Below are 47,067 nucleotides of genomic sequence, written 5' to 3'. Positions count from 1 at the left end.
CCGGCGCGCGGGCGCCCGGCGACAGCAGCAGGCGGCCGTAGCTCTGCGCGGGCAGTTCCTCGCGCAGCAGGGTGGCGATCCAGGCTTCGGCGCTGGTGTCGCCGCCCAGCAAGAAGGCCTCGAGCCCGGCGCTGCCGTCGGCGCGGCGCACCAGCCGCGCGGCGCGGCGCTGGCCGCGGCGGTGGTCGGCGTAGCGCAGGGTGTCGGCGGTCTGCAGGCCCAGCAGGGCTTCGATTTTCTCGACCAGCGCGGCGTCGGGCGCGTCGTGCGCGGCGGCGCGAAAGAGCACGCCGCTGCGCTCTGCTTCGCCGGGCGCGTTGCCCGCGAACGGCACGCAGGTGGCGAAGGGGAACAGCGCCATCAGCGGCTGCAGTGCGCGCTGCGCCGTGAGCGCGTCGCCGGCGGGCAGCCAGGCCATGGCCAGCAGCGACCACGGCAGCTCGGCCTTGAGGATCTTCACGGGCGTGTGCTTGAGCTCGGGCTGCTTCGAGGTGGGGCAGTAGGCCGGCGTGGTGAGCGCGTTGATGCCCGCCAGCCGCACGCCGGTCGACGAGCAGCCGCTCAGGTACTCCTCGCCCCAGTGCATGGCGACGAAGGCCTGGCTCAGGCCGATCTCGGCGCTGGCGCGCGCCGGCAGCAGGATCGAGCCGCGCTTGGACGTGAGGTGCACCAGGTCGCCCTCGGCGATCTGGCGGCGCGCCATGTCCTGCGCGTTCATCTGCACCACGGGCTCGGCCACGTGGCCGAACAGCTTGCCGACCGTGCCGGTGCGGCTCATGCCGTGCCACTGGTCGCGCAGCCGGCCGGTGTTCAGCGAGAAGGGAAAGCGTGCCTCGCGCGCCTCGGCCACGGGCTTGTAGGGCGTGTCGACGAAGCGCGCGCGGCCATCGGGCGTGGGGAACACGCCGTCTCCGTACAGGCGCACGCGGCCGGTGCGATCGCCTTCCTTCAGCGGCCATTGCTGCGGACCGGCGCTCTCGAGCATCGCGTAGCTCAGGCCGGTGATATCGAGGTCGCGCCCGCGCGTGGATTCGCGGTGTTCGTTCCAGACCGACTCGGCGCTCTCGTACGGGAACAGCGTGAAGCTGCGACCCAGCTGCTGTTCGAGCCGGCGCGCAAAGGCCACGCCGATCGACCAGTCGTTGCGCGCCTGGCCCGGTGCGGGCACGGCCGGGCGCACGCGCGAGATGCGGCGCTCGCTGTTGGTCACGGTGCCTTCCTTCTCGCCCCAGGTGGTGGCGGGCAGCAGCAGGTCGGCGAAGGCGCAGGTGGCGGTGGTGGCGAAGGCTTCCTGCACCACGACGAACTCGGCGCGTTCGAGCGCGCGGCGCACCGTGGCCTGGTCGGGCATCGACTGGGCGGGGTTGGTGCAGGCGATCCACAGCGCGCGGATCTCGCCGTCGGCCGCGGCCTGGAACATCTCCACCGCCGTCTTGCCGGGCTTCTCGGGCACCGAGGGCACGCCCCACAGCGCGGCCACTTCGGCGCGGTGCTCGGGGTTGGCCAGGTCGCGGTGCGCGCTCAGCAGGTTGGCCAGGCCGCCCACCTCGCGCCCGCCCATCGCATTGGGCTGGCCCGTGAGCGAGAACGGGCCCGCGCCGGGCTTGCCGATCTGGCCCGTGGCCAGGTGCAGGTTGATGAGCGCCGCGTTCTTCGCCGTGCCGCTGGACGACTGGTTCAGGCCCTGGCAATACAGGCTCAGCGTGGCGGGCGAGGTGGCGAACATGCGCGCCGCCGCGAGCAGGTCGTCCTTCGGAATGCCGCACACCTGCGCCACGGTGTCGGGCGTGCAGTCGCGCACCGTGGCCTTGAGCGCGTCGAAACCGTTGGTGCGGGCCGCGATGTAGGCGGTGTCGGTCCAGCCCTCCCACAGCATCAGGTGCAGCATGCCGTGGAACAGCATGACGTCGGTGCCGGGCTGGATCGGCAGGAACAGGTCGGCGATCTCGACCGTGTCGGTGCGGCGCGGGTCGGCCACGACGATCTTCAGCGCCGGGTTCGCGGCCTTCGCGTCCTCGATGCGGCGGAAAAGAATGGGGTGCGCCCACGCCGTGTTGCTGCCCACGATGAACAGGCACTCGGCGTGCTTCAGGTCGTCGTAGCAGGCCGGCGGCGCGTCGGCGCCCAGCGTCTGCTTGTAGCCGGCCACCGCGCTGCTCATGCACAGGCGCGAGTTGGTGTCGATGTTGTTGGTGCCGACCAGGCCCTTGGCCAGCTTGTTGAAGACGTAGTAGTCCTCGGTGAGCAGCTGGCCCGACACGTAGAAGCCGACCGCGTCGGGGCCGTGGTCGCGCACCACCTGCGCGAACTTGCCGGCGGCGAGGTCGAGCGCGTGGTCCCACGTCACGGGCGCGGGCGCCTCCTTGCGCGCGAGGCGCTGCAGGGGCTGCAACAGCCGCGTCTGGCGCGTGACGGTCGCGCTGGCCGTGAGGTGCAAGGTCGAGCCCTTGGTGCACAGGCGGCCGAAGTTCGCGGGGTGGTCGGGGTCGCCGCGCACGCCGGTGATCTGGTCGCCCTGCGATTCGATGATCACGCCGCAGCCGACGCCGCAATAGGGGCAGGTGGAGCGCGTCTCCTGGGTCATGCGGGCCTCAACCTTCTTCCGGGGACAGGACCGTCACGGCGGCCAGGCGCTGCGGTCCGGCGACCGGGCGCTCGAGGTCGAGCGCATGCGTGGCCAGCTCGCCCGCGTCCAGGTGCACCACGCCGTCTTCGAGCTTCACCGCGAACTTGGGCGTGCAGCCTTCGTCGGGTGAGCGGGCGCAGCCGTCGTCCAGGCCGATGGCCCAGTTGTGCAGCGGGCAGGCCACGCTGGTGCCGAACACGATGCCCTGGCTCAGCGGGCCGCCCTTGTGCGGGCAGCGGTCGAGCAGGGCAAAGACCTGGTCCTCGGCATTGCGGAACACGGCCACGTCCAGGCCGGCGGGCCGCATCACGCGGCGGGCACCGAGCACGGGGATGTCGTCGAGGCGGCAGATGGCTTTCCAATCGCTCATGGTGGGGCTCTCTTGTCTTTGGGGTCGGGCGCGGGTCAGGTCTTGATCTCGGCGTACAGGCCGGTCACGCGGTCCATGATCGCGAGCAGGTTCTCGCTGCTCACGAACACGTCGGACATCAGCGCGGGCGAGGCGCCCGCACCGTCCAGGCGCTGCAGGCCGCGGTTGAAGAACATCCATTGCGCGTCGGCCAGCACCAGCTCCTGGCGGATCTGCGCGGTGGCCTCGGGCGCGTTGCGCAACAGCTCGAGCGCGGCCAGGAATTCGGTGCGCGCCTTGGCGATCTCGGCGGTGCTGCCGGCCGGGTCGATCTGCATCGCCGCGGCAAGGTAGCACTTGGCCATGCGCTGCGACAGCATGCGCTGGCGCCCCGCGATGTTGACCAGCCGCCCGACCGGCCTGCCCGAGGCGGCCTCGTACTGCGCCGTGCCCTGGTGGGCCAGCGCGAGCACGGCGGCGTCGAGAGCGACGACCCGTGCGGCGGCGTCCCGGCCGGGCGCCGCGTCGGCCAGCTCGGTGCGGAACGCGCGCCAGGCGCCGTCCAGGCCGTCGTAGGTGGCGCGCAGCGTTGGCGTCGGCGCAAAGGCCTTGAGCTCGCCGAGCTGGCGCTCGAACAGCGCCACGGAACGGTCAAGCACCTGCTGCGCGCTGCGCGGCTCCACCTTCTGCACCAGCGCCAGGTAGGCCTTGCTCGCGCGCTGCGACAGCATGCGCTGGCGGCCGGCCTTGTTGATGGCGTCGTTGAGGTCGGCCACCTGCGCGCGGGCGCCCACCGGGGCGAGCGCGGCGAGGGCGGAAGAAGCAATGAAGAGTCGTCGTTTCAAGCGGTCGCTCCGATCACACGCTCAGCGGCGCAAACTGCCGCACATCCACCGAGGCCTGCGCCGATTCGAACCACGGGTCGGGCTCGCCGTCGAGCGCGAACTGCAGCCGTTCCCACAGCGACTTGCGGCCTTCGGCGTCTTCGAGGATCTTCTTCTTCACGTAGTCCAGGCCCACGCGGCCGATGTAGTGCACGGTGCGCTCCAGGTACCAGCCTTCCTCGCGGTACAGCTGCAGGAAGGCGCCGGCATGTTCCATCACTTCCCCGGCGGTCTTCACCTTCACGAGGAACTGCGCCACCTCGGTCTTGATGCCGCCGTTGCCGCCCACGTACAGCTCCCAGCCCGAGTCGACGCCGATCACGCCCACGTCCTTGATGCCGGCCTCGGCGCAGTTGCGCGGGCAGCCCGACACGGCCAGCTTTACCTTGTGTGGGGAGTACATGGCCCACAGCGCGCGCTCCAGGTCCTTGCCCATCTGCGTGCTGTCCTGCGTGCCGAAGCGGCACCACTCGCTGCCCACGCAGGTCTTCACCGTGCGCAGCGACTTGGCGTAGGCAAAGCCGCTGGGCATGCCGATGTCCTTCCACACGCCTTCCAGGTCTTCCTTCTTCACGCCCAGCAGGTCGATGCGCTGGCCGCCCGTGACCTTGACGGTCGGGATCTTGTACTTGTCGGCCGCATCGGCAATGCGCCGCAACTCGTCGGGCGTGGTGTGGCCGCCCCACATGCGCGGAATGACGGAGTAGGTGCCGTCCTTCTGGATGTTGGCGTGGCTGCGCTCGTTGATGAAGCGGCTCTGCGGATCGTCCTTCGCCTCTTTGGGCCAGGTGCTGATCAGGTAGTAGTTGACGGCCGGGCGGCAGGTGGCGCAGCCGTTGGGCGTGCGCCAGCCCATGCCGCGGTAGACCGCGTCGTGCGTGAGCCAGTGCTCCTTGCGGATCGCGTCGCGCACGTCCTGGTGGCTCATGTCGGTGCAGCCGCAGATCGCCTTCTTCTTCGGCGTGGCCGAGTAGTCGCCGCCGGCCGTGAACATCAGGATCTGCTCGACCAGCCCGGTGCACGAGCCGCAGCTGGCGCTGGCCTTGGTGTGCTTCTTCACCTCGTCGAGCGTGAACAGGCCCTTCTCCTTGATGGCCTTGCAGATAGTGCCCTTGTTCACGCCGTTGCAGCCGCACACCTCGGCGTCGTCGGGCATGCTCGCGGCCTTGCTGTGGCCTTCGTGGCCGGTGTCGCCGATGTTCGATTCGCCGAACATCAGCTTGTCGCGGATGTCGTGCACGCTGCGGCCGTCGCGCAGCAGCTTGAAGTACCAGCTGCCGTCCACCGTGTCGCCGTACAGGCAGGCGCCGATGAGCTTGTCGTCCTTGAGCACCAGCTTCTTGTAGACGCCGCCGAAGGGGTCGCTCATCACGATCTCCTCGGTGCCTTCGCCGCCCATGAACTCGCCGGCGCTGAACAGGTCGATGCCCGTCACCTTGAGCTTGGTCGAGGTGAGCGAGCCGAGGTAGCGACCGATGCCGAACTGCGCCAGGTGGTTGGCCGCCACCTTGGCCTGCTCGAACAGCGGCGCGACCAGCCCGTAGGCGATGCCGCGGTGCGCCGCGCATTCGCCCACCGAGTAGATGCGCGCGTCGGTCACGGTCTGCATCGTGTCGGTGACCACGATGCCGCGGTTGCAGTGCAGGCGCATCTTCTCGGCCAGCTCGACATTGGGGCGGATGCCCACGGCCATCACCACGAGGTCGGCCGCGACCTCGGTGCCGTCCTTGAAGCGGATCGCCTTCACGCGGCCGTCGTCGCCACCGACGAGGTCCTGCGTCTGCGCGCCCATGAGGAATTTCAGGCCCCGGTCTTCGAGCGACTTCTGCAGCAGCTTGCCCGCCACGTCGTCCAGCTGGCGCTCCATGAGCCAGGGCATCACGTGCACCACCGTCACGGTCATGCCGCGCAGCATCAGGCCGTTGGCGGCTTCCAGGCCCAGCAGGCCGCCGCCGATGACCACCGCGTTCTTGTGCGTGCGCGCGGTCTCGATCATGTAGTCGGTGTCGGCGATGTCGCGGTAGGCGATCACGCCCTTCAGGTCCTTGCCGGGCACGGGCAGCATGAAGGGGTTGGAGCCGGTGCACATCAGCAGGCGGTCGTAGGGCGCTTCGGTGCCATCTTCGGCGCGCACGATGCGGTTCACGCGGTCGACCTCGACCACCTTCTTGCCGGCATGCAGCGTGATGTGGTTGTCGCTGTACCACTCCCAGCTGTTGAGCACGATCTCGTCGACCGTCTGCTCGCCCGCGAGCACGGGCGACAGCAGGATGCGGTTGTAGTTGGGGTGCGGCTCGGCGCCGAAGACGGTGATGTCGTACAGGTCGGGCGCGATCTTCAGCAGCTCTTCGAGCGTGCGCACGCCGGCCATGCCGTTGCCGACCATCACGAGTTTCATTTTCTTCATGGGGCGGGACCTTTCAGGGAAATCAACCGAACGACGGCCCGCGGCGCGCGGTCAGAATCGCGCCATGAGCTTTGAAGTGGACATCGGCTACAGCAGCCAGCGCGGGCCGCGCGACGCGAACGAAGACTTCGCCGGCACGGTGCATGCGCCGGCCGGCGACGAGGCACGCGGGCTCATCGCGGCCATCGCCGACGGGGTCTCGAGCGGCGGACGCGGCCGCGAAGCGGCGCAGACCACGGTGATGGGTTTGCTGGCCGACTACTTCGCCACGCCTGCGACCTGGGAGCCGACCGCCGCGCTCGACCGTTTGATCGGCGCGCAGAACGGCTGGCTGGCCGACCACAACCGCCGGCGCCAGGGCAAGCAGGAGGGCGCCGGCACGGCGCTCACCACGCTCACCGCGCTGGTGCTGCACGGCCAGAGCTACACGCTGGCCCACGTGGGCGACACGCGCGCCTGGCGCGTGCGCGCCGACGGCGAACCCGCGCAGCTGCTCACGCAGGACCACGCCTTCGACCACCCCGACATGCGCAGCCGGCTCACGCGCGCCATCGGCCTGGACGACCAGGTGCGCGTCGACTACCTGCAGGGCGACGTGCGCGTGGGCGACTGCTTCGTGCTCAGCACCGACGGCGTGCACGGCGTGCTCAAGCCGCAGCAGGTGGCCGCGCTCGCGCTGCAGGGCGACGCCGAGGCCGCGAGCGAGGCGCTGGTGCAGGCCGCGCTGGCCGCCGGCACGCGCGACAACGCGACCGCGCTGGTGATCCGCGTGGTGGGGCTCGACGCGCGCCAGCTCGACGACGAACTCGGCGACGGCCGCCGCCTCGCGCCGCCGCCGTGGCTCAAGGTGGGCGACGTGCTCGACGGCTACGTCGTCACCGGCCTGGTGGCCGACACCGGCGTGCACCTGCTGTACCAGGCGCGCCATCCGGTCACGCGCGAGCTGGTCGCGCTCAAGACCCTGCACCCGTCGCGCGCCGGCGACCCGCAGGAGCGCGCGATGCTGGCGCACGAGGCCTGGCTGGGGCAGCGCGTGGGGCAGGGTGGCGGCTTCGTGCGCGTGCACGAGCGCGCGCCGGACGCCAGCGCGCTGTACATCGTGTTCGACTGGCACGGCGGGCGCACGCTCGAGCAGATGCGCAAGGACGGCACGCGCGGCACTGTGGCCGAGGTGGTCGCCGCGGCCATCGAGGTGAGCCGCGCGCTCGGGCGGTTGCACCGCCACGGCGTGGTCCACCGCGACATCAAGCCCGGCAACCTGCACCGGGGCGACGACGGCCGCTGGCGCATCCTCGACCTGGGCGTGGCGATCTCGGGCCGCGAGGGCGCGGCGCAGCGCGAGCTGCACGCGGGCACGCCGAGCTACATCAACCCCGAGCAGTGGGAAGAGGGCGGCGTGGCCGACGCGGGCAGCGACCTGTTCGCGCTCGGTGCCACGCTCTACCAATGGCTCGGCGGGCACCTGCCCTACGGCGAGATCGAGCCCTACCAGGTGGCGCGCTACCGGCGCGATCCGGTCGCGCTCTCGCGCCTGCGGCCCGACGTGCCCGTGTGGCTCGACCACCTCGTGCGCAAGGCCGTGGCCCGCGACCCGCGCGAACGCTTCGAGACCGCCGAGGAGATGCTGCTCGCGCTGGAGCGCGGCGCCTCGCGCCCCGTGAACGCGCCCGCCGCCACGCCGCTGATCCGCCGCGATCCGCTCGCGCTGTACCAGCTCGCGCTCGGCGTGTCGGTGCTGTTCAACGTGCTGCTCATCGTGTGGCTTCTCTTCCTGCCACGTTGAGCGGGGGCGGGCGACATGGCTCATGAACGGGCGGCCTTGCGAACGGGCGAGGGCTTGGCAACCGCAGGCGCCGGCGTGACGCGCGCGCGTCCGCCTTTTTCGGCCCAGGTGCGCGTCCAGCGGATCTGCATCACGCGCATCACGCCCAGCATCGCCAGCGAGAGCGCACCGAAGAACACGAAGCCCCAGGCATAGCTGCCCAGGTACTGCTTCGACAGGCCCATGGCGTTGGGCACCAGGCCGCCGCCGAGGGCGCCGATCTCTCCGATCATCGAGCCGGCCACCGCCGTGCTCGTGGGCCAGCGCAGCGGCACCAGCTGGAACAGCGCGCCGTTGCCCGCGCCCAGCGCGGCGAAGCACACGATCAGCAGCAGCGTGGTGAGCGCCAGCGAGCCCGACGAGAAGCCCACCAGCACGAGGCCCACGGCCACCACCAGCAGCACCACCGTGAGCGTGTTCACGCCGCCCCAGCGGTCGGACAGCCAGCCGCCCACGATGCGCACCGCCGCGCCCATGAAGGCCGCGAGCATCGTCAGCTGGCCCGCCTGCACCTTGCTCACGCCGAACTGGTCGTAGTAGTACGAGGGCAGGAAGGTCGTGAGGCCGATGAAGCCGCCGAAGGTCACGCCGTAGATCAGGCTGAAGACCCAGCCGTCTTTCTCGAACAGGCAGGCGATGTGGGCGCGGAAGCTGCCGTGCGGGTCCACGTCCGGCGGCTCCTTGGCGAAGAACACCATCACGACCATCGGGATGAGGATCGCGACGGCGGCCACGCCGTACACCGCCTGCCAGCCCAGCCAGTTGGCCAGCGGCGGCGCCACCAGCACCGACACGGCCGTGCCCACGTTGCCCGCGCCCACCAGGCCCATCGCCAAGCCCTTGTGCTGCGGCGGGAACCAGCCCGAGCCCAGCGACAGCGCCACGCCGAAGCTCGCGCCCGCGATGCCCAGCAGCACGCCCATGGCGAGCAGGTCGTTGAAGCTCTTCACGAAGAAGAAGCCGAACAGCATCGCCACGGCGATCAGGCCCATTTCGACCAGCGTGGCCTTCTTGCGGCCGATGTACTGCGACAGCAGGCCCAGCGGGAAGCGCATGAGCGCGCCCGCGATGATCGGCACCGACAGCATCAGGCCCTTCTGCGCGGGCGAGAGGTTGAAGGTCTCGCCGATGAAGGGCGCCATGGCGCCGTTGAGCACCCAGATGCAGCAGGAGAACGAGAAGTACAGGAAGGCCGCGAACAGGGTCGGACTGTGGCCTGACTGCAAGAAATTCCTGAAACCGGACATGGTGTTCAAAGGTGCAAAAAGCCGCGGCGCGACCGGGCAGCGGTCGTGTCGACGGACAGGGGTGGAGTCGGGAGGCCGGCGGCGAACGCCGTCGGCATGGGGGTGAGCCCGGCCTGAGGATGGCCGGGTTGGATGCAGGAACCTGCAGCCTCACCAAAGCGGTGCTTCGTTACACCGTGCCCCCTTCGATGCAAGAGGCGTGCCTGCGAATGCAGGCTGGCGTGGCCTATGCTTCCCGGGCCTTGCCACACCTTGCCGCCATGTCCCTTCTCGTCGTCCTTTCCCCTGAACCCGCTGAAGGCGAGCCCTTGCCGGCGTCGCTGCAGCAGTCGATCGATGCCGCGGGCGTCGCGGTGCTCGGGCGCGCGGGCTGCCACACGCTGGTGCAGCGCACGCAGGCGCTTGCACCGTCGATGGTCCTGGTGCATCTGGATGAAACAGAGCCGCAGCTCGACGCGCTGCTCGATGCGCTGGCCCCCTGGGGCGGCGCACCGCCGTGCGCCCTGGGCGTGATGAGCGCGCCGCTGGACGGCGCGCAGCACGCGGCGCTCGTGGCCGCGGGCGTGCACGGGTGGGTACCCATTGAAGGCGTCGATTCGCTCGCGGCACTGATCGCGCAGGCGCAGGCCCGCTGGACCCGCGAGGCCGCGCTGCGCACAGAACTCGATGCCCTGCGCACGCGCATGGACGAGCGCAAGTGGGTCGATCGCGCCAAGGGCCTGCTGATGTCTGCGCGCGGCATCGGCGAGGACGAGGCCTTCGGCCTGCTGCGCGGCGCCGCGATGCACGCCAACCTGCGGCTGGGCGAGGTGTCGCGCTCGGTCATCGAGGCCGCGCAGTGGGCCGAGGCGATCAACCGCGCGGGCCAGCTGCGCATGCTCTCGCAGCGGCTGGTGCGCGTGGCGGCGCAGCTCGCGGCCGGCATCGATGCGCAGCGTGCGCGCGTGCTGCGCACGCAGTCGACCGAGCGGGTGCAGCAGACGCTGGATCATCTGACGGCCCTCGAGCTGGGCCCGGCCGGCGTGCAGGCGCTCGGCGAGGTGCAGGCGGCGTGGCTCGCGCTGGCCGCGCTGCTGGTTGCCAAGCCGGCATCGCAAGGGCTGGCCGCGATCGATGCGCGCGGCGAGGCCTTGCTGTCGGCGGCCGAGGCGCTGACGGACGCGCTGGAAGCGTCGGGTGCACGGCGCGCGCTGCGCATCGTCAACATCTGCGGACGGCAGCGCATGCGCGCGCAGCGTCTCGCCAAGGACGCGCTGCTGGCCTCGACGCTCGCGGCCGGCGCCTCGCGTGAGCGGCTGCTGCCGACCATGAACGAATTCGAAGCCGCGCTGCTGGAGCTGGAGCGTGCCCCGCTCAGCTCGCCCGAGATCCGTGCCGGGCTGGCGAGCGCGCGCGACGAGTGGCTGCGCCTCGTCGGCGGCGTGCAGGCGCTCGACAGCCCCGAGGGGCGCGCCACGCTGGTGCGCTCCAGCGAAGCGCTCGTGGACACCTTCGAGCGCCTGACCGGGTGGTACGAGCACAGCCTGCAGGTCATCATGTCTTGATGCCCGTCGTGCCGCGCCTGCCGGGTCAGGCCGCGGCCTTCTCCACATGCGCCTGGCGCGTGTAGAGGAAATCGATCACCGCCTTGCGCGCATGCACATAGGCCGGGTCTTCGGCCAGCGCGACGCGGTTGCGCGGGCGCGCGATGTCCACCGCCAGCACGTCGCCGATGGTGGCGGCCGGGCCGTTGGTGAGCATCACGATGCGGTCGCTGAGCAGCACGGCTTCGTCGACATCGTGCGTGACCATGACGACGGTGCTGCGCGTCTTCTGCACGATGGCGAGCAGTTCGTCCTGCAGCTTGGCGCGGGTGAGGGCGTCGAGCGCGCCGAAGGGCTCGTCCATCAGCAGCACCTTGGGCTCCATCGACAGCGCACGGGCGATGCCCACGCGCTGCTTCATGCCGCCCGAGATTTCGCCAGGCCGCTTCTGCGCCGCGGGCGTGAGGCCCACCAGCGCGAGCGCCGCGTCGGTGCGCTCGCGCAGCTGCGCCTTGCTTTCGGTGGCCGCGAACACGCGCTCGACCGCGAGGTACACGTTCTCGAAGCAGGTGAGCCAGGGCAGCAGCGAGTGGTTCTGGAACACCACGGCGCGCTCGGGGCCCGGGCCCTTGATCTCCTTGTTGGCGCACAGCAGCACGCCTTGCGTGGGCGTGGTCAGTCCGGCGATGAGGTTCAGCAGCGTCGACTTGCCGCAGCCCGAGTGCCCGATGAGCGTGACGAACTCGCCCTTGGCCACGTTCAGGTTCACGTCGCGCAGCGCGACGAAGCGGCCCTTGGGCGTCTTGAACGCCTGTTCGACGTTGTGGATCTCGATGTACTTGGAATCGTCGTTCATGACTTCACCTCTTCGAACGTGAATGCGGTGGCGAGCTTGATGAGCGCGAACTCCAGCACCAGGCCGACGATGCCGATCACGAAGATCGCGATGATGATGTTGGCGACGTTGAGGTTGTTCCACTCGTCCCACACCCAGAAGCCGATGCCGACGCCGCCCGTGAGCATCTCGGCCGCGACGATCACCAGCCACGCGGTGCCCACCGCCAGCCGCACGCCCGTGAGCATGTAGGGCAGCACGGCGGGAAAGAGGATCTTGGTGAGGATCTTCCATTCGCTGAGGTTGAGCACCTTGGCCACGTTCATGTAGTCGCTGGGCACGCGCTGCACGCCCACGGCGGTGTTGATGACCATCGGCCAGATCGAGCAGATGAAGATGGTCCAGATCGCGGCCGGGTTGGCGCCCTTGAACACCAAGAGGCCGATGGGCAGCCACGCCAGCGGCGACACCGGGCGCAGCAGGCTGATGAGCGGGTTGAACATGCGCGAGAGGAACTCGAAGCGCCCGATGGCGAAGCCGGCCGGAATGCCGACCGCCGCCGCCAGGCCGAAGCCCAGCGCCACGCGCTGCAGTGACGACAGCACGTTCCAGCCCACGCCCTGGTCGTTCGGCCCCTTGCTGTAGAACGGGTCGCTGAACACCGTGAGCGCCTGCTGCCAGGTGGCCAGCGGCGAGGGGAAGCCGGTGGTGCTCTTCATGGCCACGATCTCCCACACCAGCACCAGCAGGCCGAAGCCCAGGAACGGCGGGAGCACGCGCATCCAGAAGGCGCGCAGATCGAGGGGCGCGCGGGTGCGCGGCATGGGTGCCGCCGCCGCAACGGCCGCAGCAGGGGCGGGTGCCAGGGGCCTGGACACCACGGGCGCGGTGACCTGCGAGGCCACGGCGTCGAGCGGGGAATGGAAGACAGCGCTGACCATGGTGCGTTTCTCCTCAGACATGGAGCTTGAAAGACTCGGCGTACTTCTTCGGGTCCTTGCCGTCCCAGACGGTGCCGTCGAAGAGCTTGCTGGTGCGCAGCACGTCCTTGGGCACGGGCGTCTGCGTGGCGGCGGCGGCCTGCTTGTAGATGTCGATGCGGTTGATCTCGGTGGCCACCTTCAGGTAGTCGGGGTGCTCCTTCAAGAGGCCCCAGCGCTTGTGCTGCGTGAGGAACCACATGCCGTCCGAGAGGTACGGGAAGTTCACGGCGCCGCCGTTGTAGAACTTCATGTGGTTGGGGTCGTCCCAGCTCTTGCCCAGGCCGTTGGTGTAGCGGCCCAGGATGCGCTGGTTGATCGCGTCCACGCTGGTGTTGACGTAGCTCTTGTCAGCAATGGTTTCGGCCATCTTGTTCTTGTTCTGCAGGCCGGTGTCGATCCACTTGCCGGCCTCGAGGATCGCGGCCGTGACGGCGCGCGCGGTGTTCGGGTACTTCTTCGTGAACTCCGCGGTGCAGCCCAGCACCTTCTCGGGGTGGTCCTTCCAGATGTCCTGGGTGGTGATGCCGGTGAAGCCGATGCCGTCCATGATCGCGCGCTGGCCCCAGGGCTCGCCCACGCAGTAGCCGTCCATGTTGCCCACGCGCATGTTGGCCACCATCTGCGGGGGCGGCACGGTGATGTTCTTCACGTCCTTGAACGGATCGATGCCGGCCGAGGCGAGCCAGTAGTAGAGCCACATGGCGTGCGTGCCGGTGGGGAAGGTGTGGGCGAAGGTGTATTCGCCCTTTTCCTTGGCGATGAGCTTGGCGAGCGAGGCCGCATCGACCGCGCCCTTGTCGGCCAGCTTCTTGGACAGCGTGATGGCCTGGCCGTTGTTGTTCAGGGTCATGAGCACGGCCATGTCCTTCTTCGGGCCGCTCACGCCCAGGTGCATGCCGTACACGAGGCCGTAGAGCACGTGCGCCATGTCGAGGTCGCCGTTCACGAGCTTGTCGCGTACGCCGGCCCAGCTGGCTTCCTTGCTGGGGACGATCTTCACGCCGTACTTCTTGTCGATGCCCAGCACCGAGGCCATCACCACGCTGGCGCAATCGGTCAGCGGGATGAAGCCGATCTTCACTTCTTCCTTCTCGGGCTTGTCCGAGCCCTGGGCCCAGACGGCGGCGCGCAGCGCGGGGTCGATGCCCACGGCGCCGAGGGCGGCGGCCTGCAGCACGCGGCGCCGGCTCAGTTTGGTTTTCAGCAGCAGATCGGACATGGCGGGGCTCCAGAAGTGAAAGACAAAAACGAAAAGGCGTCCGCACCGCGCAGGGGCTGCTCGTGAACGAGCCCTTGCGGGATGGGGACGCCTTTGTCCGGTTCGGTGGGCCGCACCCGCCGTTGGGTGCAACCTGCCTTTGAGACCTTGCGGTCCCGTGCCAAGGGCTACGCAAGCGACGTGCCAGCTCGAACCCGCCATTGGGAGCTATGGAAAAGATAGCTGGCAGGGCGCGCCGGTGCAGGAGAAAGTTCCTGCTGGCTCGCTAACCCGGGCGACGCACAGTTGTTGTGCGCTGCACCAATCCAAGCGGCCCGGGTCAGCGTCGCGGTGCAGGCTCGAGCGGCAGGTAGTCGGCCATGGCCAGCATCGACTCGGCCACGTCGACGAGGCGGCGCTTCTGGTTCATGGCGGTCTGGCGCAGCATCTTGTGCGCCTCGGCCTCGCTCAGGCGGCGGTGCGCCATCAGCAGGCCCTTGGCGCGCTCGACGATCTTGCGTTCGTTGAGCGAGGCACGCACGGTGTCGAGCTCGTCGCTCATGGCCTGCAGGCGCTGCGACTGCTCCTGGACCATGTCGAGCACCGAGCGTTCGAGGTGGCGCCCGAGCTGCGCCGGCGTGGCATCCTGCGCCTGCTGGGCATCGTCGAAGAAGAGCGCGCCGCCGGCCTGCGGGGCCAGCGTGCCGAGCAGTTGCCGGTAGGCCGCCAGCTCGCTGCGCGCCTGGGCGGTCTTGTGGTCGCACAGCGCGCGCAGGTCGGCCGAGAGGCGGTTCTCGACCGTCTGCATGGCGTCGATGCGCCGCGTGCAGCAGTCGAACCAGGCCTGGCTCAGCAGCGCGTCGGCCGGCACCGAGGTGGCGCCCTTGCGGCGCAGGCGCTCGAGTTCGGCCAGCACGGCGTCCGACTGGCTGTCGTGCCACAGCGTGCGCACCGCGTCGCCCGAGAAATCGATGAACACCTGGAAGCAGCGCTCCTGCGACTCGATGAGGTGGCGCCACTGCTGGCGCTGCGCGTCGTCGCCCCGGCCCAGCGCGAGCGCGGCGGCGCCGAAGGCCCGCTCCTGGCCGGCGAACTCCTTGCCCTGCATGAAATTGAACATCGCCACCAGCAGGCGCGAGATTTCGGGGTCGGTGGCGCCGTCGGCCGCCTCGAACACCACCGCCAGCAGGCCGGCCACCAGCTTGGCGAAGGCGGCCACGGCCTGCGCGGGCTGGAGTTCGAGCGCGTCGATGCGCCGGCGCAGCGCGGGCAGGGCGTCCAGACCGGGCAGCACCCAGGCGATGCGGCTGAACAGGCGCGCGCCGTGGCCGGCGCCCACCGCGCGGTGGTGCTCGGCCTCGAGCCGGTCGAAGCCGGCGCGCACCTGCTGCTCGAGCGCCAGGCATTCGGCGATCTGCGGGCCGCGCTGATCAGCAAAGCGCCCGCCGTGCGAGGCCAGGAACACGTTCGACATGCCGCGCTCGCGCTGCAGCGCATGCACGAGCCGCCCGATGGCGCCGACCAGCTCGCTGGTGCGCGCGAGCTGGTCCAGCGCGTCGATCTCGCATCGGCGCGCGGCGATCAGGAAGCTCAGGCCGGAAGTCATTCGTGGGGGCGCAGAAGGAGCGCATTCCGCTCGTGCAACTTCCGTGCCTCGCTTGCCCCTTCGCGGGCGCCGCCGGCGGGCGGCCCCTACACTCGGCGCCATGCTCTTGTTGGGAATCGAATCATCCTGCGACGAGACCGGCGTGGCGCTGGTCGAGTCGCACGGCGACGCGCTGCCGCTGCTGCGTTCGCACGCGCTGCACAGCCAGATCGCCATGCACCAGGCCTACGGCGGCGTGGTGCCCGAGCTGGCCAGCCGCGACCACATCCGCCGCGTGCTGCCGCTCACCGAAGCCGTCATGGCCGAGGCCGGGCGCTCGCTGGCCGAGATCGACGTGGTGGCCTACACGCGCGGGCCCGGCCTGGCCGGCGCGCTGCTGGTGGGCGCCGGCGTGGCCTGCGCGCTCGGCGTGGCGCTGGGCAAGCCGGTGCTGGGGGTGCATCACCTCGAAGGGCATCTGCTGTCGCCGTTCCTGAGCGCCGACCCGCCCGAATTTCCGTTCGTGGCGCTGCTGGTGTCGGGCGGCCACACGCAGCTGATGCGGGTCGACGGCGTGGGCCGCTACGAACTGCTCGGCGAAACCATCGACGACGCGGCCGGCGAGGCCTTCGACAAGAGCGCCAAGCTCATGGGCCTGCCGTACCCCGGCGGCCCCTGGCTCGCGAAGCTGGCCGAAGAGGGCGACGCCGCGGCCTTCAAGCTGCCGCGCCCGCTACTGCACAGCGGCGATCTCGACTTTTCGTTTGCCGGACTGAAGACGGCCGTGCTCACGCAGGCCAAGAAGCTCGGCGACCAGCTCGAGGCGCGCAAGGCCGACCTTGCCGCCTCCACGCAGGCGGCGATCGTCGAGGTGCTGCTGAAGAAGTCGCTCGCGGCGCTGGACCAGACCGGCCTGAAGCGGCTGGTGGTGGCCGGCGGCGTGGGGGCCAACAGGAACCTGCGCGAGCAACTGAACGCGGCCTGCGCCAAGCGCAAGGTGCGCGTGCACTACCCCGAGTTGCATCTGTGCACCGACAACGGCGCCATGATCGCCATGGCCGCCGCGATGCGGCTGCAATCAGGCCTGTCGCAGGCTTCGGAGCGCTATGCCTTCGACGTCAGGCCGCGATGGCCGATGGCATCGCTGATGACGCCCGAGACGCCGCTGCCGGAAACCGCGTAGCCGGCTGCTGCCGTGCGCGCCCCAGCGAGGGCAGCGGCAGCACGTCGAGCACGTTGCGCCAGAGCTGGCGCCACTCGGGCCAGTCGTGGCCGCCTTCGGTCGTGAACACGCGCCCCGGGGGCAGGGCGTCGGCCAGCAGCTTGTGGTTGCTGGCAAAGCGGTCGGCCAGGCCGAAACCCAGGTACAGCGGCGGCAGGTCCTGGGAGGGCTTCGGCGCCAGGTATTGCTGGAAGAAGGGCCAGAGCTTGCGGTCGGGTTCCTCGTCGGGCTGCGGCCCGGTGGGCGCCTGCCAGGCGCGCAGGCCGCCGGCCTTCTTGATTTCCGCGCCGAGCACGCGGCGCCCGAGGTAGGGCGCCAGCGCCACGATGCCATCCACCGAGCCCGGCCGCGCCAGTTCGTGGATCAGCGCGCCGAACCCGCCAATGGAAATGCCGACCAGCCAGATCGAGGTGTAGCCCTTGGCCCGCTGGGGCTCGATGACGTCGGCGTGCAGCCGCTCGCTGAGGGTCTGGTCGTAGTAGTAGGAGACGTCCGCATCGACCAGCAGTGCGTCGGCTGCGAGGTGCCGCTCGCGCACGGCGCTGATGAAACCCTCGCGCTCGAACTCTTCGGGTTTGAGGTAGGCCCCTGGCAGGAAGATCAGGAGCGTGTCGGACCGTTCATTGTCATTGGCTGACTGCAGGTGCGTTTTCATGGTGCCTTGAGGCACACCCGCTGTCCGCACCGCCCGGGAACTCGATGCGTTTACGAGATGCCCACGAAGAAGAAAGTACTAATAAATCGTCACATCATGTGACGTTATCCGGCACTATTGTGAATACGGCGCTTGTTTAAAGTCAAAACAAGCTGTCACTAACATTTTCTTCGTGGGGGCATCGCCGGGACTAGTTGATCTGCAAGTTCGAAACCTGGCTTGCCGGCACCAGCTTGCCCAGCTTCAGGGTCAGCACGCCGTTCTCCAGCTTGGCTTCGCTGGTGGCCAGGTCGATGGCTTGCGGCAGCTCGTAGGCGAGCTTGATCTGGCGCTTGGCTTCGGCCTTGCTTTCGATGCGGACCACGGCGCCTTCGATGGCCACCGACAGGTCTTCACGCGACAGGCCGGGCACGTCCAGCGACAGGGTCCAGCTCTTGTCGTCCTGCTCGACCAGGGGCGAGCGGCGGGCGCCGGCAAAGGCCTCGTTCACGAAGCGCTCGAAAGCGCGGTCGTGGGCACGGGGAGCGAAATGCGCGCTGCGGTGGGTGGGGGTGAAGAACATGGCGAAAACTCCTGGGTGAATGAACACAATGGGGACATGGAATGTGTGTCCCTTACACTGCGCGGCCTTTCCATCGTGAGTGCCGCTTGACACCTCATCTAGGCGCATCGGCACGCGTTTCAAGACAATGAAAACCCCCTTTATTTGGCGCCGCCAGGCCTTGAAATTCGCAGCGGCGGCGCTATGCGCGACCCCGTTCGCCGGCCTGGCCCAGGCCCCGCAACCCGCCCCGATCCGGCTGGCGCTCATCGAGAGCATGAGCGGCCCGTTTGCCAACACCGGCGAGGCCGTGTTCCGCAACCTGCAGTGGGCCGTGGAGCGCGTGAACGCGCGCGGCGGTGTGAAGCTGGCCGGCGGCGCGCGGCCGCTGCAACTGGACCGCTATGACAGCAAGGGCCAGAACGAAGAGGCGCTGTCGGCGCTGCGCGCGGCCATGGACGACGGCACTCGCATCGTGCTGCAGGGCAACTCGTCGGTGACGGCGGCGGCGCTGATCGACGCCATCGACAAGAACAACGAGCGCGACCCCTCGCGCCGCGCGATCTTCCTGAACTACTCGGCGGTCGATCCGGTGCTGACCAACGAGCGCTGCAGCTTCTGGCACTTCCGCTTCGACGCCCACGCCGACATGCGCGTGGCCGCGCTGATGGACGTGGTCAAGGACGATGCGGCGCTCAAGCGCGTCTACCTGATCGGCCAGGACTACAGCTTCGGCCAGGCCGTGCTGCGCGAGTCGCGCCGCCAGCTGGGCGTGCAGCGCCCCGACGTGGAAATCGTCGGCGACGAGCTGCACCCGATGGGCAAGGTGAAGGACTTCGCGCCCTACGCCACCAAGATCCTCGCCAGCGGCGCGCAGGCGGTGGTCACCGGCAACTGGGGCAACGACCTCACGCTGCTCGTGAAGGCCGCGCGCGAAGCCGGCTTCAACGGCAGCTTCTACACCTTCTACGGCAATGCGCTGGGCGCGCCGGCCGCCATCGGCGACGCAGGCATTGGCCGCGTGGTCGCCGTGGCCGACTGGCTGCCGAACGTGCAGACGCCGCAGTCCGAGGCCTTCTACCGCGCCTTCCGCACGCGTTTTCCGCGCCCGGCCGACGACTACGTGCACATGCGCATGCAGCTGCTGGTCGAGTCGCTCGCGCAGGCGCTGGAACGCGCGGGCAGCACCGAGGCCGTGCCGCTGGCGCGCGCGCTGGAGCAGGCCGACGTGAGCCTGTACGGCCAGCGTGGCCGCATGCGCGCGGCCGACCACCAGTTCCAGCAGCAACTGGTAGTGGGCGTGATGGACAAGCAGGGCAAGCCCGGCGTGCAGTTCGACGTCGAGGGCTCGGGCTACGGCTTTCGCGTGATCAAGACGATCGCGCCCGAACGCGCCGAGCAGCCCACCTCTTGCAAGATGAAGCGCCCCTGAGGTGCATGACCCCGACAGCACAGGAACTCCCCGACATGCGTGAAGCCATCCACCACCTCGAAGCCTCGAAGATCCGCGAAGTCGCCAATGCCGGCATGGGCCGCGACGACGTGCTCGCCTTCTGGTTCGGCGAGAGCGACGAGGTCACTCCCGAGGTGATCCGCCAGGCGGCCATCGAATCGCTGCAGCGCGGCGAAACCTTCTACGCGCACAACCTCGGCTTGCCCGAACTGCGCGAAGCCATCGCGCGCTACACCAGCCGCCTGCACCCGACGGTCGACGCCTCGCGCATCGCCGTCACCTCGGGCGGCGTGAGCGCGCTGATGCTTGCGGTGCAGGCGCTGGTCGACGCGGGCGACGACGTGGTCGCGGTCACGCCCGTGTGGCCCAACCTCACGGCGCAGCCGGCGATCATGGGCGCGCAGGTGCGCACCGTACCGCTGGTGCCGGTGAACGGGCAGTGGACGCTCGATCTGCCCGCGCTGCGCGCGGCGGTCACGTCGAAGACGAAGCTGCTGATCGTCAACGCGCCGAACAACCCCACGGGCTGGACGATGACGCGCGACGAGCAGCAGGCCGTGCTCGACCATTGCCGCGAGACCGGCACCTGGATCCTGGCCGACGAGGTGTACGAGCGGCTGTACTTCGAGCCCACGCCGAACGGCTGCGCGCCGAGCTTCCTCGACATCTCGACGCCCGACGACCGCCTCGTCGTCACGCACAGCTTCTCGAAGAGCTTCCTCATGACCGGCTGGCGCCTCGGCTGGCTGGTGCTGCCGCCGGCGATGGTCGACGGCATCGGCAAGCTGATCGAGTTCAACACCTCGTGCGCCAGCGTGTTCACGCAGCGCGCCGCCATCGCGGCGCTCGAGCACACGGCCGACATCACGCCGCGCGTGGTCGCGCACCTGAAGCAGTGCCGCGACACGCTGGTGCCGCTGCTGGCGGCCGTGCCGGGCGTGCAGGTGGCGCCGGCCAAGGGCGGCATGTATGCCTTCTTCCGGCTCGAAGGTTTTGGCGATTCGCTCGAACTCGCCAAGCGCCTGGTTGCCGAAGCGGGCCTGGGGCTCGCGCCGGGCAACGCCTTCGCGCCCGAGGCGCAGGGCTGGCTGCGCTGGTGCTTCGCGTCGAAAGACCCGCAGCGGCTGGTGCAGGGCGTGGAGCGGCTGCGCGGCTGGCTGGCGAAGCAGGCGCGCTGAGGTTTTCCGGCATGGCGTCGCCGTCGAGCTTCGCGCCCGTCGATGCCGTGCGCATTCGCGGCTCGGCGCTGCCGGGCCTGCAGGCGATCGCGGCCGAATCGAAGCGCAGCTTTCCGCGCCACATGCACGACGTGTTCGGCATCGGCGTGATGGACCGCGGCGGACAGCGCTCGGCCAGCGGACGCGGTGCGGTCGAGGCGGTGCGCGGCGATGTCATCACGGTGAATCCGGGCGAGGTGCACGACGGTGTCGCGATGCGCGGTGAGGGGCGCGCGTGGCGCATGCTGCATCTGGCGCCTGCGCTGCTGTCGGATGGCGTACCGGCGGGGTTCGAGCTGACGCGGCCGGTGCTGAGCGATCCGGCGCTGCGGCAGGGCTTCGACCGGTTGTTCGCGGCCGTGGTCGAAGGCGAGGACGCGCTGGCGCTGGAGCAGGGCGTGCTGCAGCTGCTGCGCGATGCGCCCGGCACGCGAGCTCCCGAGTCACCACGGCGCGTGGCACCGGCAGCGATGGAGCGTGCGCGCGCACGCATCGCCGACGACTGCATTCACGCGCCCACGCTCGCCGAACTGGCACGCGAGGCGGGCCTGAGCCGCTACCAGTTGCTGCGCGGCTTTGCGGCGGCCTTCGGGCTGCCGCCGCATGCCTGGCTGCAGCAGTGCCGGCTGTCGCGCGCCCGCCGGTTGATCGCGCAGGGCAGGGCGCTGGCCGATGCCGCAGCCGGTGCAGGCTTCTCTGACCAGAGCCACATGACGCGGGCCTTCGTGCGCTTCCTGGGCTTCACGCCCGGGGCGTATGCGGCGGCGCGCTAGCTCGATTCCTGCAATTTCGTTCAAGACCGCCGCGCGCCTGGCGGGAGACGCTCGCGCTTTCTGCAAAACGGAAGGCAAAGAAGCATGTCGGAACGAAGCAAGGGAATGTGGCTGTGCGCGCTCGCGATGGTCACGGTCGGCAGCACGGTGGTCGCGAGCAAGCTCATCGCCAGCGGCCTGCCGCCGTTCACGGCGACCGCGCTGCGCTTTGCGCTGGCGCTGCCCGTGTTCGTGGCGCTGATGGGGTTCATGCGCGTGCGCTGGCCGCGCCCGGACCGCCACGACGCCGTGCTGCTGCTGTGCCAGGCGGCGGCGGGCAGCGTCGGCTACACGGTGCTGCTGATCCTGGGCGTGCGCTGGGCGCCGGCCGCCGACGCGGGCGTGGTGACCGGCACGCTGCCGGCGATGGCCGCGCTGGTGGCTGTGCTGGCGCTGCGCGAGCGGCCGGGGCGCTACCTGGTGGGCGGGATCGTGCTCGCGAGCCTGGGCGTGCTGGCGATCACGCTGCGCCCGGGCGGGGAGGGCGGTGAGCGCACGTCGACCGCGCTGCTCGGCAACCTGCTGGTGCTGGGGGCGGTGGCGCTCGAGTCGCTGTTCATCTTGCTCAACAAGCGGCTGCGCGTGCCGTTGGCGCCTCTCGTGCAGTCGACCGCGATGGTCGCGCTGGGGCTGCTGCTGTCCGTGGTTCCGGCGCTGCTGGAGCGCGCGTGGCTTCAGCCGGTGCCGGCCGAGGCGCTGGCCGGGGTGGCCTACTACGCGCTGGTGCCGACGGTGGCCGGCTTCCTGCTCTGGTACGCGGGTGCCGCCCGGCTGCGGGGCGCCGAGGCGGCGCTGTTCACGGCGCTGATGCCGGTGTCGGCACTGGTCCTGGCGGCGTGGTGGCTGGGGGAGGCGGTGGGATGGGCCCAGGTCGCCGGCGCCGCCTGCGTGCTGGGGGCCGTGGGGCTGGTTTCGCTTGACGGAAGGCGGCGGGAGGGAGCGGTCAAGCCGGCCGATGTATACTCCCAAAGCTTTGCATGCCGCAAGGCGCACGGTGAGGGCAGTTCCAGTGCTCACCGCAAGTCAAACATCCCGGAACAAGGAAATTCAACATGATCGCAGCCTCCATCAAGGCCGAAGTTGTCAAGGACAACGCCCGTGCAGCCAACGACACTGGCAGCCCCGAAGTGCAAGTCGCACTGCTGACCGCCCGTATCAACGAGCTGACCCCCCACTTCAAGACGCACGCCAAGGACCACCACGGTCGTCGCGGCCTGCTGCGCATGGTCAGCCGCCGTCGCAAGCTGCTCGACTACCTCAAGTCCAAGGACGCCGAGCGTTACACCGCGCTGATCGCCAAGCTGGGTCTGCGCAAGTAATTCGAATCGCATGAAAAAACGCCTGGGTTAGTCCGCTAGCTCAGGCGTTTTTTACTTCGCGATCCACTTTCGGAGTGCCCAACAGAGCGAAGCTGTGTCATTCCAATGAAGTTCGCCCCGAGCTTCGCTGGAATGGCATCGTGTTCTGAGCAGCCTCCGCCCCTTGCGAATCCTGTGTGATTCGCTATCAAAATAGGAGCAAAAATGAGCCTCTTCAACAAAATCACCAAGTCCTTCCAATGGGGCGACAAGACCGTCGTCATGGAAACCGGTGAAATCGCCCGCCAGGCAACCGGCGCCGTGCTGGTCGACATCGACGGCACCGTGATCCTGGCGACCGTGGTCGCCTCCAAGACCGCCAAGCCCGGCCAGGATTTCTTCCCGCTGACCGTCGACTACATCGAGAAGACCTATGCCGCCGGCAAGATCCCCGGCAGCTTCTTCAAGCGTGAAGCCAAGCCCAGCGAACACGAAACCCTGACCAGCCGCCTGATCGACCGCCCGATCCGCCCGCTGTTCCCCGAAGGTTTCCTGAACGAAGTGCACGTGGTGATTCACACCGTGTCGCTGAACCCTGAAGTCGACGCCGACATCGCCGCCATGATCGGCGTGAGCGCCGCGCTGTCGATCTCCGGCATCCCGTTCAGCGGCCCGATCGGTGCCGCCCGCGTGGGCTACATCAACGGCCAGTACGTGCTGAATCCGGGCCCCACCGCCCGCAAGGATTCGCAGATGGACCTCGTCGTCGCCGGCACGCAAGCCGCCGTGCTGATGGTCGAATCCGAAGCCCAGCAACTCAGCGAAGAAATCATGCTGGGTGGCGTGGTGTTCGGTCACGAGCAGGCCAACATCGCGATCAACGCGATCCACGACCTCGTGCGCGACGCCGGCAAGCCGGAATGGCTCAAGGAAGGCACCTGGGTGCCTGAAGCCAAGGACGAAGACTTCATCGCCAAGATCAACGGCCTGGCCGAAGAAAAGCTGCGCGCCGTCTACCAGATCCGCAGCAAGCAAGCCCGCACGCAAGCCCTGCGCGAAGCCAATGCCAGCGTCTTCACGGCACTGAAGGCCGAAGGCGCCGAGTTCGACGCCGGCAAGGTCAGCGACCTGCTGTTCGCGATCGAATCGCGCATCGTGCGCGGCCAGATCCTGCAAGGCGAGCCGCGCATCGACGGCCGCGACACGCGCACCGTGCGCCCCATCGAAATCCGCAACTCCGTGCTGCCCCGCACCCACGGCTCGGCGCTGTTCACGCGCGGCGAGACGCAGGGTCTGGTCGTCACCACGCTCGGCACCGAGCGCGACGCACAGCGCATCGACGCGCTGGCCGGCGAGTACGAGGACCGCTTCCTGTTCCACTACAACATGCCTCCCTTTGCCACCGGTGAAGTGGGCCGCATGGGCTCCACCAAGCGCCGCGAAGTGGGTCACGGCCGTCTGGCCAAGCGCGCGCTCGTCGCCGTGCTGCCGACCAAGGAAGAATTCCCGTACACCATCCGCGTGGTGTCGGAAATCACCGAGTCGAACGGCTCCTCGTCGATGGCTTCGGTCTGCGGCGGCTGCCTCTCGATGATGGACGCCGGCGTGCCCATGAAGGCACACGTGGCCGGCATCGCCATGGGCCTGATCAAGGAAGACAACCGCTTCGCGGTGCTGACCGACATCCTGGGCGACGAAGATCACCTGGGCGACATGGACTTCAAGGTGGCTGGCACGACCAACGGCATCACCGCGCTGCAGATGGACATCAAGATCCAGGGCATCACCAAGGAAATCATGCAGGTCGCACTGGCTCAGGCCAAGGAAGCGCGCATGCACATCCTGGGCAAGATGCAAGAAGCGATGGGCGAGGCCAAGGCCGACGTGTCGCAGTTCGCACCGCGCCTGACCACGCTGAAGATCAACCCCGAGAAGATCCGCGACGTGATCGGCAAGGGCGGCGCGGTCATCCGCGGCCTGCAGGAAGAAACCGGCACGACGATCAACATCGACGAAGACGGCACCATCACCATCGCCTCGACCGATCCGGAAAAGGCCGAATTCGCCAAGAAGCGCATCGAGCAGATCACCGCTGAAGTCGAAATCGGCAAGGTCTACGAAGGCCCGATCACCAAGATCCTGGACTTCGGCGCGCTGGTCAACCTGCTGCCCGGCAAGGACGGCCTGCTGCACATCAGCCAGATCGCACACGAGCGCGTCGAGAAGGTGACCGACTACCTGAGCGAAGGCCAGATCGTGAAGGTCAAGGTTCTCGAGACCGACGAAAAGGGCCGCGTCAAGCTGTCCATGAAGGCCCTGACCGAGCGTCCGGCCGGCATGGAATACAGCGAGCGCCCGCCGCGCGAAGACCGTGGTGATCGCGGCGACCGTGGCGGCGACCGCCGCGAGCGTTCGGACCGTGGCGACCGCGGTGACCGCGGCGGCGATCGTGGCGAGCGCGCACCGCGCTTCAACGACCAGCAGCAACAGCCCCGCGGCGAGCCGCAACAGCAGCCCGCCGGCGAGTCGCAGCAGCAAGCGCCGCGCGAACCGCAGGAGTAAGCAGTGAGGCGCGACGGCCTGTGCCGTCGCCTCTCGCGTGGACAGTGGTGATGCCCGCCCCGTGCGGGCATCCGAGCCTCGGAGACCCCCATGAAAGCCATTGAGATCACTTCGTACGGCGCCCCCGAGGTGCTGCGCGTCGCTGCGCGTCCCGACCCGGTGGCGGGTGAGGGTGAGCTGCTGATCCGCGTGGCGGCCAGCGGCGTGAATCGCCCGGACGTGCTGCAGCGGATGGGGCACTACCCCGTGCCGCCCGGCGCCTCCGACCTGCCGGGCCTCGAAGTGGCCGGCGAGATCGTGTCGGGCGACGCCAAGGCGTTGGCCGACGCGGGCTTCCAGGTCGGCGACCGCGTGTGCGCGCTGGTCGCCGGTGGCGGCTACGCCGAGTTGTGCGTGGCGCCCGTGGCGCAATGCCTGCCGGTGCCCAAGGGCTGGAGCGACGTCGAGGCGGCCTCGCTGCCCGAGACCTTCTTCACCGTCTGGAGCAATGTGTTCGAGCGCGGCCGCCTGCAAAAGGGCGAGACCCTGCTGATCCAGGGCGGCTCCAGCGGCATCGGCGTCACGGCGATCCAGATCGCCAAGGCGCTCGGTGCGACCGTGATCGTCACGGCCGGCAGCGACGACAAGTGCGAAGCCTGCCTGAAACTCGGCGCCGACCACGCGATCAACTACCGCACGAGCGATTTTGTCGAAGTGGCGAAGCAGCTCACGGGCGGCAAGGGCGTGGACGTGGTGCTCGACATGGTGGCGGGCGACTACGTGGCGCGCGAGGTCGAGTGCCTGGCCGAAGACGGCCGGCTGGTGATCATTGCGGTGCAGGGCGGTGTGAAGAGTGAGATCAACGCGGGCCTCGTGCTGCGTCGTCGGCTCACGATCACCGGCTCGACGCTGCGTCCGCGGCCGGTGGCGTTCAAGGGTGCCATCGCCAAGGCTTTGCGTGAAAAGGTCTGGCCGTTGCTCGAAAGCGGCGCGGTCAAGCCCGTGATCCACAGCACCTATGCGGCAGCAGGTGAGCCCAGCGGCGCGGCCCAGGCTCACGCGCTGATGGAATCGAACCAGCACATCGGCAAGATCGTGCTGACTTGGTGAAGACGAACAACGCGATGACAACCTTCAAGAAACTGATTGCCGGCAACTGGAAGATGAATGGCGGCCTGGCCGCCAACGAGGCGCTGGTGAAGGCCTTGCAGCAAGGGCTGGCCGCCAGCCCTGCAGCCTGCGGTGTCGCGCTGTGCGCGCCTGCGCCGTACTTTGCCCAGCTGCAATCGCTGCTGGCGGGCACGCCGTCGCTGGCCCTCGGTGCGCAGGACATCTCGGCGCACCCGCAAGGTGCATTCACCGGCGAGCAGTCGGCGGCGATGCTGAAGGATTTCGGCGTGCGCTATGCCATCGTCGGTCATTCGGAGCGTCGCCAGTACCACGGCGAAACCGACGATGCCGTGGCCGCGAAGACGGCGGCGGCGCTGGCGAACGGCATCACGCCGATCGTCTGCGTCGGCGAGACGCTGGCACAGCGCGAAGCAGGGCAGACCGAAGAGATCGTCAAGCGCCAGCTGGCCGCGGTGATCCATGTGAATGGCCACTGCATCAGCGAGATCGTCGTGGCCTACGAACCGGTCTGGGCCATCGGCACGGGCAAGACGGCTTCGCCCGAACAGGCGCAGGCGGTGCATGCCGTGCTGCGTGCGCAACTGCACCATGCCGCGAGCGAACACGCCGCGGGCATCAAGATTCTGTACGGCGGCAGCATGAACGCGGCGAATGCCGCCGAACTGCTGGCGCAGGCCGACATCGACGGCGGCCTCATCGGCGGCGCCTCGCTCAAGGCGCCCGACTTTCTGCAGATCATTTCTGCCGCTGCACGCTGATTGCGGCAACGGCAGCCATCACTTAGGAGTAAGAACGAATGAACGTGGTCCTCAATCTTCTGGTCGGCGTGCAAATGCTGGCGGCGCTGGCAATGATCGGCCTGATCCTGATCCAGCACGGCAAGGGTGCCGACATGGGCGCGGCCTTCGGCAGCGGCAGTGCGGGCAGCCTGTTCGGCGCCAGCGGCAGTGCCAACTTCCTCTCGCGCACCACGGCCGTGCTGGCTGCGGTGTTCTTCGCCTGCACGCTGCTGCTGGCTTACTTCAGCCACGCACGTCCTGCGGGCGGCGGCAGCCTGCTGGAGCGCGCAGCCGTGGGGGCGCCTGCTGTACCGGTCGCTCCTGCGACGACTGGCGCTGCGGGCGAAATCCCCGCTGCGGCAGCACCTGCCAAGGCGGCTTCGGCGCCTGTGGCACCCGTTTCGGGCACCGGCCAGATTCCGGCCAAGTAATCAGGTTGTTTTCATGCAGCCGTTCGTGAGAAACGGCTTCATTTCAGGGTAAACTCTAAATCTGTTCAGAAAGCCAAATGCCTCAACGGCACCTCATGCCATCTGGACAGTTAAAAAACCGCGGTCGTGGTGAAATTGGTAGACACGCTATCTTGAGGGGGTAGTGGCGAAAGCTGTGCGAGTTCGAGTCTCGCCGACCGCACCAAATCTCACCGACAGAAGATCTCTTTCCAGAGGCTCTTCTGTCGGTGGCAAGCGGTGAAAATTTCTCGATGAACCTCGATTCCTACCTTCCCGTCCTTTTGTTCATTTTGGTCGGGGTCGGCGTAGGCGTCGCCCCGCAAGTCATCGGATACATCCTCGGGCCCAATCGGCCCGATGCTGCGAAGAACGCGCCCTACGAGTGCGGCTTCGAAGCCTTCGAGGATGCGCGCATGAAATTCGACGTGCGCTATTACCTCGTCGCGATTCTCTTCATCCTCTTCGATCTCGAGATTGCCTTTCTCTTTCCGTGGGCCATTGCGCTCAAGGAAATCGGCGCTGTTGGCTTCTGGGCCATGATGATCTTTCTCGCCATCCTCGTCGTGGGCTTCGTCTACGAGTGGAAAAAAGGCGCGCTCGACTGGGAATGACAAGGAAGCTACACGATGGCCATTGAAGGCGTTCTCAAAGAAGGCTTCGTCACCACGACCTACGACTCGGTCGTGAACTGGGCGAAGACCGGATCTCTCTGGCCGATGACGTTCGGCCTCGCATGCTGTGCGGTCGAAATGATGCACGCGGGCGCTGCCCGCTACGACATCGACCGTTTCGGCATGCTGTTCCGTCCCAGCCCGCGCCAGTCCGATCTGATGATCGTGGCCGGCACGCTGTGCAACAAGATGGCGCCGGCGCTGCGCAAGGTCTACGACCAGATGCCCGAGCCGCGCTGGGTGCTCTCGATGGGCTCCTGCGCGAACGGCGGTGGTTACTACCACTACAGCTATTCCGTGGTGCGTGGCTGCGACCGCATCGTGCCGGTCGACGTCTATGTGCCGGGTTGCCCGCCCACCGCTGAAGCGCTGCTGTACGGCGTGATCCAGCTGCAGCAGAAGATTCGCCGCACCAACACCATTGCCCGCGCCTGAGAGATTGCCGACGATGACTGACTTTGCAATTTCGCCGGAGGTGCTGCGCGCCACCATTGCCGAGACGCTCGGCGCCAAGGCCAAGAGCGTGACGATCGCGCTCGAAGAAGTGACCGTCGTGGTCAGCGCTGCCGACTACATCGATGCGGCGCTGCTGCTGCGCGATGCGCCCGGCTGCCGTTTCGAGCAGCTGATCGACCTGTGTGGCATGGACTATTCCGACTACCGCGAAGGCGAGTGGCAGGGCGAACGCTACGGCGTCGTCTCGCACCTGCTCTCCGTGAGCCTCAACCAGCGCGTGCGCCTGAAGGTGTTCGCGACCAGCGAAGACCTGCCCGTGATCGACTCGCTCCAGCCCGTCTGGAGCGCTGCCACGTGGTTCGAGCGCGAAGCCTTCGACCTGTACGGCATCGTTTTCGATGGCCACGACGACCTGCGCCGCATCCTGACCGACTACGGCTTCATCGGCCACCCGTTCCGCAAGGACTTCCCGGTGTCGGGTCACGTCGAAATGCGCTACGACGAAGAGCAGAAGCGCGTGGTCTACCAGCCGGTCTCGATCGAGCCGCGCGAAATCACGCCGCGCGTGATCCGCGAAGACAACTACGGCGGCGGTTTGCACTGACAGATATGGCCGAAATCAAGAACTACACACTCAACTTCGGTCCCCAGCACCCCGCAGCACACGGCGTGCTGCGCCTGGTGCTCGAGCTGGACGGCGAAGTGATCCAGCGTGCCGACCCCCACATCGGCCTGCTGCACCGCGCGACCGAGAAGCTTGCCGAATCGCGCACCTTCATCCAGTCGCTGCCTTACATGGACCGCCTCGACTACGTGTCGATGATGTCCAACGAGCACGCCTACTGCCTCGCCATCGAGCGGATGATGGGCCTCGATGTGCCGATCCGCGCGCAGTACATCCGCGTGATGTTCGCCGAGATCACCCGCCTGCTGAACCACCTGCTGTGGCTCGGTGCGCACGGTCTGGATTGCGGCGCGATGAACATGCTCATCTACTGCTTCCGCGAGCGTGAAGACCTGTTTGACATGTACGAGGCCGTGTCCGGCGCGCGCATGCACGCGGCGTACTTCCGCCCGGGCGGTGTCTACCGCGACCTGCCGGATTCGATGCCGCAGTATAAGGTCAGCAAGATCAAGAATGCGAAGGCCATCGAGAAGCTCAACGAGAACCGCCAGGGCTCGCTGCTGGACTTCATCGACGACTTCTGCAAGCGCTTCCCGAAGATGGTCGACGAGTACGAGACGCTGCTCACCGACAACCGCATCTGGAAGCAGCGCACCGTGGGCATCGGCGTGGTCACGCCGGAGCGCGCGTTGAACCTGGGCTTCACCGGCCCGATGCTGCGCGGCTCGGGCGTCGAATGGGACCTGCGCAAGAAGCAGCCCTACGACGTCTACGACCAGATGCAGTTCGACGTGCCCGTGGGCAAGACCGGCGACTGCTACGACCGCTACCTGGTTCGCGTGGAAGAAATGCGCCAGGCCAACAAGATCATCCAGCAGTGCTCGGCATGGCTGCGCGTGAATCCGGGTCCGGTCATCACCAGCAACCACAAGGTCGCCGCGCCGGCGCGCGAATCGATGAAGGCGAACATGGAGGAGCTGATCCACCATTTCAAGCTCTTCACCGAAGGCTTCCACGTGCCCGAAGGCGAGGCGTATGCCGCCGTCGAGCATCCCAAGGGCGAGTTCGGCATCTACCTCGTGAGCGACGGCGCCAACAAGCCGTACCGCCTGAAGATCCGCGCCCCGGGCTTCCCGCACCTCGCTGCCCTCGACGAAATGTCGCGCGGCCACATGATCGCCGACGCTGTCGCGGTGATCGGCACGATGGACATCGTGTTCGGCGAAATCGACAGGTGAGAAAGAGCGAATGACGACTTCCTCAACCCATCACCATGACGCGGCGCCCTCGGCGCCGTTGAAGGCTGCCATCCTCGAGCGCTTTGCGCGCGAGGTCGCGAAGTACCCCGAAGCCGGCAAGCAGTCGGCCGTGATGGCCTGCCTGGCCATCGTCCAGCAGGACGAAGGCTTCGTGAGCGTGCAGCGCGAGCGCGAGATCGCCGCCTACCTCGGCATGGCGCCCATCGCCGTGCATGAAGTGACGACCTTCTACAACATGTACAACCAGCATCCGGTGGGCAAGTTCAAGCTCAACGTGTGCACCAACCTGCCGTGCCAGCTGCGCGACGGCGTCACCGCGCTCGTGCACCTCGAGAAGAAGCTCGGCATCAAGATGGGCGAGACCACGGCCGACGGCCTGTTCACGCTGCAGCAGAGCGAATGCCTGGGCGCCTGCGCCGATTCGCCCGTGATGCTGGTCAACGACCGCACCATGTGCAGCTTCATGAGCAACGACAAGCTCGACCAGCTCATCGACGGTTTGCGCAGTGCCAAGCCAGGGGAGGCTTCGTGATGACGCCCGAACAGGTTCTCTCGCAATTCCGGGCCACTGGTGTCCAGACCTGCTTCCATGACCGCCACATCGGCGCTCAGATCTATGCAGGCCTGGACGGCACCAACTGGCACCTGGCCGACTACGAAGCGCGCGGCGGCTACCAGGCGCTGCGCAAGATCCTCACCGAGGGCCTCACGCCCGACCAGGTGATTGCCGAGGTGAAGGCCTCGGGCCTGCGCGGCCGTGGCGGCGCGGGTTTCCCGACCGGTCTGAAGTGGAGCTTCATGCCCCGGCAGTTCCCGGGCCAGAAGTACCTCGTCTGCAATTCGGACGAAGGCGAGCCCGGTACGTGCAAGGACCGCGACATCCTGCAGTTCAACCCGCACATCGTGATCGAAGGCATGGCCATCGCCGCGTATGCGATGGGCATCAGCGTGGGCTACAACTACATCCACGGCGAGATCTTCCAGAGCTACGACCGCTTCGAGGCCGCCCTTGAAGAGGCACGTGCCGCTGGCTATCTCGGCGACAAGATCATGGGCAGCACGTACAACTTCCAGTTGCACGCCGCCCACGGCTTCGGTGCCTACATCTGCGGCGAAGAAACCGCGCTGCTCGAGTCGCTCGAAGGCAAGAAGGGCCAGCCGCGCTTCAAGCCGCCGTTCCCGGCCAGTTTCGGCCTGTACGGCAAGCCGACCACCATCAACAACACCGAGACCTTCGCGGCGGTGCCCTGGATCATCCGCAACGGCGGCCAGGCCTACCTCGAGTGCGGCAAGCCGAACAACGGCGGCACCAAGATCTACTCGGTGAGCGGCGACGTCGAGCTGCCCGGCAACTACGAAGTGCCGATGGGCACGCCGTTCTCCAAGCTGCTCGAGCTGGCCGGCGGCGTGCGCAAGGGCCGCACGCTCAAGGCCGTGATTCCCGGCGGCTCATCGTCGCCGGTGCTGCCGGCCGACATCATGATGGCCTGCACCATGGACTACGACTCCATCGCTAAAGCCGGTTCCATGCTCGGTTCGGGCGCCGTGATCGTCATGGACGACACGCGGTCGATGGTCGAGTCGCTCAAGCGCCTCTCGTACTTCTACATGCACGAGTCCTGCGGCCAGTGCACCCCCTGCCGCGAAGGCACGGGCTGGCTCTACCGCGTGGTGGACCGCATCCACAACGGCCAGGGCAAGCCCAGCGACATGCAGCTGCTGGACTCCGTGGCCGGCGACATCATGGGCCGCACCATCTGTGCGCTCGGCGATGCGGCAGCCATGCCCGTGCGCGCCATGATCAAGCACTTCCGCCATGAGTTCGAGGCCCTGATCCCGGGTCACGTCCCGACGGCGCCCGTCAAGGCCTGAGTGCGAGAAGAAACACAGACATGATCGAAATCGAACTCGACGGCAAGAAGGTCGAAGTGACCGAAGGCAGCATGGTGATGCATGCGGCCGAAAAGGCGGGCACGTACATTCCGCACTTCTGCTATCACAAGAAACTCAGCATCGCGGCCAACTGCCGCATGTGCCTGGTCGACGTGGAAAAAGCGCCCAAGCCGATGCCGGCCTGCGCCACGCCCGTCACGCAGGGCATGATCGTTCGCACCAAGAGCGACAAGGCCATCAAGGCCCAGCAGTCCGTCATGGAGTTCCTGCTGATCAACCACCCGCTGGACTGCCCCATCTGCGACCAGGGCGGCGAGTGCCAGCTGCAGGATCTGGCCGTGGGCTACGGCGGTTCTTCTTCGCGTTACGAAGAAGAAAAGCGCGTCGTGTTCCACAAGGACGTCGGCCCGCTGATCAGCATGGAAGAAATGAGCCGCTGCATCCACTGCACGCGCTGCGTCCGTTTCGGCCAGGAAGTGGCCGGCGTGATGGAGCTGGGCATGTCGCACCGCGGCGAGCACTCCGAAATCGAAACCTTCCTCGGCGACTCGGTCGACTCCGAGCTGTCGGGCAACATGATCGACATCTGCCCGGTCGGCGCGCTCACGAGCAAGCCCTTCCGCTACAGCGCCCGCACCTGGGAACTGTCGCGCCGCAAGTCGGTGAGCCCGCACGATTCCACCGGTGCCAACCTGATCGTCCAGGTCAAGAACAACCGCGTGATGCGCGTGGTGCCGCTGGAGAACGAAGACGTCAACGAATGCTGGATCGCCGACCGCGACCGCTTCTCGTACGAAGCGCTCAACGGCACGGAACGCCTGACGCAGCCCATGCTGAAGCAGGGCGGCCAATGGCAGCAGGTCGACTGGCAGACGGCGCTCGAGTACGTTGCCAACGGCCTCAAGCAGATCAAGACCGACCACGGTGCGCAAAGCATCGGCACGCTGGTCAGCCCGCACAGCACGCTCGAAGAGCTGCAGCTCGCCGCCATGCTTACGCGTGAACTGGGCAGCGACAACATCGACTACCGCCTGCGCAACGCCGAGTTCTCGGCCTTCGAAGGCGTGCGCTGGCTCGGCACCTCGATCGCATCGCTCACGCAAGTGCAGCGCGCGCTGGTCGTCGGTTCGAACCTGCGCAAGGAACACCCGCTGTTCGCACAGCGCATCCGCCAGGCCGTGCGCAAGGGCGCCGCGCTGTCGGTGATCACCTCGTCCAGCCTCATGGCCGACCGCGGTGCCTGGGCCATCGACGTGGCGCAAGCGTCGATCGTCGAGGCCGACCAGTGGGTCGAGGCGCTGGCCGCCGTGGCTGCGGCCATCGGCCAGACCAACGGCGCTACCGCGCCGCTGGCACCGAAGAACGCACCTGACGCTACCGCGCAAGCCATCGCAGCCTCGCTGCTGAGCGGCGAGCGCAAGGCCATCCTGCTCGGCAATGCCGCCGCGCACCACGCGCAAGCCAGCAGCCTGCTGGCCCTGGCGAACTGGATCGGCGCACAAACCGGCGCCACCGTCGGCTACCTGACCGAAGCGGGCAACACCGTGGGCGCACAGCTCGTCGGCGCCTTCCCGCAGAACGGCGGCCTCGATGCCGGCCGCATGCTCGCTGCCAGCTCCGGCCTCAAGGCCGTGCTGCTGCTGAACACCGAGCCGGTGTTCGACTCGGCCGCCGGTGCTGCCGCCGCCGATGTCATCGGCAATGCGCAGATGGTGGTCACGCTGAGCCCATTCAAGGCCAACCTCGAGTTCAGCGACGTGCTGCTGCCCATCGCCCCGTTCACCGAAACGCCCGGCACCTTCGTCAATGCCGAAGGCCGCCTGCAGGGTTTCCATGCCGTCGTGAAGCCGCAAGGCGAAACGCGTCCGGCGTGGAAGGTGCTGCGCGTGCTGGCGAACCTGCTCGGCCTGCCGGGCTTCGCCTTCGAATCGACCGCCGAGGTGCTGGCCACCGTCGGTGACAAGGGCACCGTGCCGGCGAATGCGCTGAGCAACGCCACCTCTGCCAAGGCCGTCGCGGCCAGCGGCGCCGTGGCTGCGCCCGTGGTCGCGAGCATCTACCAGCTCGACTCGATCGTGCGCCGCGCACCGTCGCTGCAGCTGACCGCCGACGCGCGCAACAGCGCACAGGCCGCACCCGCTCGTGCCGAGGAGGCCCTGGCATGATCGACGCAATTCATGGCTTCGGCCAGGGGCTGGTCGCCGCAGGCTGGTGGACGTCCGTCGTCTGGCCCGTGGTCTGGACGCTGATCAAGATCATCGTCGTCGTGATCCCGCTGATGCTGGCCGTGGCGTACCTCACGCTGTGGGAACGCAAGGCCATCGGTTTCACGCAGATCCGCGTGGGACCGAACCGCATCGGGCCGCTGGGCCTGTTGCAGCCGATCGCCGACGCGCTCAAGCTGATGACCAAGGAAATCATCCTTCCGACGGTCGCCAACAAGGGCCTGTTCCTGCTCGGCCCGATCATGACCATCATGCCGGCGCTGGCCGCATGGGCCGTGATTCCCTTCGGTCCCGACGTGGCGCTGGCCAACATCAACGCCGGCCTGCTGTTCGTGATGGCCATCACCTCGCTCGAGGTGTACGGCGTGATCATCGCCGGCTGGGCGTCGAACTCGAAGTACGCCTTCCTGGGCGCACTGCGCGCCTCGGCACAGATGGTGAGCTACGAAATCGCGATGGGCTTCTGCTTCGTCGTGGTGCTGATGGTCACGGGCAGCCTGAACATGTCCGACATCGTGACGGTGCAGGGCAAGGGCATGTTCCATGACTTGGGGCTGGGCTTCCTCTCGTGGAACTGGCTGCCGCTGCTGCCGATCTTCGTCGTGTACTTCATCTCGGGTCTCGCCGAAACCAACCGCCACCCGTTCGACGTGGTGGAAGGCGAATCCGAAATCGTGGCCGGCCACATGATCGAGTACTCGGGCATGAGCTTCGCGATGTTCTTCCTGGCCGAGTACGCCAACATGTGGCTCGTCTCGATCCTGACCGTGGTGCTGTTCCTCGGTGGATGGCTGCCGCCGTTCGAGTTCCTGAGCTTCATTCCGGGCTGGATCTGGCTGGGCCTGAAGACCTTCTGCGTGGTCACCATGTTCCTGTGGGTGCGCTCGACGTTCCCGCGCTTCCGCTACGACCAGATCATGCGTCTGGGCTGGAAGATCTTCATTCCCGTCACCCTGGTGTGGCTGGTCGTGGTCGGTGGCTGGATGCAGACGCCGTTCAACATCTGGAAATAAGCAGGAAGCGACGACATCATGACTGCTTCACACACCGCCGGAGGGCTCGGGCGCACCTCCAAGCTGGCCTCCGCACCGTTCTCGCTCAAGGACTTCCTGGGCAGCTTCATGCTGTTCGAACTGTTCAAGGGCCTGGCCATCACGGGCAAGTACGCCTTCGCGCGCAAGATCACCGTCCAGTTCCCCGAAGAGAAGACGCCGCTGTCGCCGCGCTTTCGCGGCCTGCACGCGCTGCGCCGCTACGAGAACGGCGAAGAGCGCTGCATCGCCTGCAAGCTGTGCGAGGCCGTGTGCCCCGCGCTGGCGATCACCATCGAATCCGACGTGCGTGACGACGGCTCGCGCCGCACCACGCGCTACGACATCGACCTGACCAAGTGCATCTTCTGCGGCTTCTGCGAAGAGAGCTGCCCGGTCGACTCGATCGTCGAGACGCACATCTTCGAATACCACGGCGAAAAGCGCGGCGACCTGTACTTCACCAAGGACATGCTGCTGGCCGTGGGCGACCGCTACGAAAAAGAAATCGCGGCGAACAAGGCGGCCGACGCCAAGTACCGCTGAGCCGGCTCCGCTCGAAACCCGTACCAATCGAATTCCAATGGACGTCAAGACCGGTCTGTTCTATCTGTTTGCCGCGGTGCTGCTGTTTGCAGCCTTCCGCGTCATCACCTCCCGCAACCCCGTGTACGCCGCGCTGTACCTGGTGCTGGCTTTCTTCCAGGCCTCGGCCATCTGGCTGCTGCTGCGCGCCGAGTTCCTGGCGATCTCGCTCGTGCTGGTGTACGTCGGCGCCGTGATGGTGCTCTTCCTGTTCGTCGTGATGATGCTGGACATCGACGTCGACGGCCTGCGGGAGGGCTTCTGGAAGCACTTCCCGCTGGCGGCCGGCATCGGCGCGCTCATCGCGCTTGAAATGGCCGCCGTGCTCATGGGCGGCTTCCGCCTGGGCGAAGGCCCGCGCGCCATGGCGACGACCTCGCCCAACAGCTCGAACACGCTCGAGCTGGGCAAGCTGCTGTACTCCGAATACCTCTATCCGCTGGAAATCGCCGCGGTCATCCTGCTGGTGGCCATCATTGCCGCCATTGCACTGACGCTGCGCACCCGCAAGGACAGCAAGTACGTCAACCCGTCGGACCAGGTGCGCGTGAAGGCGCGCGACCGCGTGCGCATCGTGCAGATGCCCGTCACGCGTGCGGCCGAGCCGGTGGTTGAGGCCCCGGCAGCGGATGCCGCTGCAAAGGAAAACAAGGCATGACGCTCACGCTCGGACACTTTCTCTCGCTCGGCGCGATGCTCTTCGCGCTGTCGGTGATCGGCATCTTCCTGAACCGCAAGAACCTGATCGTGCTGCTGATGGCCATCGAACTGATGCTGCTGGCGGTCAACATGAACTTCGTGGCCTTCTCGCACTACCTGGGCGACATGCACGGCCAGATCTTCGTGTTCTTCATCCTGACGGTGGCGGCGGCCGAATCGGCCATCGGCCTGGCGCTGCTGGTCCTGTTGTTCCGCAACAAGTCCAACATCAACGTCGACGAACTCAACTCGCTCAAGGGTTGACAGCAGTATGAGCGCAACCCTTTCCGCATCCACCTTGCTGGCCGTGCCGCTGGCACCCCTGGTCGGCGCCGCACTTGCCGGCCTGTTCGGCACGAAGTTCGGCGGCAACCACATCGGCCGCAAGGTCACGCATTCGCTGACCATCCTGGGCGTGTTCGTCGCCTTCGTGATCTCGGCGATGACGCTGAAGTCGGTCATCGTCGACGGCGCCCGCTTCAACCAGACCATCTACGAATGGATGATGGTCGGCGGCCTGAAGATGGAAGTCGGCTTCCTGGTCGACGGCCTCACGGCCATGATGATGTGCGTCGTGACCTTCGTGTCGCTGATGGTCCACATCTACACCATCGGCTACATGGAAGAAGACGACGGCTACAACCGCTTCTTCTCGTACATCTCGCTCTTCACCTTCTCGATGCTGATGCTCGTCATGAGCAACAACATGCTCCAGCTGTTCTTCGGCTGGGAGGCGGTGGGCCTGGTGTCGTACCTGCTGATCGGCTTCTGGTTCAACAAGCCCACGGCCATCTTCGCGAACATGAAGGCCTTCCTGGTCAACCGCGTGGGTGACTTCGGCTTCATCCTGGGCATCGGCCTGATCGCCGCCTACGCCGGCACGCTGAACTACGGCGAAGCCTTCGCCAAGGCGCACACGCTGGCCGGCATCACCTTCCCGGGCACCGAGTGGATGCTCATCACGGTGATCTGCATCTGCCTGTTCATCGGCGCGATGGGCAAGAGCGCCCAGTTCCCGCTGCATGTGTGGCTGCCCGACTCGATGGAAGGCCCGACCCCCATCTCGGCGCTGATCCACGCGGCGACCATGGTGACGGCCGGCATCTTCATGGTGGCGCGCATGTCGCCGCTGTTCGAGCTGAGCGACACGGCCCTGAGCTTCATCCTCGTGATCGGCGCCATCACCGCGCTGTTCATGGGCTTCCTGGGCATCATCCAGAACGACATCAAGCGCGTGGTCGCGTACTCGACGCTCTCGCAGCTGGGCTACATGACGGTGGCGCTCGGTGCCTCGGCCTACTCGGTCGCGGTGTTCCACCTGATGACGCACGCGTTCTTCAAGGCGCTGCTGTTCCTCGGCGCGGGCTCGGTGATCATCGGCATGCACCACAACCAGGACATCCGCTGGATGGGCGGCGTGCGCAAGTACATGCCCATCACCTGGATCACCTCGCTGCTGGGTTCGCTCGCGCTGATCGGCACGCCGCTGTTCTCGGGCTTCTACTCGAAGGACAGCATCATCGAGGCCGTGCACGAAAGCCACCTGTGGGGCGCGCAGTTCGCCTACTACGCGGTGCTGGCCGGCGTGTTCGTGACGGCGTTCTACTCGTTCCGCATGTACTTCCTGGTCTTCCACGGCAAGGAACGCTACGACCAGAACCCCGACGCGCACCATGACGACCATGCGCACGACGCGCACGGACACGACGACCATGGCCATGGCCACGACGCCCACAAGCCGCACGAATCGCCGATGGTGGTCTGGCTGCCGCTGGTGCTGCTGGCGATCCCCTCGGTGGTGATCGGCTTCATGACCATCGACCCGATGCTGTTCGGCAGCTTCTTCAAGGACGCGATCTTCGTCGACGGTGCCAAGCACCACGCGATGGGCGAGCTGAAGGAAGCCTTCCACGGCCCGGTCGCCATGGCGATCCACGGTCTGCAGACCGCACCGTTCTGGCTGGCACTGGCCGGCGTGGCGCTGTCGTACTACATGTACATGATGAACCCGGCGCTGCCGGCCGCCATCAAGCGCGCCTTCAGCCCGATCTACAACCTGCTCGAGAACAAGTACTACCTCGACTGGATCAACGAGAACATCCTCGCCCGCGGTGCGCGCCTGCTCGGCACGGGCCTGTGGAAGGGCGGCGACCAGGCGCTGATCGACGGCGCGCTCGTCAACGGTTCCTGGAAGGTGGTGGGTCGCGTGGCCGGCGTCGTGCGCTGGCTGCAGTCGGGCTTCATCTACCACTACGCCTTCGCGATGCTGCTGGGCATCTTCATCCTGATGACGTACTTCGTCTGGTTCAAACGTTGAGCCCGAACGCTGGAGAAAAAGAAAAATGGGTTTGTTGAGCCTTGCCATCTGGGTGCCGATCGCATTCGGCGCCGTGCTGCTGGCGTTTGGCCGCGACGAGCACGCCAAGGGCGTGCGCTGGGTCGCGCTCGTCGGTGCCATCGTGAGCTTCCTGGTCACGGTGCCGCTGTTCACGCGCTTCCAGAACGGAACCGCCGCGATGCAGTTCGTCGAGAAGACGAGCTGGATCTCGCGCTTCAACGTCAACTACCACCTGGGCATCGACGGCATGTCGCTGTGGCTGGTGCTGCTGACCTCGTTCATCACGGTCGTGGTCGTGATCTCGGCCTGGGAAGTGATCACCGAGCGCGTGAACCAGTACATGGGCGCGTTCCTGATCCTGTCGGGTTTCATGATCGGCGTGTTCTCGGCGCTCGACGGCATCCTGTTCTACGTGTTCTTCGAAGCCACGCTGATCCCGATGTACCTGATCATCGGCATCTGGGGCGGCCCGAACAAGATCTACGCGGCGTTCAAGTTCTTCCTGTACACGCTGCTCGGCTCGCTGCTCATGCTGGTCGCGCTGATCTTCCTGTACAACAAGTCGGGCGGCAGCTTCGACATCCTGAGCTGGCACAAGCTGCCGCTGGGTTCGACCGCGCAGACCTTCCTGTTCTTTGCCTTCTTCGCGGCCTTCGCCGTCAAGGTGCCGATGTGGCCGGTCCACACCTGGCTGCCCGACGTGCACGTCGAGGCCCCCACGGGCGGTTCGGCCGTGCTGGCCGCGATCATGCTGAAGCTGGGTGCCTACGGTTTCCTGCGCTTCTCGATGCCCATCGCGCCTGACGCTTCGCACGAGTGGGCGTGGCTCATGATCGCGCTGTCGCTCATCGCCGTGATCTACGTGGGCCTGGTGGCGCTGGTGCAGCAGGACATGAAGAAGCTGGTGGCGTACTCGTCGGTGGCCCACATGGGCTTCGTGACGCTGGGCTTCTTCATCTTCAACGAGCTCGGCGTGTCCGGCGGTATCGTGCAGATGATTGCCCACGGCTTCGTGTCGGGCGCCATGTTCCTGGGCATCGGCGTGCTGTACGACCGCGTGCACTCGCGCCAGATCGCCGACTACGGCGGCGTGGTCAACACCATGCCCAAGTTCGCCGCGTTCGCGCTGCTGTTCGCCATGGCCAACTGCGGCCTGCCGGGCACCGCCGGTTTCGTGGGCGAATGGATGGTGATCCTGGGCGCCGTCAAGGCCAACTTCTGGGTCGGCCTGGGCGCTGCCACCGCACTGATCTTCGGCGCTGCCTACACCCTGTGGATGTACAAGCGCGTGTACCTGGGCCCGGTCGGCAACGACCACGTCAAGGAACTGAAGGACATCAACGCCCGCGAATTCCTGATGCTCTCGCTGCTGGCGATCGCCGTGCTGTGGATGGGCCTGTATCCGAAGCCTTTCACCGACGCGATGGATGCCTCCGTCGTCGAGCTTCTGCGCCACGTGGCGATTTCGAAGCTGCCCGTCTGATGCCACGCTGAAGAAGAGAACGAGATGATTGACAAACTCAGCTGGGTGACGATCTACCCCGAAATCGTGTTGCTGGTCATGGCCTGCATCATTGCGCTGGTCGACCTGTCGGACACGAGCCCGCGCCGCACCCGCACCTACATCCTGACGCTGCTCACGCTGGCGGCGGTGGCCGTGCTGACCGGCCTGGCCGCTGTCGGTGGCAAGACCTCCTACGGCTTCGGCGGCATGGTGGTGAGCGACACGATGGGCAACTGGCTCAAGTGCTTCGCCTCGCTGGCCCTGATGGTGACGCTGGTCTACGGCCGTCCCTACGCGGCCGACCGCGAGATGCTGCGTGGCGGCGAGATGTTCACGATCAGCATGCTGGCGTTGCTGGGCATGTTCGTGATGATCGGCGGCAGCAACTTCCTGCTGATCTACCTCGGCCTGGAACTGCTCACGCTCTCGAGCTACGCGCTCGTGGCGCTGCGCCGCGACAACGCGGTGGCCAGCGAAGCCGCCATGAAGTACTTCGTGCTCGGCGCCATGGCCAGCGGCTTCCTGCTGTACGGCCTGTCGATGATGTACGGCGCCACCGGCTCGCTCGACCTGAACGAAGTGTTCAAGGCGATCTCGACCGGCAAGGTGAACCACCAGGTGCTGGTGTTCGGCCTGGTCTTCATCGTGGCCGGCCTGGCGTTCAAGGTCGGTGCCGCACCGTTCCACATGTGGGTGCCCGACGTCTACCAGGGCGCGCCGACGGCGATCACGTTGCTGATCGGCGCCGCGCCCGAGCTGGCTGCCTTCGGCATCATCATCCGCCTCCTGGTCGACGGCCTGCAGCCGCTGGCCATCGACTGGCAGCAGATGCTCGCCGTGCTGGCGGTGGCGTCGCTGGTGATCGGCAACCTGGCCGCCATTGCGCAGAGCAACCTCAAGCGCATGCTGGCCTACTCGACCATCGCGCAGATGGGCTTCATGCTGCTGGGCCTGGTGGCGGGTTCCGACCTGCAGGGCACGCAGAACGCGCAGGCCGCCTACAGCGCCGCGATGTTCTACGTCGTGACCTACGTGCTGACCACGCTGGCGAGCTTCGGCATCATCCTGCTGCTGGCGCGCGAAGGCTTCGAAAGCGAAGAGATCACCGACCTGGCCGGCCTCAACCAGCGCAGCCCGCTGTACGCCGGCGTGATGGCCATCGCGATGTTCTCGCTGGCCGGCCTGCCGCCACTCGTTGGCTTCTACGCCAAGCTGGCCGTGCTGCAGGCGCTGATCGCCTCGGGCGCCGCCATCTACATCGGCCTGGCCGTGTTCGCCGTGATCACCTCGCTGATCGGCGCGTTCTACTACCTGCGCGTGGTCAAGGTCATGTACTTCGACGCGCCCGTCACGGCGACCACCGTGTCGGCCTCGTTCGACGTGCGCACCGTGCTCACGATCAACGGCGCACTGATCCTGATTCTTGGCGTGCTGCCCGGCGGTCTGATGACGCTGTGCTACGACGCCATCGCGGCCACGCTGGCCCACTGACGCGGCCCGCAGACGGTGTCGCAAACCGCGTCGGTCTGGGTGGTGCTGCTGGTGGCCCTGGTGGCCGCCAACCTGCCGTTCCTGAATGAGCGCCTGTTCGGGGCGGTGCCGCTGTCGACCGCGCACAAGTCGCTCGCCATCCGCTTCGGCGAACTGGTGGTGCTGTACTTCATCGCCGGCGGCATCGGCCTGCTGTTCGAGCGCAGGGCAGGGCAGATCGCTGCGCAGGGCTGGGAGTTCTACGCGGTGACGGCCTCGCTGTTCGTCGTGCTGGCCTTCCCGGGGTTCACCTGGCGCTACCTGATGAAGCACAGGCACTGACCGACATGACTTCTCCCGCCCCCGATTCGCATCTGAAGGAAGCGCTCGTCAGCAGCGAAGAGCTCTTCAAGGGCAAGTTCCTGCACGCCAAGCGCGACACCATCCGCCTGCCCGACGGCCACAACGCCACGCGCGAGTACGTGGTGCACCCCGGTGCGGTGGTGGTGATTCCGCTGCTCGACGACGGTCGCGTGGTGCTGGAGCGCCAGTTCCGCTACCCGGTGGACCGCGTGATCGTGGAGTTTCCCGCGGGCAAGCTCGACGCTGGCGAAGATCCGCTGCTGTGCGGCCAGCGCGAACTGCTCGAGGAAACCGGCTACTCCGCGCGCGAATGGGCGCATGCCGGCGCCACGCACCTGGCGGTGGCGTACTCGACCGAGATCATCCACATCTACTTCGCACGCGGCCTCTCGCTGGGCGAGCGCCAGCTCGACCACGGCGAGTTTCTCGACGTGTTCACCGCCACGCCGCAGGAGCTCATCGGCTGGTGCCGCGACGGCACCGTGACCGACGCGAAGACGCTCACCTGCGCCCTGTGGCTGCAGAACGTCCTGTCGGGCGCATGGGCACTGGATTGGCAGGCCGCAGCCTCGCAAGGCGGCGCGGGATAATCCGCGCATGAAGGTCCTCGATCTCCGCTGCACGCACGGCCACGGCTTCGAGGGCTGGTTTGCGTCCAATGAAGCGTTCGACAGCCAGCTCGCCAGCGGCCTCGTCGAGTGCCCGGTCTGTGGCGACACCGCCATCGTCAAGCTGCTGAGCGCGCCCCGCCTGAACCTGAGCAACGCCAAGGCGCCGAAGGAAGAAGGGCGCGGCGACGCGGCCCGCGCGCCGGCGGCACCCGCAACGCCTTCCACGCAAGTATCCGCATCCTCGACTTCGCCCGAAGCCCGCTGGATGCGCGCCGTGCGCGAAGTGCTGGCCAAGACCGAAGACGTCGGCGACCGCTTTGCCGACGAGGCGCGCAAGATGCATTACGGCGAAACCGCCGAGCGCGGCATCCGCGGCCAGGCCACACCGGAGCAGACCGAGGCGCTGCTCGATGAAGGCATTCCGGTGATGGCGCTGCCGATTCCGGCGGCGCTGAAAGAAACCCTGCAGTAACCGGCCGGCTCGACGACGAGCCAGTCCGGCCCGGCCCGCTCAGGCCGTGAACTGCAGCGCGGCCAGCCGCGCGTACACGCCGCCTTGCGCCACCAGCGCCGCGTGCGTTCCCTGTTCGACGATGCCGCCGTGGTCCAGCACGATGATGCGGTCGGCCTTCTGCACGGTCGCCAGGCGGTGGGCGATCACGAGCGTGGTGCGGTTTTCCATCGCCGATTCGAGCGCGGCCTGCACCATGCGCTCGCTCTCGGCGTCGAGCGCGCTGGTGGCTTCGTCCAGCAGCAGCAGCGGCGGGTTCTTCAAAATGGCCCGCGCGATGGCGATGCGCTGGCGCTGGCCGCCCGACAACCGCACGCCGCGTTCGCCCAGGAAGGTGTCGTAGCCCTCGGGCAAGGCCTGCAGGAAGTCGTGTGCGAAGGCGGCGCGCGCCGCGGCGTGCACCTCGTCGGCGCTGGCCTCGGGCCGGCCGTAGCGGATGTTCTCCAAGGCGCTGGCCGAGAAGATCACCGCGTCCTGCGGCACGAGGCCGATGCGGGTGCGCAGGTCGTGCAGCGCAAGCGCGTCCAGCGACGCACCGTCGAGCACGATGCGGCCCGACTGCGGGTCGTAGTAGCGCAGCAGCAGCTGGAACACCGTGCTCTTGCCCGCGCCGCTCGATCCCACCAGCGCCACGGTTTCGCCAGGCGCGATGTCCAGGCTGAAATCGCGCAGCGCCGGCGTGCCCGGCCGCGAGGGGTAGTGGAAGGTGATGGCGTCGAAGCGGATCGCGCTGCCCGCAGCGGGAACCGGCGCGACTGCCGGCCGTGCGGGCGAGGCGATGGCCGTCGGCGCGTGCAGCAGTTCCATCAGGCGCTCGGTGGCACCGGCGGCGCGCAGCAGGTCGCCGTACACCTCGCCGAGCACCGCGGTGGCGCTCGCCAGGATCGCCACGTAGACCACGGTCTGGCCCAGGTGGCCGGCCGTGATGTCGCCGCGCAGCACGGCCTGCGTGCCTTCGTACAGGCCCCAGAGCAGGGCGGCCGAGGTGGCAATGATGATGAAGGCCACGAGCACCGAGCGCGCGCGCGTGCGGCGCACGGCGGTATGGAAGGCGTTCTCGGTCGAGCCCTTGAAGCGGTCGGCCTCGCGGCCTTCGGCCGTGTAGCTCTGCACCACCGGAATGGCGTTCAGCACCTCGGCCGCGATGGCGCTCGAGTCGGCCACGCGGTCCTGGCTGGCGCGCGACAGCTTGCGCACGCGGCGGCCGAACCACATGCTCGGCAGCACCACCAGCACCAGGATGCCCAGCACCTGCACCATCACATAAGGGTTGGTCCAGACCAGCACCGCCAGCGCGCCCACGCCCATGACGGCGTTGCGCAGGCCCATGCTCAGCGACGAGCCGACCACCGTCTGCACCAGCGTGGTGTCGGCCGTGAGGCGCGACAGCACCTCGCCGGTCTGCGTGGTCTCGAAGAAGGCCGGGCTCTGCTGCAGCACATGGCCGTAGACCGCGTTGCGCAGGTCGGCCGTGACGCGCTCGCCGAGCCAGCTCACCGTATAGAAGCGCGCGGCCGAAAACAGGCCCAGCGCCACGGCCACCGCGAAGAGGGCGCCGAAGTGCTCGCGCAGTGCCATGGTCTGGGCGCCCTTGTCGGCGCTGACCAGGCCGCCGTCAATCAGGCTGCGCAGGGCGATAGGGAAAGCCAGCGTCGTGACCGCCGCCATCACCAGGAAGACCCCCGCCAGCACGATCTGCACGCGGTAGGGGCGAAGGAAGGGGCGCAACCCCGACAGCGAGCGGGGCGAACCCTTGGCTGCGGAGGACGACGGAGGGGAAGAAGCCATGGGCGCGAATTCTACCGAGCCCTTGCCCCCACAAAGGTCGCCTTGACAGTAATTGCCATGACAACTAATATTTCGGCCATGAGCGATGCCCCCATTTCCCCGGTCCCTCCGACGCCCGACGAGGCCGTGCGCCCGCCGGTCGCCTTCTATCGCGCCGAGGACTACCGCGCCGAAGAGAGCATCGGCTACCTGATGCGCCGCATCGTCACGTCCGTCGGCCAGACCGTCGGCACGCGCATGTGCGAGCCCGGCAGCCCCACCTACCCGCAGTGGGTGCCGCTGTACAAGCTGCACGTCGGCGCCGCCACCACCGTGGCCGAACTGGCCCGCGCCTGCGAACTCGACACCGGCGCCATGACGCGCCTGCTCGACCGCCTCGAGGCCAAGGGCCTGTGCCGGCGCGTGCGCTCGCTCGAAGACCGCCGCGTGGTCAACATCGAACTCACCGACGAAGGCCGTGCGGCCGCGAAGGAAGTGCCCTATGTGCTGAGCCGGGTGCAGAACGAGTACCTGGCCGGTTTCAGCCTCGAAGAATGGGAGCAGCTCAAGGACTACTTGCGCCGCATCCTCGACAACGCACAGGGCCTCGCGGCCCGTGGAGAGAAGAATGACTGAGTCTTTCGCCGTGCGCGCGCTGCGCCGCACGCCTGTCGTGGCCGCCGCGCTGGCGGTGGTCACGCTCGCCGGTTGCGCCGACATGGCCGGCATCGGCTCGCACGCCACGCTGCGCGATGCGACCACGCTCGGCATCGCGGCCGACCCCGCGCGCGCGTCCGTGCCCAGCCTGGACAGCCAGTGGTGGCAGGCCTTCGGCGACAGCCAGCTCAATGCGCTGGTCGACCAGGCCGTGGCCGGCAACCCGAACCTGCAGGTCGCGCGTGCGCGCCTCGTGCGTGCGCAGGCCTCGGCGGACATCGCCGGTGCGGCGCTGCTGCCCAAGGTCGGCGCCGACCTCAACCTGAACCGCCAGAAGTTCAACAGCAACTACATCTACCCGGCGCCGCTGGGCGGCTCGACGCAGAACATCGGCCTGCTGCAGCTGGGCGCGAGCTGGGAGCTCGACTTCTTCGGCAAGAACCGCAGCGCGCTCGACACCGCCCTCGGCGCGGCCAACGCGGCAGCGGCCGACGCCGATGCCGCGCGCGTGCTGCTCGCGAGCAACGTGGCGCGCAGCTACTTCCAGTGGGCGCGCCTGAACGAACAGGTCGAAGTGGCCAAGCGCACGCTGGCCCAGCGCGACGAGACCTTCAAGCTGGTGCGCGACCGCGTCTCGGCCGGCCTCGACACCCGCCTCGAACTGCGCCAGAGCGAAGGCGGCCTGCCTGAAGCCCGCCAGCAGATCGAAGCGCTCAACGAGCAGATCGCGCTGCAGCAGCACGCACTCGATGCGCTCGTGGGCCAGCCCAACGTGTCGGCCTCGCTGAAGCCGCCGGTGCTCGCCGGCGTGAAGCCGATGGCGCTGCAGGCGAACATCCCGG

The 47,067-nt window shown here is 67.6% G+C and carries 43 protein-coding genes and 1 tRNA gene; 32 read left to right on the top strand and 12 right to left on the bottom strand.

The features are described from left to right. From VBO01S_RS14625 to nirB, 4 genes are all read right to left on the bottom strand, one after another. Positions 1-2,584 (bottom strand): molybdopterin oxidoreductase family protein (locus VBO01S_RS14625; RefSeq protein ID WP_062475474.1); only part of this gene is annotated, 2,584 nt, incomplete at its 3' end. Between the two features lie 7 nt (positions 2,585-2,591). Beyond that, positions 2,592-2,996 carry a nitrite reductase small subunit NirD gene (gene nirD, locus VBO01S_RS14620; RefSeq protein WP_062475470.1) on the bottom strand — a complete coding sequence of 135 codons (405 nt, stop codon included), beginning with the start codon at positions 2,994-2,996 and terminating at the stop codon, positions 2,592-2,594. A gap of 35 nt (positions 2,997-3,031) precedes the next feature. Next, on the bottom strand, positions 3,032-3,820 hold the full coding sequence (locus VBO01S_RS14615) for a type IV pili methyl-accepting chemotaxis transducer N-terminal domain-containing protein (protein WP_062475467.1): 789 nt from the start codon (positions 3,818-3,820) through the stop codon (positions 3,032-3,034). A gap of 13 nt (positions 3,821-3,833) precedes the next feature. Next, positions 3,834-6,266 carry a nitrite reductase large subunit NirB gene (gene nirB / locus VBO01S_RS14610; protein WP_062475465.1) on the bottom strand — a complete coding sequence of 811 codons (2,433 nt, stop codon included), beginning with the start codon at positions 6,264-6,266 and terminating at the stop codon, positions 3,834-3,836. Between the two features lie 64 nt (positions 6,267-6,330). On the opposite strand from nirB, the gene VBO01S_RS14605 reads away from it, so the two are divergent. After that, positions 6,331-8,049, top strand: coding sequence for a bifunctional protein-serine/threonine kinase/phosphatase (locus tag VBO01S_RS14605; protein WP_062475462.1), 1,719 nt, complete (start codon positions 6,331-6,333; stop codon positions 8,047-8,049). A gap of 20 nt (positions 8,050-8,069) precedes the next feature. Here VBO01S_RS14605 and VBO01S_RS14600 read toward each other — a convergent pair whose 3' ends face one another. Continuing rightward, a complete protein-coding gene (locus VBO01S_RS14600) occupies positions 8,070-9,335 on the bottom strand; it encodes an MFS transporter (RefSeq protein WP_062475477.1) in 1,266 nt (421 codons plus the stop codon). A gap of 260 nt (positions 9,336-9,595) precedes the next feature. Between VBO01S_RS14600 and VBO01S_RS14595 the strand changes: the two genes are divergently transcribed. Then, positions 9,596-10,879: a type IV pili methyl-accepting chemotaxis transducer N-terminal domain-containing protein gene (locus tag VBO01S_RS14595; protein WP_062475459.1), complete on the top strand. Its 1,284-nt coding sequence runs from the start codon at positions 9,596-9,598 to the stop codon at positions 10,877-10,879. A 25-nt stretch (positions 10,880-10,904) separates the two neighbouring features. Here VBO01S_RS14595 and VBO01S_RS14590 read toward each other — a convergent pair whose 3' ends face one another. The 4 genes from VBO01S_RS14590 to VBO01S_RS14575 form a co-directional block, all read right to left on the bottom strand. After that, positions 10,905-11,714 (bottom strand): ABC transporter ATP-binding protein, encoded by an 810-nt coding sequence (locus VBO01S_RS14590; RefSeq protein WP_062475456.1) that lies wholly within the window; start codon positions 11,712-11,714, stop codon positions 10,905-10,907. Beyond that, complete coding sequence (ntrB, locus tag VBO01S_RS14585; protein WP_062475454.1) at positions 11,711-12,634, bottom strand: nitrate ABC transporter permease; 924 nt, start codon at positions 12,632-12,634, stop codon at positions 11,711-11,713. Before ntrB ends, VBO01S_RS14590 begins: the two co-directional genes overlap by 4 nt. Positions 12,635-12,647: 13 nt before the next feature. After that, positions 12,648-13,895 (bottom strand): CmpA/NrtA family ABC transporter substrate-binding protein, encoded by a 1,248-nt coding sequence (locus VBO01S_RS14580; protein WP_062475451.1) that lies wholly within the window; start codon positions 13,893-13,895, stop codon positions 12,648-12,650. 319 nt (positions 13,896-14,214) lie between these two features. Then, positions 14,215-15,480: a nitrate regulatory protein gene (locus VBO01S_RS14575; RefSeq protein WP_062475447.1), complete on the bottom strand. Its 1,266-nt coding sequence runs from the start codon at positions 15,478-15,480 to the stop codon at positions 14,215-14,217. Between the two features lie 100 nt (positions 15,481-15,580). Between VBO01S_RS14575 and tsaD the strand changes: the two genes are divergently transcribed. After that, a complete protein-coding gene (tsaD, locus tag VBO01S_RS14570) occupies positions 15,581-16,642 on the top strand; it encodes a tRNA (adenosine(37)-N6)-threonylcarbamoyltransferase complex transferase subunit TsaD (protein WP_062475444.1) in 1,062 nt (353 codons plus the stop codon). On the opposite strand, the gene VBO01S_RS14565 is transcribed toward tsaD, so the two are convergent. Then, a complete protein-coding gene (locus VBO01S_RS14565) occupies positions 16,578-17,336 on the bottom strand; it encodes an alpha/beta hydrolase (RefSeq protein WP_062475441.1) in 759 nt (252 codons plus the stop codon). The genes tsaD and VBO01S_RS14565 overlap by 65 nt on opposite strands. Before the next feature lie 190 nt (positions 17,337-17,526). Continuing rightward, positions 17,527-17,898: an Hsp20/alpha crystallin family protein gene (locus tag VBO01S_RS14560; protein ID WP_062475437.1), complete on the bottom strand. Its 372-nt coding sequence runs from the start codon at positions 17,896-17,898 to the stop codon at positions 17,527-17,529. 127 nt (positions 17,899-18,025) lie between these two features. On the opposite strand from VBO01S_RS14560, the gene VBO01S_RS14555 reads away from it, so the two are divergent. The 27 genes from VBO01S_RS14555 to VBO01S_RS14425 all read left to right on the top strand — a co-directional run bounded on the left by VBO01S_RS14555 (position 18,026) and on the right by VBO01S_RS14425 (position 43,762). Next, positions 18,026-19,309, top strand: a complete 1,284-nt coding sequence (locus VBO01S_RS14555) for a branched-chain amino acid ABC transporter substrate-binding protein (RefSeq protein WP_062475434.1) — start codon at positions 18,026-18,028, stop codon at positions 19,307-19,309. Between the two features lie 5 nt (positions 19,310-19,314). Continuing rightward, positions 19,315-20,508 carry a pyridoxal phosphate-dependent aminotransferase gene (locus VBO01S_RS14550; protein WP_082818144.1) on the top strand — a complete coding sequence of 398 codons (1,194 nt, stop codon included), beginning with the start codon at positions 19,315-19,317 and terminating at the stop codon, positions 20,506-20,508. Positions 20,509-20,519: 11 nt separating this feature from the next. Continuing rightward, positions 20,520-21,320, top strand: coding sequence for an AraC family transcriptional regulator (locus VBO01S_RS14545; RefSeq protein ID WP_062475428.1), 801 nt, complete (start codon positions 20,520-20,522; stop codon positions 21,318-21,320). A gap of 84 nt (positions 21,321-21,404) precedes the next feature. After that, entirely contained in the window at positions 21,405-22,415 is a 1,011-nt protein-coding gene (locus tag VBO01S_RS14540) for a DMT family transporter (RefSeq protein ID WP_082818143.1), read from the top strand. Further along, on the top strand, positions 22,412-22,678 hold the full coding sequence (gene rpsO / locus VBO01S_RS14535; RefSeq protein ID WP_056579564.1) for a 30S ribosomal protein S15: 267 nt from the start codon (positions 22,412-22,414) through the stop codon (positions 22,676-22,678). Before VBO01S_RS14540 ends, rpsO begins: the two co-directional genes overlap by 4 nt. Before the next feature lie 204 nt (positions 22,679-22,882). Continuing rightward, on the top strand, positions 22,883-25,219 hold the full coding sequence (gene pnp, locus VBO01S_RS14530; protein ID WP_062475425.1) for a polyribonucleotide nucleotidyltransferase: 2,337 nt from the start codon (positions 22,883-22,885) through the stop codon (positions 25,217-25,219). A 90-nt stretch (positions 25,220-25,309) separates the two neighbouring features. Next, positions 25,310-26,308 carry an NAD(P)H-quinone oxidoreductase gene (locus VBO01S_RS14525; RefSeq protein ID WP_062475420.1) on the top strand — a complete coding sequence of 333 codons (999 nt, stop codon included), beginning with the start codon at positions 25,310-25,312 and terminating at the stop codon, positions 26,306-26,308. Positions 26,309-26,322: 14 nt separating this feature from the next. Further along, on the top strand, positions 26,323-27,087 hold the full coding sequence (tpiA, locus tag VBO01S_RS14520) for a triose-phosphate isomerase (RefSeq protein WP_159276095.1): 765 nt from the start codon (positions 26,323-26,325) through the stop codon (positions 27,085-27,087). Positions 27,088-27,125: 38 nt separating this feature from the next. After that, positions 27,126-27,539: a preprotein translocase subunit SecG gene (gene secG / locus VBO01S_RS14515; protein ID WP_062475415.1), complete on the top strand. Its 414-nt coding sequence runs from the start codon at positions 27,126-27,128 to the stop codon at positions 27,537-27,539. Between the two features lie 120 nt (positions 27,540-27,659). Continuing rightward, positions 27,660-27,744, top strand: a tRNA-Leu gene (locus VBO01S_RS14510). A gap of 67 nt (positions 27,745-27,811) precedes the next feature. Further along, the gene (locus VBO01S_RS14505) at positions 27,812-28,171 is read left to right on the top strand and encodes an NADH-quinone oxidoreductase subunit A (protein WP_055805154.1); all 360 of its coding nucleotides are present in this window, start codon (positions 27,812-27,814) and stop codon (positions 28,169-28,171) included. A 15-nt stretch (positions 28,172-28,186) separates the two neighbouring features. Next, on the top strand, positions 28,187-28,666 hold the full coding sequence (locus tag VBO01S_RS14500; RefSeq protein ID WP_007837763.1) for a NuoB/complex I 20 kDa subunit family protein: 480 nt from the start codon (positions 28,187-28,189) through the stop codon (positions 28,664-28,666). Between the two features lie 13 nt (positions 28,667-28,679). Continuing rightward, entirely contained in the window at positions 28,680-29,291 is a 612-nt protein-coding gene (locus VBO01S_RS14495) for an NADH-quinone oxidoreductase subunit C (RefSeq protein ID WP_062475411.1), read from the top strand. A gap of 5 nt (positions 29,292-29,296) precedes the next feature. Then, complete coding sequence (locus VBO01S_RS14490; RefSeq protein WP_062475408.1) at positions 29,297-30,550, top strand: NADH-quinone oxidoreductase subunit D; 1,254 nt, start codon at positions 29,297-29,299, stop codon at positions 30,548-30,550. Between the two features lie 10 nt (positions 30,551-30,560). Continuing rightward, positions 30,561-31,103: an NADH-quinone oxidoreductase subunit NuoE family protein gene (locus VBO01S_RS14485; protein WP_062475406.1), complete on the top strand. Its 543-nt coding sequence runs from the start codon at positions 30,561-30,563 to the stop codon at positions 31,101-31,103. Further along, positions 31,103-32,443, top strand: coding sequence for an NADH-quinone oxidoreductase subunit NuoF (gene nuoF, locus VBO01S_RS14480; RefSeq protein WP_062475403.1), 1,341 nt, complete (start codon positions 31,103-31,105; stop codon positions 32,441-32,443). Before VBO01S_RS14485 ends, nuoF begins: the two co-directional genes overlap by 1 nt. Before the next feature lie 20 nt (positions 32,444-32,463). Continuing rightward, the gene (gene nuoG / locus VBO01S_RS14475; protein WP_062475400.1) at positions 32,464-34,629 is read left to right on the top strand and encodes an NADH-quinone oxidoreductase subunit NuoG; all 2,166 of its coding nucleotides are present in this window, start codon (positions 32,464-32,466) and stop codon (positions 34,627-34,629) included. After that, positions 34,626-35,702, top strand: coding sequence for an NADH-quinone oxidoreductase subunit NuoH (gene nuoH / locus VBO01S_RS14470; RefSeq protein WP_062475397.1), 1,077 nt, complete (start codon positions 34,626-34,628; stop codon positions 35,700-35,702). The genes nuoG and nuoH overlap by 4 nt, the downstream gene beginning before the upstream one ends. An 18-nt stretch (positions 35,703-35,720) precedes the next feature. Continuing rightward, positions 35,721-36,266, top strand: a complete 546-nt coding sequence (nuoI, locus tag VBO01S_RS14465; RefSeq protein ID WP_062475395.1) for an NADH-quinone oxidoreductase subunit NuoI — start codon at positions 35,721-35,723, stop codon at positions 36,264-36,266. 37 nt (positions 36,267-36,303) lie between these two features. Continuing rightward, positions 36,304-36,963, top strand: a complete 660-nt coding sequence (locus VBO01S_RS14460) for an NADH-quinone oxidoreductase subunit J (RefSeq protein WP_062475392.1) — start codon at positions 36,304-36,306, stop codon at positions 36,961-36,963. After that, positions 36,960-37,268 (top strand): NADH-quinone oxidoreductase subunit NuoK, encoded by a 309-nt coding sequence (gene nuoK, locus VBO01S_RS14455; protein WP_007837741.1) that lies wholly within the window; start codon positions 36,960-36,962, stop codon positions 37,266-37,268. The genes VBO01S_RS14460 and nuoK overlap by 4 nt, the downstream gene beginning before the upstream one ends. A 7-nt stretch (positions 37,269-37,275) precedes the next feature. Further along, complete coding sequence (gene nuoL, locus VBO01S_RS14450) at positions 37,276-39,321, top strand: NADH-quinone oxidoreductase subunit L (RefSeq protein ID WP_062475389.1); 2,046 nt, start codon at positions 37,276-37,278, stop codon at positions 39,319-39,321. A 25-nt stretch (positions 39,322-39,346) separates the two neighbouring features. Then, positions 39,347-40,825, top strand: a complete 1,479-nt coding sequence (locus VBO01S_RS14445; RefSeq protein ID WP_062475386.1) for an NADH-quinone oxidoreductase subunit M — start codon at positions 39,347-39,349, stop codon at positions 40,823-40,825. 24 nt (positions 40,826-40,849) lie between these two features. After that, positions 40,850-42,337 (top strand): NADH-quinone oxidoreductase subunit NuoN, encoded by a 1,488-nt coding sequence (nuoN, locus tag VBO01S_RS14440; protein ID WP_062475383.1) that lies wholly within the window; start codon positions 40,850-40,852, stop codon positions 42,335-42,337. A 15-nt stretch (positions 42,338-42,352) separates the two neighbouring features. Further along, complete coding sequence (locus VBO01S_RS14435; protein WP_062475381.1) at positions 42,353-42,658, top strand: DUF2818 family protein; 306 nt, start codon at positions 42,353-42,355, stop codon at positions 42,656-42,658. Between the two features lie 5 nt (positions 42,659-42,663). Next, a complete protein-coding gene (locus tag VBO01S_RS14430; RefSeq protein ID WP_062475370.1) occupies positions 42,664-43,269 on the top strand; it encodes an NUDIX domain-containing protein in 606 nt (201 codons plus the stop codon). A gap of 7 nt (positions 43,270-43,276) precedes the next feature. Beyond that, positions 43,277-43,762, top strand: coding sequence for a DUF1178 family protein (locus VBO01S_RS14425; RefSeq protein ID WP_062475367.1), 486 nt, complete (start codon positions 43,277-43,279; stop codon positions 43,760-43,762). 39 nt (positions 43,763-43,801) lie between these two features. Here the strand turns inward: VBO01S_RS14425 and VBO01S_RS14420 are convergent, their stop codons facing one another. Then, a complete protein-coding gene (locus tag VBO01S_RS14420) occupies positions 43,802-45,589 on the bottom strand; it encodes an ABC transporter transmembrane domain-containing protein (RefSeq protein WP_062475364.1) in 1,788 nt (595 codons plus the stop codon). 78 nt (positions 45,590-45,667) lie between these two features. Here VBO01S_RS14420 and VBO01S_RS14415 point away from each other — a divergent pair, with 78 nt between their 5' ends. Both VBO01S_RS14415 and VBO01S_RS14410 read left to right on the top strand, forming a co-directional pair. Beyond that, positions 45,668-46,204 carry a MarR family winged helix-turn-helix transcriptional regulator gene (locus VBO01S_RS14415; protein WP_062475361.1) on the top strand — a complete coding sequence of 179 codons (537 nt, stop codon included), beginning with the start codon at positions 45,668-45,670 and terminating at the stop codon, positions 46,202-46,204. Next, a partial coding sequence (locus VBO01S_RS14410; protein ID WP_169805054.1) for a TolC family protein occupies positions 46,197-47,067 on the top strand: 871 nt, incomplete at its 3' end. The genes VBO01S_RS14415 and VBO01S_RS14410, both read left to right, overlap by 8 nt.

It is taken from the genome of Variovorax boronicumulans NBRC 103145, assembly GCF_001591345.1.
Lineage (GTDB): Bacteria > Pseudomonadota > Gammaproteobacteria > Burkholderiales > Burkholderiaceae_C > Variovorax > Variovorax boronicumulans.
This window is presented reverse-complemented; position numbering and strand designations above follow the sequence as displayed.

Bases quoted from the DNA above. Each gene is read 5' to 3' on its own strand.
- nirD (WP_062475470.1), bottom strand. From the start codon at position 2,996: ATGAGCGATTGGAAAGCCATCTGCCGCCTCGACGACATCCCCGTGCTC.
- nirB (WP_062475465.1), bottom strand. From the start codon at position 6,266: ATGAAGAAAATGAAACTCGTGATGGTCGGCAACGGCATGGCCGGCGTG.
- VBO01S_RS14605 (WP_062475462.1), top strand. From the start codon at position 6,331: ATGAGCTTTGAAGTGGACATCGGCTACAGCAGCCAGCGCGGGCCGCGC.
- VBO01S_RS14600 (WP_062475477.1), bottom strand. From the start codon at position 9,335: ATGTCCGGTTTCAGGAATTTCTTGCAGTCAGGCCACAGTCCGACCCTG.
- VBO01S_RS14595 (WP_062475459.1), top strand. From the start codon at position 9,596: ATGTCCCTTCTCGTCGTCCTTTCCCCTGAACCCGCTGAAGGCGAGCCC.
- VBO01S_RS14590 (WP_062475456.1), bottom strand. From the start codon at position 11,714: ATGAACGACGATTCCAAGTACATCGAGATCCACAACGTCGAACAGGCG.
- ntrB (WP_062475454.1), bottom strand. From the start codon at position 12,634: ATGGTCAGCGCTGTCTTCCATTCCCCGCTCGACGCCGTGGCCTCGCAG.
- VBO01S_RS14580 (WP_062475451.1), bottom strand. From the start codon at position 13,895: ATGTCCGATCTGCTGCTGAAAACCAAACTGAGCCGGCGCCGCGTGCTG.
- VBO01S_RS14575 (WP_062475447.1), bottom strand. From the start codon at position 15,480: ATGACTTCCGGCCTGAGCTTCCTGATCGCCGCGCGCCGATGCGAGATC.
- tsaD (WP_062475444.1), top strand. From the start codon at position 15,581: ATGCTCTTGTTGGGAATCGAATCATCCTGCGACGAGACCGGCGTGGCG.
- VBO01S_RS14565 (WP_062475441.1), bottom strand. From the start codon at position 17,336: ATGAAAACGCACCTGCAGTCAGCCAATGACAATGAACGGTCCGACACG.
- VBO01S_RS14560 (WP_062475437.1), bottom strand. From the start codon at position 17,898: ATGTTCTTCACCCCCACCCACCGCAGCGCGCATTTCGCTCCCCGTGCC.
- VBO01S_RS14555 (WP_062475434.1), top strand. From the start codon at position 18,026: ATGAAAACCCCCTTTATTTGGCGCCGCCAGGCCTTGAAATTCGCAGCG.
- VBO01S_RS14550 (WP_082818144.1), top strand. From the start codon at position 19,315: ATGACCCCGACAGCACAGGAACTCCCCGACATGCGTGAAGCCATCCAC.
- VBO01S_RS14545 (WP_062475428.1), top strand. From the start codon at position 20,520: ATGGCGTCGCCGTCGAGCTTCGCGCCCGTCGATGCCGTGCGCATTCGC.
- VBO01S_RS14540 (WP_082818143.1), top strand. From the start codon at position 21,405: ATGTCGGAACGAAGCAAGGGAATGTGGCTGTGCGCGCTCGCGATGGTC.
- rpsO (WP_056579564.1), top strand. From the start codon at position 22,412: ATGATCGCAGCCTCCATCAAGGCCGAAGTTGTCAAGGACAACGCCCGT.
- pnp (WP_062475425.1), top strand. From the start codon at position 22,883: ATGAGCCTCTTCAACAAAATCACCAAGTCCTTCCAATGGGGCGACAAG.
- VBO01S_RS14525 (WP_062475420.1), top strand. From the start codon at position 25,310: ATGAAAGCCATTGAGATCACTTCGTACGGCGCCCCCGAGGTGCTGCGC.
- tpiA (WP_159276095.1), top strand. From the start codon at position 26,323: ATGACAACCTTCAAGAAACTGATTGCCGGCAACTGGAAGATGAATGGC.
- secG (WP_062475415.1), top strand. From the start codon at position 27,126: ATGAACGTGGTCCTCAATCTTCTGGTCGGCGTGCAAATGCTGGCGGCG.
- VBO01S_RS14505 (WP_055805154.1), top strand. From the start codon at position 27,812: ATGAACCTCGATTCCTACCTTCCCGTCCTTTTGTTCATTTTGGTCGGG.
- VBO01S_RS14500 (WP_007837763.1), top strand. From the start codon at position 28,187: ATGGCCATTGAAGGCGTTCTCAAAGAAGGCTTCGTCACCACGACCTAC.
- VBO01S_RS14495 (WP_062475411.1), top strand. From the start codon at position 28,680: ATGACTGACTTTGCAATTTCGCCGGAGGTGCTGCGCGCCACCATTGCC.
- VBO01S_RS14490 (WP_062475408.1), top strand. From the start codon at position 29,297: ATGGCCGAAATCAAGAACTACACACTCAACTTCGGTCCCCAGCACCCC.
- VBO01S_RS14485 (WP_062475406.1), top strand. From the start codon at position 30,561: ATGACGACTTCCTCAACCCATCACCATGACGCGGCGCCCTCGGCGCCG.
- nuoF (WP_062475403.1), top strand. From the start codon at position 31,103: ATGACGCCCGAACAGGTTCTCTCGCAATTCCGGGCCACTGGTGTCCAG.
- nuoG (WP_062475400.1), top strand. From the start codon at position 32,464: ATGATCGAAATCGAACTCGACGGCAAGAAGGTCGAAGTGACCGAAGGC.
- nuoH (WP_062475397.1), top strand. From the start codon at position 34,626: ATGATCGACGCAATTCATGGCTTCGGCCAGGGGCTGGTCGCCGCAGGC.
- nuoI (WP_062475395.1), top strand. From the start codon at position 35,721: ATGACTGCTTCACACACCGCCGGAGGGCTCGGGCGCACCTCCAAGCTG.
- VBO01S_RS14460 (WP_062475392.1), top strand. From the start codon at position 36,304: ATGGACGTCAAGACCGGTCTGTTCTATCTGTTTGCCGCGGTGCTGCTG.
- nuoK (WP_007837741.1), top strand. From the start codon at position 36,960: ATGACGCTCACGCTCGGACACTTTCTCTCGCTCGGCGCGATGCTCTTC.
- nuoL (WP_062475389.1), top strand. From the start codon at position 37,276: ATGAGCGCAACCCTTTCCGCATCCACCTTGCTGGCCGTGCCGCTGGCA.
- VBO01S_RS14445 (WP_062475386.1), top strand. From the start codon at position 39,347: ATGGGTTTGTTGAGCCTTGCCATCTGGGTGCCGATCGCATTCGGCGCC.
- nuoN (WP_062475383.1), top strand. From the start codon at position 40,850: ATGATTGACAAACTCAGCTGGGTGACGATCTACCCCGAAATCGTGTTG.
- VBO01S_RS14430 (WP_062475370.1), top strand. From the start codon at position 42,664: ATGACTTCTCCCGCCCCCGATTCGCATCTGAAGGAAGCGCTCGTCAGC.
- VBO01S_RS14425 (WP_062475367.1), top strand. From the start codon at position 43,277: ATGAAGGTCCTCGATCTCCGCTGCACGCACGGCCACGGCTTCGAGGGC.
- VBO01S_RS14420 (WP_062475364.1), bottom strand. From the start codon at position 45,589: ATGGCTTCTTCCCCTCCGTCGTCCTCCGCAGCCAAGGGTTCGCCCCGC.
- VBO01S_RS14415 (WP_062475361.1), top strand. From the start codon at position 45,668: ATGAGCGATGCCCCCATTTCCCCGGTCCCTCCGACGCCCGACGAGGCC.